50 protein-coding genes (1 of these 50 cut by a window edge) are annotated in these 56221 nt (G+C 72.0%); 24 read left to right on the top strand and 26 right to left on the bottom strand.

The window, feature by feature from the left end; genetic code table 11:
- Positions 1 to 595 carry the final stretch of a hypothetical protein gene (locus ACWEVS_RS32750; protein ID WP_452554523.1) on the top strand. It extends 1217 nt beyond the left edge of the window, so the window shows 595 of its 1812 coding nt (coding positions 1218–1812); its start codon lies beyond the left edge, outside the window; it ends in the stop codon at positions 593 to 595.
- 194 nt (positions 596 to 789) lie between these two features.
- Here ACWEVS_RS32750 and ACWEVS_RS32745 read toward each other — a convergent pair whose 3' ends face one another.
- Genes ACWEVS_RS32745 through ACWEVS_RS32735 form a run of 3 tightly spaced genes read right to left on the bottom strand, consistent with a single transcriptional unit; the run spans position 790 to position 3545 of the window.
- The gene (locus tag ACWEVS_RS32745; protein WP_452554521.1) at positions 790 to 1572 is read right to left on the bottom strand and encodes an alpha/beta fold hydrolase; all 783 of its coding nucleotides are present in this window, start codon (positions 1570 to 1572) and stop codon (positions 790 to 792) included.
- Positions 1573 to 1575: 3 nt separating this feature from the next.
- The gene (locus tag ACWEVS_RS32740) at positions 1576 to 2847 is read right to left on the bottom strand and encodes a cytochrome P450 (RefSeq protein ID WP_354915547.1); all 1272 of its coding nucleotides are present in this window, start codon (positions 2845 to 2847) and stop codon (positions 1576 to 1578) included.
- A gap of 14 nt (positions 2848 to 2861) precedes the next feature.
- The gene (locus ACWEVS_RS32735) at positions 2862 to 3545 is read right to left on the bottom strand and encodes a class I SAM-dependent methyltransferase (protein WP_452554519.1); all 684 of its coding nucleotides are present in this window, start codon (positions 3543 to 3545) and stop codon (positions 2862 to 2864) included.
- Positions 3546 to 3683: 138 nt separating this feature from the next.
- Between ACWEVS_RS32735 and ACWEVS_RS32730 the strand changes: the two genes are divergently transcribed.
- From ACWEVS_RS32730 to ACWEVS_RS32690, 9 genes are all read left to right on the top strand, one after another.
- Positions 3684 to 4214, top strand: coding sequence for a class I SAM-dependent methyltransferase (locus ACWEVS_RS32730; RefSeq protein ID WP_449928631.1), 531 nt, complete (start codon positions 3684 to 3686; stop codon positions 4212 to 4214).
- 139 nt (positions 4215 to 4353) lie between these two features.
- Positions 4354 to 5076, top strand: a complete 723-nt coding sequence (locus ACWEVS_RS32725) for a helix-turn-helix transcriptional regulator (RefSeq protein ID WP_452554517.1) — start codon at positions 4354 to 4356, stop codon at positions 5074 to 5076.
- Between the two features lie 310 nt (positions 5077 to 5386).
- Positions 5387 to 6337 carry a DUF1702 family protein gene (locus ACWEVS_RS32720; RefSeq protein WP_354915537.1) on the top strand — a complete coding sequence of 317 codons (951 nt, stop codon included), beginning with the start codon at positions 5387 to 5389 and terminating at the stop codon, positions 6335 to 6337.
- A complete protein-coding gene (locus tag ACWEVS_RS32715) occupies positions 6334 to 8199 on the top strand; it encodes an FG-GAP repeat domain-containing protein (RefSeq protein ID WP_452418250.1) in 1866 nt (621 codons plus the stop codon). Before ACWEVS_RS32720 ends, ACWEVS_RS32715 begins: the two co-directional genes overlap by 4 nt.
- Before the next feature lie 2 nt (positions 8200 to 8201).
- Positions 8202 to 9128, top strand: coding sequence for an enediyne biosynthesis protein UnbU (locus tag ACWEVS_RS32710; RefSeq protein ID WP_449928637.1), 927 nt, complete (start codon positions 8202 to 8204; stop codon positions 9126 to 9128).
- A gap of 10 nt (positions 9129 to 9138) precedes the next feature.
- Complete coding sequence (locus ACWEVS_RS32705; RefSeq protein ID WP_452554515.1) at positions 9139 to 14667, top strand: type I polyketide synthase; 5529 nt, start codon at positions 9139 to 9141, stop codon at positions 14665 to 14667.
- Positions 14634 to 15083 (top strand): acyl-CoA thioesterase, encoded by a 450-nt coding sequence (locus ACWEVS_RS32700; RefSeq protein WP_452554513.1) that lies wholly within the window; start codon positions 14634 to 14636, stop codon positions 15081 to 15083. The genes ACWEVS_RS32705 and ACWEVS_RS32700 overlap by 34 nt, the downstream gene beginning before the upstream one ends.
- Positions 15080 to 15814, top strand: a complete 735-nt coding sequence (locus ACWEVS_RS32695; RefSeq protein ID WP_452554511.1) for an NADPH-dependent F420 reductase — start codon at positions 15080 to 15082, stop codon at positions 15812 to 15814. The genes ACWEVS_RS32700 and ACWEVS_RS32695 overlap by 4 nt, the downstream gene beginning before the upstream one ends.
- Positions 15811 to 16740, top strand: a complete 930-nt coding sequence (locus tag ACWEVS_RS32690) for a hypothetical protein (RefSeq protein WP_354915521.1) — start codon at positions 15811 to 15813, stop codon at positions 16738 to 16740. Before ACWEVS_RS32695 ends, ACWEVS_RS32690 begins: the two co-directional genes overlap by 4 nt.
- Here the strand turns inward: ACWEVS_RS32690 and ACWEVS_RS32685 are convergent.
- The gene (locus ACWEVS_RS32685) at positions 16737 to 17471 is read right to left on the bottom strand and encodes an AfsR/SARP family transcriptional regulator (RefSeq protein ID WP_452554509.1); all 735 of its coding nucleotides are present in this window, start codon (positions 17469 to 17471) and stop codon (positions 16737 to 16739) included. The two genes, ACWEVS_RS32690 and ACWEVS_RS32685, sit on opposite strands and share 4 nt — an antisense overlap.
- 169 nt (positions 17472 to 17640) lie before the next feature.
- Between ACWEVS_RS32685 and ACWEVS_RS32680 the strand changes: the two genes are divergently transcribed.
- Positions 17641 to 18954, top strand: a complete 1314-nt coding sequence (locus tag ACWEVS_RS32680; RefSeq protein WP_449928649.1) for an MFS transporter — start codon at positions 17641 to 17643, stop codon at positions 18952 to 18954.
- On the opposite strand, the gene ACWEVS_RS32675 is transcribed toward ACWEVS_RS32680, so the two are convergent.
- Positions 18903 to 19931, bottom strand: coding sequence for a sensor histidine kinase (locus ACWEVS_RS32675; RefSeq protein ID WP_449928651.1), 1029 nt, complete (start codon positions 19929 to 19931; stop codon positions 18903 to 18905). The genes ACWEVS_RS32680 and ACWEVS_RS32675 overlap by 52 nt on opposite strands.
- A gap of 129 nt (positions 19932 to 20060) precedes the next feature.
- Entirely contained in the window at positions 20061 to 21077 is a 1017-nt protein-coding gene (locus tag ACWEVS_RS32670; protein WP_452554506.1) for a UbiA family prenyltransferase, read from the bottom strand.
- A 204-nt stretch (positions 21078 to 21281) separates the two neighbouring features.
- Here ACWEVS_RS32670 and ACWEVS_RS32665 point away from each other — a divergent pair, with 204 nt between their 5' ends.
- A complete protein-coding gene (locus tag ACWEVS_RS32665) occupies positions 21282 to 22523 on the top strand; it encodes a LeuA family protein (protein WP_449928655.1) in 1242 nt (413 codons plus the stop codon).
- A 101-nt stretch (positions 22524 to 22624) separates the two neighbouring features.
- Positions 22625 to 23290, top strand: coding sequence for a response regulator transcription factor (locus tag ACWEVS_RS32660; protein ID WP_354915503.1), 666 nt, complete (start codon positions 22625 to 22627; stop codon positions 23288 to 23290).
- A 20-nt stretch (positions 23291 to 23310) separates the two neighbouring features.
- On the opposite strand, the gene ACWEVS_RS32655 is transcribed toward ACWEVS_RS32660, so the two are convergent.
- Positions 23311 to 24204, bottom strand: a complete 894-nt coding sequence (locus ACWEVS_RS32655) for an aldo/keto reductase (RefSeq protein ID WP_449928657.1) — start codon at positions 24202 to 24204, stop codon at positions 23311 to 23313.
- 475 nt (positions 24205 to 24679) lie between these two features.
- On the opposite strand from ACWEVS_RS32655, the gene ACWEVS_RS32650 reads away from it, so the two are divergent.
- A complete protein-coding gene (locus tag ACWEVS_RS32650) occupies positions 24680 to 25375 on the top strand; it encodes a winged helix-turn-helix transcriptional regulator (protein WP_354915497.1) in 696 nt (231 codons plus the stop codon).
- 11 nt (positions 25376 to 25386) lie between these two features.
- Here the strand turns inward: ACWEVS_RS32650 and ACWEVS_RS32645 are convergent, their stop codons facing one another.
- The 3 genes from ACWEVS_RS32645 to ACWEVS_RS32635 are packed head-to-tail and all read right to left on the bottom strand — an operon-like array spanning position 25387 to position 29274.
- A complete protein-coding gene (locus ACWEVS_RS32645; RefSeq protein ID WP_449928661.1) occupies positions 25387 to 27672 on the bottom strand; it encodes an ATP-dependent Clp protease ATP-binding subunit in 2286 nt (761 codons plus the stop codon).
- 52 nt (positions 27673 to 27724) lie between these two features.
- Positions 27725 to 28417 carry a 4'-phosphopantetheinyl transferase family protein gene (locus tag ACWEVS_RS32640; RefSeq protein WP_354915491.1) on the bottom strand — a complete coding sequence of 231 codons (693 nt, stop codon included), beginning with the start codon at positions 28415 to 28417 and terminating at the stop codon, positions 27725 to 27727.
- Positions 28414 to 29274 (bottom strand): metallophosphoesterase family protein, encoded by an 861-nt coding sequence (locus ACWEVS_RS32635; protein ID WP_449928664.1) that lies wholly within the window; start codon positions 29272 to 29274, stop codon positions 28414 to 28416. The genes ACWEVS_RS32640 and ACWEVS_RS32635 overlap by 4 nt, the downstream gene beginning before the upstream one ends.
- Positions 29275 to 29469: 195 nt before the next feature.
- On the opposite strand from ACWEVS_RS32635, the gene ACWEVS_RS32630 reads away from it, so the two are divergent.
- Genes ACWEVS_RS32630 through ACWEVS_RS32620 form a run of 3 tightly spaced genes read left to right on the top strand, consistent with a single transcriptional unit; the run spans position 29470 to position 32260 of the window.
- The gene (locus ACWEVS_RS32630) at positions 29470 to 29946 is read left to right on the top strand and encodes a DoxX family protein (protein ID WP_449928666.1); all 477 of its coding nucleotides are present in this window, start codon (positions 29470 to 29472) and stop codon (positions 29944 to 29946) included.
- A gap of 37 nt (positions 29947 to 29983) precedes the next feature.
- Complete coding sequence (locus ACWEVS_RS32625; RefSeq protein WP_449928668.1) at positions 29984 to 31561, top strand: alpha/beta hydrolase; 1578 nt, start codon at positions 29984 to 29986, stop codon at positions 31559 to 31561.
- A 12-nt stretch (positions 31562 to 31573) separates the two neighbouring features.
- A complete protein-coding gene (locus ACWEVS_RS32620; protein ID WP_452418243.1) occupies positions 31574 to 32260 on the top strand; it encodes a DUF899 family protein in 687 nt (228 codons plus the stop codon).
- Between the two features lie 4 nt (positions 32261 to 32264).
- Here ACWEVS_RS32620 and ACWEVS_RS32615 read toward each other — a convergent pair whose 3' ends face one another.
- The 11 genes from ACWEVS_RS32615 to ACWEVS_RS32565 are packed head-to-tail and all read right to left on the bottom strand — an operon-like array spanning position 32265 to position 43938.
- Entirely contained in the window at positions 32265 to 33464 is a 1200-nt protein-coding gene (locus tag ACWEVS_RS32615) for an aminotransferase class V-fold PLP-dependent enzyme (RefSeq protein WP_452554504.1), read from the bottom strand.
- A complete protein-coding gene (locus ACWEVS_RS32610) occupies positions 33418 to 34296 on the bottom strand; it encodes a homocysteine S-methyltransferase family protein (protein WP_452554502.1) in 879 nt (292 codons plus the stop codon). The genes ACWEVS_RS32615 and ACWEVS_RS32610 overlap by 47 nt, the downstream gene beginning before the upstream one ends.
- Positions 34293 to 35420: a trans-sulfuration enzyme family protein gene (locus ACWEVS_RS32605; protein ID WP_354915471.1), complete on the bottom strand. Its 1128-nt coding sequence runs from the start codon at positions 35418 to 35420 to the stop codon at positions 34293 to 34295. The genes ACWEVS_RS32610 and ACWEVS_RS32605 overlap by 4 nt, the downstream gene beginning before the upstream one ends.
- Positions 35417 to 36244, bottom strand: a complete 828-nt coding sequence (locus ACWEVS_RS32600; RefSeq protein ID WP_452554500.1) for a class I SAM-dependent methyltransferase — start codon at positions 36242 to 36244, stop codon at positions 35417 to 35419. Before ACWEVS_RS32600 ends, ACWEVS_RS32605 begins: the two co-directional genes overlap by 4 nt.
- 8 nt (positions 36245 to 36252) lie before the next feature.
- Entirely contained in the window at positions 36253 to 37518 is a 1266-nt protein-coding gene (locus ACWEVS_RS32595) for an aminotransferase class V-fold PLP-dependent enzyme (RefSeq protein ID WP_452554499.1), read from the bottom strand.
- Complete coding sequence (locus ACWEVS_RS32590) at positions 37515 to 38306, bottom strand: hypothetical protein (RefSeq protein WP_452418237.1); 792 nt, start codon at positions 38304 to 38306, stop codon at positions 37515 to 37517. The genes ACWEVS_RS32595 and ACWEVS_RS32590 overlap by 4 nt, the downstream gene beginning before the upstream one ends.
- A gap of 17 nt (positions 38307 to 38323) precedes the next feature.
- Positions 38324 to 39841, bottom strand: coding sequence for a 4-hydroxyphenylacetate 3-hydroxylase N-terminal domain-containing protein (locus tag ACWEVS_RS32585; protein ID WP_452418235.1), 1518 nt, complete (start codon positions 39839 to 39841; stop codon positions 38324 to 38326).
- A gap of 5 nt (positions 39842 to 39846) precedes the next feature.
- Entirely contained in the window at positions 39847 to 41160 is a 1314-nt protein-coding gene (locus ACWEVS_RS32580; protein ID WP_449928686.1) for an aminotransferase-like domain-containing protein, read from the bottom strand.
- A complete protein-coding gene (locus tag ACWEVS_RS32575; RefSeq protein WP_452554498.1) occupies positions 41157 to 42269 on the bottom strand; it encodes an alpha-hydroxy acid oxidase in 1113 nt (370 codons plus the stop codon). The genes ACWEVS_RS32580 and ACWEVS_RS32575 overlap by 4 nt, the downstream gene beginning before the upstream one ends.
- Positions 42269 to 43282: a 4-hydroxyphenylpyruvate dioxygenase gene (gene hppD / locus ACWEVS_RS32570; protein ID WP_449928690.1), complete on the bottom strand. Its 1014-nt coding sequence runs from the start codon at positions 43280 to 43282 to the stop codon at positions 42269 to 42271. Before hppD ends, ACWEVS_RS32575 begins: the two co-directional genes overlap by 1 nt.
- Positions 43279 to 43938: an O-methyltransferase gene (locus tag ACWEVS_RS32565; protein WP_452554572.1), complete on the bottom strand. Its 660-nt coding sequence runs from the start codon at positions 43936 to 43938 to the stop codon at positions 43279 to 43281. The genes hppD and ACWEVS_RS32565 overlap by 4 nt, the downstream gene beginning before the upstream one ends.
- Before the next feature lie 122 nt (positions 43939 to 44060).
- Between ACWEVS_RS32565 and ACWEVS_RS32560 the strand changes: the two genes are divergently transcribed.
- Complete coding sequence (locus tag ACWEVS_RS32560; protein WP_449928694.1) at positions 44061 to 45338, top strand: ABC1 kinase family protein; 1278 nt, start codon at positions 44061 to 44063, stop codon at positions 45336 to 45338.
- A gap of 144 nt (positions 45339 to 45482) precedes the next feature.
- Here ACWEVS_RS32560 and ACWEVS_RS32555 read toward each other — a convergent pair whose 3' ends face one another.
- The 5 genes from ACWEVS_RS32555 to ACWEVS_RS32535 all read right to left on the bottom strand — a co-directional run bounded on the left by ACWEVS_RS32555 (position 45483) and on the right by ACWEVS_RS32535 (position 49901).
- On the bottom strand, positions 45483 to 46082 hold the full coding sequence (locus ACWEVS_RS32555; RefSeq protein ID WP_449928696.1) for a class I SAM-dependent methyltransferase: 600 nt from the start codon (positions 46080 to 46082) through the stop codon (positions 45483 to 45485).
- On the bottom strand, positions 46075 to 47358 hold the full coding sequence (locus tag ACWEVS_RS32550; protein WP_449928698.1) for an MFS transporter: 1284 nt from the start codon (positions 47356 to 47358) through the stop codon (positions 46075 to 46077). The genes ACWEVS_RS32555 and ACWEVS_RS32550 overlap by 8 nt, the downstream gene beginning before the upstream one ends.
- Before the next feature lie 66 nt (positions 47359 to 47424).
- Positions 47425 to 48045 (bottom strand): DUF6073 family protein, encoded by a 621-nt coding sequence (locus ACWEVS_RS32545; RefSeq protein ID WP_354915439.1) that lies wholly within the window; start codon positions 48043 to 48045, stop codon positions 47425 to 47427.
- 123 nt (positions 48046 to 48168) lie between these two features.
- A complete protein-coding gene (locus tag ACWEVS_RS32540) occupies positions 48169 to 48936 on the bottom strand; it encodes an ABC transporter permease (RefSeq protein ID WP_354915436.1) in 768 nt (255 codons plus the stop codon).
- Positions 48933 to 49901 (bottom strand): ATP-binding cassette domain-containing protein, encoded by a 969-nt coding sequence (locus ACWEVS_RS32535; protein WP_452418226.1) that lies wholly within the window; start codon positions 49899 to 49901, stop codon positions 48933 to 48935. The genes ACWEVS_RS32540 and ACWEVS_RS32535 overlap by 4 nt, the downstream gene beginning before the upstream one ends.
- A 212-nt stretch (positions 49902 to 50113) precedes the next feature.
- Here ACWEVS_RS32535 and ACWEVS_RS32530 point away from each other — a divergent pair, with 212 nt between their 5' ends.
- The 6 genes from ACWEVS_RS32530 to ACWEVS_RS32505 are packed head-to-tail and all read left to right on the top strand — an operon-like array spanning position 50114 to position 56025.
- On the top strand, positions 50114 to 50623 hold the full coding sequence (locus tag ACWEVS_RS32530) for a winged helix-turn-helix domain-containing protein (RefSeq protein WP_354915431.1): 510 nt from the start codon (positions 50114 to 50116) through the stop codon (positions 50621 to 50623).
- Between the two features lie 19 nt (positions 50624 to 50642).
- Positions 50643 to 51869, top strand: coding sequence for a nitric oxide synthase oxygenase (locus ACWEVS_RS32525; protein WP_452554497.1), 1227 nt, complete (start codon positions 50643 to 50645; stop codon positions 51867 to 51869).
- 1 nt (position 51870) lies between these two features.
- Entirely contained in the window at positions 51871 to 53334 is a 1464-nt protein-coding gene (locus ACWEVS_RS32520; protein ID WP_452554496.1) for an NAD(P)/FAD-dependent oxidoreductase, read from the top strand.
- Positions 53331 to 53690, top strand: coding sequence for a VOC family protein (locus ACWEVS_RS32515; protein WP_449928706.1), 360 nt, complete (start codon positions 53331 to 53333; stop codon positions 53688 to 53690). Before ACWEVS_RS32520 ends, ACWEVS_RS32515 begins: the two co-directional genes overlap by 4 nt.
- A complete protein-coding gene (locus ACWEVS_RS32510) occupies positions 53687 to 54589 on the top strand; it encodes an SDR family oxidoreductase (RefSeq protein WP_452554495.1) in 903 nt (300 codons plus the stop codon). The genes ACWEVS_RS32515 and ACWEVS_RS32510 overlap by 4 nt, the downstream gene beginning before the upstream one ends.
- On the top strand, positions 54586 to 56025 hold the full coding sequence (locus ACWEVS_RS32505; RefSeq protein ID WP_452554494.1) for an MFS transporter: 1440 nt from the start codon (positions 54586 to 54588) through the stop codon (positions 56023 to 56025). Before ACWEVS_RS32510 ends, ACWEVS_RS32505 begins: the two co-directional genes overlap by 4 nt.
- Positions 56026 to 56221 lie beyond the last annotated feature (196 nt).

The raw sequence follows: 56221 nt of genomic DNA, 5'->3' as shown, positions 1-56221 counted from the left end.
GGTGCGGTCCGGCGACACCCTGGACGTCGAGATCCCGCTGTTCACCGACCAGAACCCGATCAGAGAGACGCGCTCCACGGTCGACCGGGCCGCCACCGTCCTGTACCGGGACGGCAGGGTGGTCGGGCACACCGCGCTCCCCGGCAAGGGCTCCTTCACCTTGCCCCCGGGCGACGGCTCCTACCGCCTGACGGCCACGGCCCGCCGCAGCGGCGTCTCGGGCCTGTCGGCCGAGGTCCGCGCGTCATGGACGTTCAGGTCCGGCACGGGCGAGCAGCGGCTGCCCCTGGCCGTGGTCCGGTTCGCGCCCGGCCTGGACGAGTACAACCGGGCGGCGTCAGGGCCCTTCTCCTTCCCGGTCTACGTGCAGCGACAGGACGGCTCCACGCCCAGCGCCGTGCGGCGGCTGAACGTCGAGATCTCCTACGACGACGGCCGGTCGTGGCGGTCGGTGCGCCTGGAGGGCACGGGCGACCAGTGGAAGGCGACGGTCTGGCACCCCAGGTCGGGGCACGTCTCGCTACGCGCCGCCCTTGTCGACGCTTCCGGCAACCGCGCCGAGCTCACGATCCTGCGGGCCTACCGGATCCGCTGAGCCGTAACAGCCGAGGACCCCGCCATGGAGATGGCGGGGTCCTCCGCGTGATGCGCCTCCTCGTCGAGACCGTGCCCCCTTCCGCGTCCGCAGCGGCGGCGGGGGCGAGGGCGAAGGGGGGCGGGGGCGAGGGCGAGGGCCGGCATCCACGGCGTGAGGGGAGGACGAGGCGACCTCGTCCTCCCCTCGACGGTTCAGCCGGTCAGCAGGAAGGAGCGGATCAGGCCGACCATCTCGGCCGTCTTCTCGAAGATCGCGAAGTGGCCGCTGTCGACCTCGGCGTAGGCGCTGCCGGGAATGGCGGCCCGCAGCTCCCGCGAGCGTTCCACCGGGACGATCTCGTCCCGGGTCAGCCCGATCACCAGCGTGCGAGCGGAGATCTTGGGCAGCAGGTCCCGGATGTCGGCCTGGAGATCCAGCTCGATCTGGCGGGCCAGGCCGGGAGCGGGCTGGTTGGCGGCCAGCACGGCGTTCAGCCCCTCGTCGCTGAGCGCGCTGAGGTAGCCGGGGGTGAAGCCCTGCAGCATGCCGAACCTGCTGAACAGGTCGAAGTCGGTCCGGGCCAGATCGCGCCAGAGCCCGAAGTTCAGCCGGTGCCGTACGTCGTCCCCGTGCGCCCAGCCGGCGATGAGCACGAGGCTCCTGACCAGGTCGGGGTGGTGCGCGGCGGTGGCGGCGGCCACCACCGCGCCCAGCGAGGCGCCGACCAGATCCACCGGACCCGGCGCGGCCGTCCGGGCGACCGCCACGACCTGGTCGGCCAGGCTCTCGACGGTCAGCGGCGCGCCGCCGTCCGTGGTCCTGCCGCTGCCGCTCAGGTCGGGCGTGACGACGGTACGGCGGTCGGCGAAGCCGCCGACCACGTGGCCCCAGCTGGCCTCGGCGCCCGCCTGCGTGCCGTGCAGCATGATCAGGCCAGGGCCGGAGCCGGTGAGCGCGTAGTGCACGTCGGCGTCGGCCACAGTGACCGTGGGCATGGGCTACTTCCTCCTGGGCGGGTAGTCGGTGACGGGGGTGAAGGCGACGGGCAGGCTGGCCAGGCCGCGGAACATCGAGCTGCGCTGGTAGACGAACTGCTCCTCGGGGATCGTCACGCGCAGGTCGTCCAGCCAGATGAGGCGCTCCAGGGCGGCGGCGATCTCCAGCCGGCCCAGGATGGCGCCCAGGCAGTAGCGCATGCCCGCACCGAAAGACATCGGCTGCACGCCGGTGCGGGTGATGTCGAAGCGGTCGGGGTCGGGGAACTCCGCGGGGTCGCGGTTGGCCGCGCCCATGAGGGCCACGACGAAGTCGCCGGCGGGCAGCGTGACGCCGCCGAGCTCGACGTCCTCGGTGAGCCTGCGGCTGTTGGACTGCACGGCCGAGTCGTAGCGCAGGCACTCGCTGACCGCGTCGGCCATGCGGTCCGGGTCCTGCCTGAGCAGCCGGATCTGCTCGGGATGGTGGATGAAGGCCAGGATGCTGTTGGAGATCTGGTTGGTGACCGTGTCGTGCCCGGCGAAGACCACCGAGATGATCGTGCTGATGATGGCGCTCAGCGTGAGCGGCCGGTCGCCGCCGCCCCTGCCCTCCTCCAGGGCCTCCAGCATGACGCCGATGAGGTCCTCGCCGGCCCGGTCGGGCCGTTCGGCGATCAGCTGGGCCAGGTAGTCGCTGAACTGGCCCATGGCGATGTGGCCGATCCTGATCTCCTCCTCGGTCGGGACGAGATCCAGGGTCGGGGCGATGTCCAGCGACCAGACGCGCACCTTCTCGTGGCCTTCCTCAGGCACGCCGAGCAGCTCACAGATGAAGATCAGCGCGAGCGGCGCGGCGAAGTCCTTCACCAGGTCCATCTCGCCGCGCCGGACCAGCGGCTCGAGCAGCTCGTCGACCACGCGGCGGATCTGCGGCTCCATCGCCCGCATGCGCTTGGGCTTGAAGGCCGGGCTGATGAGGGAGCGCAGGAACCCGTGCTGCGGGTCGTCCTCGAAGAAGATCGTGTCCCGCATGACCTCCTTGAGCGCGCCGGGGCCGACCATCTCCTCCCAGTGGTCGCGGACGTTGGCGCAGGCGAAGCGCTTGTCGCTCATGGCCGTGCGCACGTCCTCGTAGCGGGTGACGTACCAGGTGCCGTCCTTGCCGCGGTGGACCGGGTCGTGGCGGAGCAGCCAGTGGTAGAAGGGATAGGGGTCGCGCTGGTAGGTGGGGTCGAGGCAGTCCAGGCCGGTGGCGGGAACGGGGGAGTCGGTGTCGGTCAGCTGTGTCGTCATCGGTTGTCTCCGGGTCAGCCGCGGACGGCTTCGACGGCCCAGGCGGGCAGCCGCCCCCGTCCGCGATCGTCGGTGTCGAGGTTGAGCCCGGCGGACCGGAAGAATCCGGTGGCCGTCGCGGTGACCAGGAAGGTGTCCACGCGCAGCGCGGTGATGGTCCAGCCCGCGCCGCCCAGGGTGGTGCGGAAGTCCTGCTCGGAGATCGTGAAGACGCCCGGGACCTCGACGGTCACCGCGTCGGAGAAGCAGACGACCAACAGCTTGGCGCCGGGCCTGGCGGCGCGGTGGAGCTCGGCGGCGTAGCGGTCGCGCTGCTCGGCGTCGAGGCAGTCGAAGACGCCGCTGTCGATGATCGTGTCGAAGCGGCAGTCGTAACCGCGCAGGTCGGTGACGTCGGCGACGGCGTACTCCACCTCGGCGCCGCGGTCGCGCGAGCGCTGCCGTGCCCACTCGATCGCGGTGGGCGCGATGTCCACGCCCGTCACCCGGTATCCGCGGGCGGCGAGGAAGATCGCGTTGTCGCCCGCGCCGCATCCGACGTCGAGCACGTCGCCGCTGACCTGCCCCCTGCCCTCGAACTCGATGACCACCGGTTGTGGTTCCCCGATGTCCCACGGGACCGTGTCGAATTCCATCCCCGGCACCGGAGACGCACCCCGGTAGAGGGTTTCGAAATCGGCGGCTACTGTCTCCGACATGACGACTCTCCTCCAGAAATGCCCTTTTTGCTCCTTTCTATAGGAAAGGGAAGGACGTGAGCTGGGGGCGTTTCTTGCTGCTGACAGATTCTTTTCGATCTCCGCCAGATTCCGTATGTGGCGGGATACGTTGTCACCATGGCTGAAAAAGCGGTACCTGAGCGTTTGTCATGGGCGGTGGAGACGCTGGAGCTCGCGCCTTCGGATCGTGTGCTGGAGATCGGATGCGGCCGCGGCGTCGCCGCCGCGCTCGTCCTCGACCGGCTCAAGGAGGGCACCTTCGCCGCCATCGACCGGTCGCGGGTGGCGATCGAGGCGGCCAGGCAGCGCAACGACGTGAGCGTCGCGGCGGGCAGGGCGAGCTTCGAGGTCATGGGACTCGAGGAGGCCGCGTTCGACGACGGCTCCTTCGACAAGATCTTCTCGGTCAACGTCAACCTGTTCTGGACGCGCTCCCCGGCCAGGGAGCTGACCGCGCTGCGCCGCTGGCTGGCTCCCGGCGGCAGCCTGCACCTGTGCTGGGAGCCGCCCGGCGCGGGACGCGCCAGGGAGATCGTCGACAAGGTGGTCCCCGCCGTCGAGGCGCACGGGTTCGCGGCCACCCCCGTGACCGACGTCACCTCCACCTCGGCCGCCCTGGTGTGCATCGTGGCCCGCCCGCGCGACTGAGTGGTCCGAAGGTTGTACGGCGGGCTGCCTCTTTCGGTCCCGCGGTCCGACCTTCGGTCCGGATGCGTTGAAGGAGCCCGTTCGCCGCGTAGCGTCGCGGACATGGCCGATCCCGGTCGAACCTCTGGAGGGGATGGCTGTGAAGGTGAACGGATCCACGAGCGGGCTCCCCGTCCTGGAGCAGGCGAGCTACCACCACTCCCTGCACGGGGAGAGCGCCGGCTTCCTGCGGGTGGCCGTCCATGTCGACAACGACCTGGTCAGGCACGGCCTCAACGTCATGCTCGGCGCGCTCGCCCCGGTACGGCACGTCCGGCTGTGCGCGCTCCGCTCCGAGGTGCTGGAGCTGGCCCGCCAGCGGGCGTTCGACCTGCTCATCCTCGGCCTCGGCGGGCTCAACGGGGCAGAGGTGTGCATGCTGGCCGCCGAGGTGTGCCGGCACGACGTCAAGGTGCTGGTGCTGATCGCCGGGGTGGACGAGGACGGCCTCGACCTGGCCACCGCGGTGCCCTGCAACGGCTTCCTCGTCCAGGACGAGCTGACCGCCCAGGCGTTGGACGCCGCCATCTCCGGCGTGGTGGCCGGCGACGTGCCGATGCCGTCGTTCCTGGCCAACCGGCTGCTGAGCCGGGCCAGGGCGGACTTCCGCCAGTCGCAGTCGCGTATCAACACCCTGACCCCGCGCGAGCGTGAGGTGCTCGACCTGTTGGTCGAGGGGCTCGGCAACAAACAGATCGCGCTGCGCCTGCATATCTCACAGCACGGCGTCAAACGCCTGGTGTCCAATGTTCTGGCGAAACTCAACTGCTCGAACCGGACCCTCGCGGTGGCCATCGCCTTGCGGAGCGCATACGGCGCCTAGTCGAAATTTGTGTTTTTCCATCACGTCCCCGCCTTGATGTGCGGGGGCGTGATTTTCGCTGTTCGGCGGCTTTTGGGCTAGCCGGATGGCTACCCCTAGGGGGGTGCCCATCTAGGTCTTCAGATAAGGCGTCGTCCGTGCTGATATGAGGAAAATGGTGATGATTTATATAGAAAAATGAGAAAGGGGGACAGGCGATGCGCCAAATCAGAGTGAAAAAGCCTAGAAGGGCACCCGTGGCACTCGAAACTCTTGATCTTCGCACTCCTTCCGGCCGGGTCCTGTCCTACTAGATCCAGTGAGGTAGACCATGACCGCGACACTGCTACGTCGCGCGCTCGCCCTCGATCCCGCGCGGCTCACCCTGGCCCGGCTGGGCTTCCCCCAGGCCGCCCCCGGCGTGCGTGACCGGCTCGACGAGGTGGTCCGCAGCTTCGTGCGCGGCTACAACGACGGCCTCACCCAGTCCTCCGGCCCGCTCGACCTGTCCGGCGTCACGCCCGAGTTCCGTGGGTTCGCCTACGAGGGCGCGGCCATGAGCAGGTGCCTGCTCGACGTCCTGAGCCTGTCAGGCGGACGGCGGCTGCGCGACCTGCGCGAGGATCGGGGCGCGGGCTACATCCATCTCATCACCGTCGGCGCGGGATGGGCCTACGCCCGGCTGCGGCTGCCGGTCTGGCGGCTGGCCCGCCCCTGGCATCCCCTGCTGGGCTGGCTGGCCTGGGACGGCTGGGGCTTCCACCAGGCGTTCTTCCGGCCCGAGGCGGTCTTCGGCCGGCAGTGGATCGAGCGCGCGGCCCGCGGCCCGGTCAGAGCGATCAGGGACCAGGGCGTGGGCCGCGCGCTGTGGTTCTACGGAGCCGCCGAGCCCGAGCGCGTCGCGGCGACGATCGAGCGGTTCGCCCCCGAGCGCCGGGGCGATCTGTGGGCCGGGATCGGGCTGGCCGCCACCTACACCGGCGCGCTGGCGGCCGACGGCGTGGACGACCTGGCCGCTCTGGCCGCGAGCCACCGCGCGGACCTCGCCCAGGGCGCCGCCTTCGCGGCCAAGGCGCACCACCTGTCCGGCATCGAGCCCGCAGGCACGGCGATCGCCGTGGAGAGATTGACCGGCGCGGATCTGGCCACCGCGGCTGCGTGGACCGACCGCGCCTTCGAGCAGGTGGTCAGCCTGCCCAGCTCCACCACCGCCTACGAGGCGTGGCGTGCGCGGATCCGCCACGCCTGGGCGGAGGCCCACCAGGCGAAGGAGACGACATGATCGAAAGACTGCGGACGGGTGCGGCCGCCTTCTGCTCGGTGGTGCTGATCACCGGCGGGGTCTTCGCCGCGCAGGCTCCGTCCATCTCCGCCGCGGAGGAGGACCGGCTCGCCGGTCGCTTCGCCTTCCGGCAGACGGCGCTGAACACGACCGACACCCGGCGAACGGTCCGGGCGGTGGCGCCCGCCTACAAGCGGATCAGCCACTGGATCTCCTCCGTCGGCGCCGGTCTGGCCATGGACGACGTGGACGGCAACGGGCGCCCGGACGACGTGTGCCTGGTGGACACCCGGGACGACTCGGTGACGATCCGCCCGGTGCCCGGCACGGGCGACCGCTATCCGGTCGTCACGCTCACGCCCGGCAGCCTGCCGTACACCTCCACGATGGCGCCGACGGGCTGCGTGACCGGCGACTTCGACCAGAACGGCAGCACCGACGCGATGGTCTACTACTGGGGCCGCTCGCCGGTGCTGTTCCTGCGCACCGGGAGCACGTTGGCCTTCACCGCGCAGGAGCTGGTCAAGCCGTACCAGGTGTGGAACAGCAACGCGGCCTCGCTCGCCGACGTCGACGGCGACGGCAGGACCGACATCGTGATCGGCAACTACTTCCCCGACGGCGCGCGGGTGCTCGATCCGGCCGCCCGGCAGGACGAGCTGCACATGCAGACCTCCATGTCGTCCTCGGTCAACGGCGGGGTCAACCGCATCCTGCTGAACGCGGGCAAGCCGGGCGAGGCGCGGTTCTCCGACGTGCCCGGCGTGCTGGACGCGGCCGTGGCCAGGAGCTGGACGCTGGCCATCGGCGCGCAGGACCTGAACGGCGACGGCCTGCCCGAGCTCTACTTCGCCAACGACTTCGGCGCCGACCACCTGCTGCGCAACCTGTCGACGCCGGGCCGGCCCCGCTTCGAGGTCCAGGGCGGCATCAGGCACCTGACGACGCCCAAGTCCAAGGTCCTGGGGCGCGACTCCTTCAAGGGCATGGGCGTCGCCTTCACCCACCTCAACGACGACGGCGCGCCCGACATGGTGGTGAGCAACATCACCGAGGAGTTCGCCCTCCAGGAGAGCAACTTCGCCTGGGTCAGCACCCGGCGCGAGGTGCTGGGCGCGGGCGGCACGGCCCACTACGACGACCTCAGCGAACCGCTCGGGCTGTCGAGGTCGGGCTGGGGCTGGGACATCAAGGCCGGCGACTTCGGCGGGGACGGCGACGTGCAGGTGCTCCAGGCCACCGGGTTCGTCGCCGGTGAGGACAACCGGTGGGCGAACCTGCAGGAGCTGGCGATGGCCAACGACGTTGTGGTGAGCAATCCCACCATCTGGCCACAGGTAATCCCGGGCGATGATATTTCGGGATCTGATCCCAATCCCTTCTTCGCGCGAGACCGGGACGGCCGCTTCCACGACATCGCCGCCCGGCTCGGCGTGGCGGACCCCGGCGTCTCCAGGGGAATCGCCCTGGCCGACGTGGACCACGACGGCAAGCTGGACTTCGCCGTGGCCAACCAGTGGCGCGCCTCCTACGTCTACCGCAACACCAGGCCCACCGACCTGCCGTACCTGGGCCTGACCCTGAAGCGGCCCGCGGGCTGCGGCTCGTCGACCGCCACGACCCCGGCCGTCGGCGCGAGCGTGACGCTGCGCTCGGGCGCGGCGGGCATCTCCGCCGGTCAGCTCTACCCGGCCAACGGCCACGGTGGAGTCTCCGCCGCCGAGCTGCTGTTCGCGCTGGCCGACCCGAAGGCCCCGGTCCCGGTCACCGTGACCTGGCGTGACGGGTGCGGCACCCGCCACACCACCGACGCCACCCTGAAGCCGGGCTGGCACGAACTGGTTCTCCGTCCGGAGGTATGACCATGAAACGCGACCCCAGGACGGCGGCCCTGCGCCGGTTCGCCCTGTCCATCACGGTCTTCAACATCGTCGGCCATCTCCTTCTCGGCTTCGAGCAGGCGTACGTCACCCCGATCGCCACCATCCTGCTGGCCTACGTGCTGGAGCTCGGACTCGAGACGATCGACGCGCGGGCCAGGCGGCGGCCGGCGAAGTACCTGGGCGGCTGGGTCAAGCTCATGGACTTCCTGCTGCCGGCGCACATCAGCGCCCTGGCCTGCGCGATGCTGATGTACGCCAACGAGCGGCTGGAACCGGTGCTGCTCGCGGTGGTGATCGCCATCACCTCCAAGTACCTCTTCCGCGTCATGGTGATCGACCGCACCGGCAGGCGGAGCGTCCGGCACGTGCTCAACCCGTCCAACTTCGGGATCGTCGTTGTGCTGCTGGCCTTCCCCTGGGTCAGCATCGCGCCGCCGTACCACTTCACCGAGTTCGTCTCGGGCCCGGTCGACTGGATCATCCCGCTGGCCATCCTGTCCGCGGGCACCATGCTCAACGCCAAGCTCACCGGGAAGATCCCCCTCATCCTCGGCTGGGTCGGCGGCTTCGCGGCGCAGGCGCTCATCAGGACCGCCGTGGACGGCACCTCGACGTGGAGCGCCCTGCTGGTGATGAGCGGGACGGCGTTCATCCTCTACACCAACTACATGATCACCGACCCGGGGACCACGCCGGTGGCCCGCTGGCGGCAGGTCGCGTTCGGGGCGGGGACGGCCGCGGTCTACGGCCTGCTGGTCTCCTTCCACATCGTGTTCGGCCTGTTCTTCGCGCTGACCATCGTGTGCGCCATCCGGGGCGTCGCGCTCGCGCTCGTCTCGATCTCGCGGCGCAGGAGCGCGCCCGCCGGCGAGCCGGTCCTGGTGCCGGAACCCGCCGTCGCCCGCTGAGGAGCTGATCATGAGTTCTGCGATCGCCATCGTGGGGACGGGCTGCCGATACCCTGACGCCCGCGACCCCGGGCAGCTGTGGGAGCTGGTCCTGTCGCGCCGCCGGGCCTTCCGGCCGATCCCCACGGTCCGGCTGGGCTCGGGCTACCGCAGCTCCGATCCCGGCGACCCCGACCGCACCTATGTCGGGTACGCCGCGGTGCTGGAGGGCTGGGAGTTCGACCGGTCCCGCTTCCGCATCCCAGGCCCGGTGTACCGGGCCACGGATCCGGCGCACTGGCTGGCCCTCGAGGTCGCCGCGGACACGCTGGCCGACGCCGGGTACGGCGGGGCCGAAGGGCTGGACCGGCGACGCGTGGGCGTGGTGGTGGGCAACACCATGGCCGGGGAGTTCAGCCGGGCGGCGGCCCTGCGGCTGCGCTGGCCGTACGTGGAAGGCGTGATGCGCGAGGTGCTCGCGGCCGAGGACCCCGCGCGCCTGCGTGGCCTGCTGGCGCGGGCCGAGCAGATCTTCAAGGCGCCCTTCGCCGAGCCGTCCGACGAGACCCTCGCGGGCGGGCTGGCCAACACCATCGCCGGCCGCATCTGCAACTACTTCGACCTGGGCGGCGGCGGCTACACGGTGGACGGGGCCTGCTCGTCGTCGCTGCTGGCGGTCATCACGGCCTGTACGGCGCTGCGCGAAGGGGAGGTCGACTTCGCCCTGGCGGGCGGTGTCGACCTCAGCCTCGACCCCTTCGAGCTGGTCGGGTTCGCCAGGACCGGCGCGCTGGCGAACGGAGCCATGCGCGTCTACGACGCCCGGCCCACGGGGTTCTGGCCCGGCGAGGGCTGCGGGATGGTCGCGCTGATGCGGTTGGACGACGCCCTGGCCGCGGGCCGCGCCCCGGTCGCGGTCATCAGCGGCTGGGGCGTCTCATCGGACGGTCAGGGCGGCATCACCCGGCCCGAACGGGGCGGGCAGTTGCTGGCGATTGAGCGGGCCTACCGGCGCGCCGGGTGGGGGCCCGAGACCGTCTCACTGTTCGAGGGACACGGAACCGGCACCGCTGTCGGCGACAGCGTGGAGCTGGCCGCCCTCATGGAAGCCCAGCGCGGCGGCCGCGAGCTACCGCCCGCCGCGTTGGGCTCCATCAAGGCCAACATCGGCCACACCAAGGCGGCCGCCGGGGTGGCGGGGCTGTTGAAGGCGGCCACCGCGCTGCAGCGCCAGGTCATCCCCCCGACCACCGGCTGCGAGGAGCCGCACGAGCTGCTGCGTGCGGCCGACGCCCCGCTCCGCGTCGTCGCGGGGGCGGAGCCCTGGCCCGACGCGCCTCTGCGGGCGGCGGTGAGCGCCATGGGGTTCGGCGGCATCAACGCCCACGTGGTGCTCGAAGCCGCCATGCGGCCGGTGGGTCGTCCCCTTACCGCGCCCGAGCGCAGCACGGCCGGGCGTCCGCGCGGCCACGAGGCGTTCGTCTTCGCCGCCGACACCGTCGAGGAGCTGGCGGCGACGCTGGCGAGGACCGCCGAGGTGGCCGCCGCGATGTCCTTCGCCGACCACGTCGACCTCGCGGCGAGCCTGGCGGTCTCGACGGGCCAGCGCCGGTACCGGGCCGGCATCGTGGCGCGGGATCCGGCACAGCTGGGCAGGCGCGCGGGGCAGGCGGCCGCGATGCTGGCCGGGGCAGGCGAGGCCAGGTTGCTCACCGCTCCGGGGATCTTCGTCTCCGGCATCGCCGAGGGCCGGGTGGGCCTGCTGTTCACGGGACAGGGCGCGCCGGTGCCCACCGGTCCCGGCGCTCTTTCCTCCGTGCTGCCCGAGGTCCGCTTCGGCACCGGGGAACGCGGCGACGGGCCCGTGGACACCTCGGTCGCCCAGCCCCAGATCTTCTCGGCGTCCATGGCCGGCCTGCGCTGGCTGGACCGCCTGGGGGTGACCGCCGTCGCCGCGGCCGGGCACAGCCTCGGCGAGATCACCGCCCTGTGTTGGGCCGGCGCCTTCTCCGAGCCGGACGCCCTGGACCTGGTCACCTTCCGCGGCCGGGTGATGAGCGAGGAGGGCGAGGCGGGGACGGGCATGGCCGCCGTCCACGCCCCGGCCGAGACCGTGGCCCGCCTGATCGACGACACCGAGCTGGTGATCTCGGCGGACAACGGCGCCTCCCAGGTCGTCGGCGGCCCGGTCGGCGAGCTCGAACGGGTGCTGGCGAGGGCGCGCGAGGCCGGCCTGCAGTGCACCAGGCTCCAGGTGAGCCACGCCTTCCACACCAGGGCCATGCTCGCGGCGGAGTGGCCCCTGTCCAGCCACCTGGCCGAGATGGAGATGGCGCCCATCTCCCGGCCCGTCTACTCCACGATCCTGGGCGCCAAGGCGACGCCCGCGACGGACCTGCGACGGGCGCTGGCGGCGCAGGTCACCGGTCCGGTGCTGTTCCGCCAGGCCGTCGAGCTGCTCTCGCGCGACTGCGACCTGCTCGTGGAGGTGGGGCCGGGCAGGGGGCTGGCGACCCTGGCCGCAGGCATCACCGACGTGCCCGCCGTCTCCCTGGACGTGGGAGCGGCCTCGGCCGAGGGACTGTGCCAGGTGGCCGCCGCGCTGCATGCCGTCGGCGCCGTGGACGATCTGCGCGCCATGTTCGCCGCGGGCTTCCACCGGCCCTTCGACCTGTGGCGGGACCCGTCCTTCCTGGTCAACCCGTGCGAGCGGACGACAGGGGAGCTCCCGGTCCCCGCCGAGCCCGGCGGGGACGCCGCGGCCGGCGACGTCGACGCGCTGGTGCGCGATCTGGTCGCCGCGGCGCTCGAGCTGCCGAGCGAGGCGATCAGCGAGAGCGACCTGCTGATCGGCGACCTCCACCTCAACTCGCTGCGCGTGGCCCAGCTCGTGGTGGACGCGGCCAACGCCTGCGACCGGGCGGTGCCCGAGCTGCCGCCGTCTCTGGCCGACGCCACGGTGGCCGACCTGATGGCCACCGTGCGGGAGCTGCCCTCCGGGGCCAGGGAGGCCGAGCCTGCGGTGCCGCGCGGCCTGTCGCCCTGGCATCGCCTCTTCGTGCCCGAGGCGCATCCCGTGGAGCCGCCCGACGCGCCCGCCGAGCCCCATGCCTGGCAGGTGCACGGTCTCGCGCCGCTGCGTGACGCGGTCGAGCCACGCCTGGTCACGGCGCCGCACGGGCCTCCCGCGGTGCTGGTCTTCCTGCCCGCCGACCCCGGCGATCAGGACATCGCCGTCCTGGTCGACGCCTCCCGTCAGGCCGTGGCCGCCGGAACGCCGCTGGTCGTCATCGACCAGGGCGACACCGCCTCCGGCTTCGCGGGAACGCTCCGCCAGGAGCACCCCGGCCAGATCGTCCGCCTGGTGCGCGCCGACTGCCCCGGACGCTGCCCGGTGGCCGCCGAGGCGCTGGCCAAGGCGATCGCCGCTCCCGCCGACATGGCCGACGACCTGCTCGTCGACGACGACGCGCGGATCTTCGCCGTCACCCACCGGCCGCTGGAGCCCGCCACCGGCGCGCACATCGGGCTCGGCCCCGACGACGTGGCACTCGTCACCGGTGGCGGCCGGGGCATCGGCCTGGAGACCGCTCTCGCGCTGGCCTCACGAGGGGTACGGCTGGCGCTGCTCGGCCGCGGCGACCCCGACCACGACGAGGAGCTGCGCGCCAACCTCGAAAGGCTGCGGGAGGCCGGGGCGGCCTTCCACTACATCGCGGCCGACGTCTGCGACGCCGCCGCCGTCCGCCGCGGGGTCGCGCAGGCCACGCGGGCCCTGGGCACCATCACGGCTCTCGTGCACAGCAGCGGCGTCAACCGCCCGGCCAGGTTCACCGACCTGAGCGCCGCCGACTTCGCCGAGCACGCCGCGCCCAAGGTGGGCGGGCTGCGCACGGTCCTGGACGCGCTGGACACCGACCGGTTACGCGTCGTGATCACCTACGGATCGGTGATCGGCAGGTACGGCCTGCACGGCGAGGCCCACTACGCGCTGGCCAACGGCCGCATGCGCGAACTGGTGCGCACCCTGCGGTCCCGCCTGCCCGCCGCCTACGTGTGCAACCTCGACTGGACGGCCTGGTCGGGCGCGGGCATGGGGGAGCGGCTGCACGTCCTGCACGACCTCGAACGGGCCGGTGTCACGCCGCTACCCGCCGCCCGCGGCGTGCAGTTCCTGCTCCAGGTGCTGGCGACGCGCCCGGAGCCGGCCTCGATCGTGATCTCCGGCAGGCATCCCGCGCTGGACCGCGCCGCGGACACCGCACCGGGAACGGCCCGCTACCTGGAGCACGTGCGGCTGCACGTGCCCGGTGTCGAGCTGGTGGCCGAAGCCGTCCTCACCGCGGAGCGGGACGCGTTCCTGGCCGACCACCGGATCGATGGGCTGCGCGTGCTGCCCGCGGTCTGCGCCATGGAGGCCATGGCGCAGGCGGCGCGGCTGCTGACCGGGCAGGCCGCGACCTGCCTGGAGTTCGGGCGCTTCACCCGCCCGATCGTGGTCCCCGAGGAGGGTGGCCGCACCATCCGCATCTGCGCCCAGGTGCGCGAGGACAAGGGGGTCGACGTCGCGATCCTCAGCGACGAGACCGGCTTCGCCGTCGATCACTTCAGCTGCCGGGTCGCGGGCCCCGCGCAGGAGGCGGCGATCCCCGAGGTCCTGGAGGTACCGGCGCGCCGGTCGCCGGTGCCGCCGCACGAAGCCGCCCGGCTGTACGGCCCGCTGTTCTTCCATGGGCCCGCCTTCCAACTGCTGCGAGGCTACGAGCATCTGGAGGCCACCGCGTGCACCGCGGTGCTCGCGCCCGGTGGTGCGGCAGGCGACACCGAGCTGGGGGACCACGCGCGCAACGACGCCACCATCCATGTCCTGCAGGCGTGCGTTCCGCACCGCCGGCTGCTGCCGGTCGGCTGCGACCGCCTGACGGTCCACCGGCGGGCGGCCGCGGGCGACCACCTGGTGCTCGCGGCGGCCGAGCGGTCCAGGCAGGGCGCCGACTACACCTACGACGTGGTGGTCTCCCAGGCCACGGGAGAGCCGGTCGTCACCTGGGAGGGGCTGCGGCTGCGGGACGTCGGGCCGCTGCCGGCCTTTACCCGCTGGCCGCGGCTGCTCCTGAGGCCCTACCTGACCCGCGCACTCGCCTCCCACCTGCCCGGTGCGGACGTCGAGCTGGACCTCGGCGAGGACCTCACACTCGAGGTCCTGCCGCCGGACTCCGCGATGCTGGCGGGCGCCGAGCTCGCGCGAGCCGTACCGGACGGCGCGGACCCCTGGCCCGGCCTGACCCGCGAGCTGGTACGGCTGGCCGCCGAGCCGGTAGGCCACGTGCTGGCCCGCACGCGCGGCCTCCGGGACTGCCTTGCCAGGGCCGGACGCGACGACGAGGCGCCGCCGGAGATCCAGGGCGTCTACGACCAGGGCTGGGCGGTCCTGCGGGCGGGCGACGACCTGCTGGTCTCCGCCCTGGTGCAGGTCGAGGGGGAGGACGACCCGGTCGCCATCACCGCATTCATGGAAGGAGAGCAGTGCGCCCTTACTACGCCTATGAGCACCTCGTGACCTTCGCGGACACGAACCTGGTCGGCAACGTCTACTTCGCCCGGCACCTGGCCTGGCAGGGGGAGTGCAGGGAACGCTTCCTGGCCGAGCACGCTCCGGAGATCCTGGCTCAGCTGGGCGACGACCTCGCGCTGGTCACGCTGGCGTGCTCGTGCGACTACTTCGGCGAGCTGTACGCCTTCGACCGGGTCTCCATCCGCATGACCCTCAGCGGCATGGAGCAGAACCGCGTCACCATGGGCTTCGCCTACTACCGGGTCAACATCGACCCCGCGCAGCTGGTGGCGCGGGGATCCCAGACGATCGCCTGCATGCTTCGCACGGAGCGGGGGCTGACGCCGGTGGCCGTTCCGGACCGGCTGCGGCGGGCTCTCGAGCGCTATTCGGATCAGCTGGTAGGTGGAGGAGTGCAGTGAACACACAGATCCTGCGATGGCGCGAGGGCACGGCACGGCGCCGGGTCGCGGCCATGCCGTCAGGTACCAAGACCGCGATCAGCATCGTCGGCTGCGGCCAGATGGGCTCGGCGCTGGCGCGGGCGCTGTCCGGCAAGGGCACCCGGCTGTTCGTGACCAGCCGGGTGCGCCGGTCGGCCGCCCAGCTGGCGCGGCAGGTCCAGGGCGCCGTCGCCGGTCCGCTGGAATGGGCGGTGGCCAACGGCGACGTGGTGATCCTGGCCACGCCGGTCGACGCCACGTGCGAGGAGATCGCTCCGCGCATCCAGGGCCTGGTGAACGACAAGGTGCTCATCGACGTGTCCAATCCCGGCCTGGTGGACAACCGGGGCCGGCCCGACATCTCCGCCGCCGAGCGCATCGCGCAGGCCATGCCCGGCGGGTACGTGGTGAAGGCGCTGAACTGCGTGGCCGCCAAGCGGCTCGGCGAGCTGAGCTCCGGCCACGAGCGGCTGACCATTCCCGTGGCGGGTGACGACATGTGGGCCAAGGCCTGCGTGGCCGACCTGGTCCACCGCATCGGCTTCGACACGGCCGACGCCGGAGCGCTGTCGAGCAGCCGCTGGATCGAGGGGCTCAGCTGGCTGCTGTTGCAGATCGAGAACTCGGCCGACGCGGACGAGACCGTGCGGCTGCCCTTGCTGCGGGTCGCGGCCGCCGAGGCGGGCGCCGCTCAGGGAGGAATGTCATGACCGTCACCCAGCAGCCCGTGCGGCCGGCCGCGGTACCCACCCGGCGCGCCCTGGTCGTCGTCCTGAGCGTCGTGGGCGGCGCCGTGCTGAGCATGATCTGGTCGGCGACGTTCGTCGACAAGGTCATCGGCGGCACCGTCGCCACCACCCTCCTGGGAGGCGACCCTCAGGACTTCGCCTTCACCGGCACCGCGGCGGGGATGATCTTCGCCTTCGTCACCGGCGTGGCGGGCACCTTCACCGCGTGCAACGTGGCCGTCTTCGGTGCCCTCGCGCCGATGTTCGGCGAAGGGGAGGGGGTGCGCGGCCGGATGGTCAGCGCGCTGCGCCCGCTCGGCTGGCTCGTCGTGGGCATGGTGGTGGTCTCCGCCACCTACGGCGTGATCGCCGCCCTGGTGGGCGACGGCATGCCGCAGGCCTCGACCGCGCCCTCCGGCCCCGGGCTCTCCCCGCGCTCCGTCCAGTCCATGGTGGCCTTCGGCCTGATCGGGCTGGTGATGATCTATCTCGGGCTGGCCGCGCTGAACGTGGTCCGCGACCCGCTGCGGCGGATCTCGGCGCGCTTCCCGCACGCCCGTGTCCTGCTCATGGGCGCGCTCATCGGCGGGTTCCTCGTCGGCCGCCCGTACGGGCTGTTCCGGCAGCTCTTCCGGGACACCGCCGCCAGCCACGACCCCTTCTACGGCGCGCTGGCCTTCGTCCTGCAGTCAGCCGGCAACATCCTCCTGGTCGCGGTGCTCTTCCTGGCCCTGGCCGGGTTCGCGGGTGGCCGGCTGCACCGGTGGTTCACCGCCAAGCCGGGCCGGGCGGCCGTGGTCGCCGGGTCGGCGCTCCTCGTGGTCGGCGTGTTCACCCTGCTGTACTGGGACGTCAGGCTGCTGGCCCGCCGCGAGCTCATCTGGTATCCGATGGCGCCCTGGTCCTAGCCGATCGACAGCACCTCGCGCTGGACCCGTTCCACTTCGGGGGACGGGTCCACGCCCAGTTCGCTGTCGAGCACGGCACGCAGGTGCTCGTAGGCCAGCAGCGCCTCGCTGCGCCGTCCGGACCGGTGGAGAGCCGTGATGAGCTGCGCGTGGAACCACTCGTTCAGCGGGTGGGTCGTCACCAGCCCGCGCAACTCGCCCACGAGCTGGCGGTGCAGCCCCAGGTCCAGCTCGGTCTGGATGACCAGCTCGTACGCGTGCAGCCGCTTCTCCTCCAGGAAGACCGCGTGGGCCTGCAGCGCCCGCCCCTGGGCCACGGTGGCCAGGGCGGCGCCGGTCCACAGGTCCAGCGCCTGCCGGAACGTGCGGGCGGCGGCTTCCCTGTCGCCCTCCTCGAGCAGCCGGTGACCTTCGTCGAGACGCCGGTGGAACAGCGTGGCGTCCACGGTGTCCTCCTCGGCGCGCAGCAGGTAGCCGTGCGGCGTGGTGACCAGGCGGGCCCGGCCCAGCAGCGTGCGCAGGCGGTAGACGTAGGTCTGGGCGGTCGTCACGGCGGTCTTGGGAGTGCGCTCCCCCCAGAGCTCGTCCACCAGCGCGTCCAGCGGCACGGCCTGGTTGTTCCCCTGGAGGAGCAGCAGGGAGAGCACCTGGCGCAGGCGCGCCGCCCTGGGCGTGATGTCGAGGCGGTCGCGGCACACCGCGACCGGGCCCAGCACGCGGAACTCGATCATCTGAGCACCGTCCTTCCGCCCCGTGAACGGATCGACGGTACGGCCGGCCCCCGCCGTGGACAAGACCGCTCACCGAAGGTTCGCTTCGCGGTCCGAAGGATACAAGGGCTCGCGGACTCGCCATAAGGTGAGGGGGTTTGGGGGTTTCATGGCAACCGATGGTGACCGTGTGAACACCGGGCCCCGGGTCGTGACCGCGACCGTCGTGGGCACCGTCATCGAGTCCTACGACCTGGCGCTGTTCGGGCTGGGCGCGGCACTGGTCTTCGGCGAACAGTTCTTCCCCGAGGCCCGGCCGGGCACGGCGATGCTCGCCTCGCTGGCCACCTTCGCCGTCGGCCTGCTGGCCAGGCCGATCGGCGGCATCGTGATGAGCCATCTGGGTGACCGCCTGGGCCGGGTCCCCGTCCTGGTGCTCACCTTGGTGCTGATGGGCACGGCCACGGTCGGCATCGGCGTGCTGCCCGGCTACGAGACCATCGGGGTGGCCGCCCCCGTCCTGCTCGTCCTGCTCCGCCTGGCGCAGGGATTCGGCGCCGGAGCCGAGTTCGTCGGCGCGATCCTCGTCGCGGCCGAGTCGGGCCCGCCGGAGCGCAGGGGCATGCGGGCCGCGCTGCCGAGCATCGGCTACTTCGCCGGCATCGTGCTGGCCACGGTGGCGTTCGCCGGCTTCGCCACCCTGCCGCCCGACCAGTTCGCCGCCTGGGGCTGGCGTGTTCCGTTCCTGCTGAGCGCCCTCACCCTGGCGGTGGGCCTCTACACGCGGCTGCGGATCTCCGAGACGGAGGCGTTCCAGGCCTCCTCCGGGCGGCGGGAGCGGCTGCCGCTGTGGAGCCTGGTCCGTCACCAGCCCCGCCGCCTGCTGGTGGCGTTCGCGGCCAACGGGCCCTTCGTCGCGGTCTACTACCTGGTGTCGGTGTTCCTGCTCCACTACGTCAGCCGGACACTGGGCCTGCCGCCGGCCGTCGGGCTGACGGCCAACGTGGTGGCGGGCACCGCCGCGGTGCTGGCCGTACCGGTCTTCGGCCGGCTGGCCGACCTGGTCGGTCGGCGCCCCGTCTGGTTCTTCGGCTGCCTGTTCCTGATCGCCTTCGCCGGTCCGATGATCGTCCTGCTGGACACCGGACGGCCCCTGCTCGTCGTGCTCGCGGTCACGATGGCCACGGCCGGCGGCCTGGTCGCCATGGGCGTGGCGCAGGCCTCGCTGTTCATCGAGATGTTCGAGACGCGGTATCGCTTCAGCGGCGTCGTGGTGGCGCGGGAGACCAGTGCCGCCCTGTTCGGCGGACCCATGCCGCTCGTCGCCGCCGCCCTCGTCCAGGCGGCCGGCGGCGCGTCGTGGCCGCTCGCCGTCCTGATCGTGGTGCTGGCGGCGGCCTCGCTGGTGGCGGTCCTGTTCGCGCCCGAGACCCGCGCGGCCGACCTGGTCGGTCAGACGGTGGCCTCCCGCCGTCCGGGCAGCGGGACCAGAAGCTCGACGTGAGAGCCGCGGCCCGGCCAGGAGGAGACGGTCAGCGTGCCGCCCATCAGCTCGGCCCGCTCCCGCATCGACGACAGCCCGACGCTGCGCGACCTGCCCGCCCGGCCGGTGTCGAACCCGACGCCGTCGTCCTCGACGGAGGCCCGCAGGTCGTGGGGTGAGATGTCGATCCTGGCCAGCACCACGGCGGGGGCGCCGTGGGCGACGGCGTTGCGGATGGCCTCCCTGATGACGAGGAAGGACTCGTCGCGCACGGCTGGTGGCGCCCACGTCTCGTCGCCGTTGACGCTCACCCTGATGGTCACCTCGTCGGTGCGCAACGTCTCGGTGAAGGTGAGCAGCGCCTTCTCCATGCTGGTCACGGTGTCCTCGAAACGCAGCTCCGAGGTGACGGCGCGCAGGTTCTGCATCGCCTCGCCGACGGCCTGCTTGGCCTTGCCCGCCCGCGAAGCGGCCCGTGACGGCCCGCTCGTGGCGAACATCTCGAAGAGCTCCAGCTGGCGGTGGGCGACGCTGAGCCCCGGCCCCACCCGGTCGTGCAGCTCCCGGGCGATACGGCGACGCTCGTTGAGATGCGCCCGGTGGATGATGTTGAGCAGGTAGCCGGTGTACGCGCTGGCCGCCTCCCTGATCCTGGTGTTGATGCTCTCGTTCACCGCCAGGGCGGTCAGCGTCAGCAGCTCCAGCGGGGCCTGCTCGGTGGAGACGTGGCGCTCCACCTCGCCGAGGATGAGCTCGAAGAGGGTGCCCGCCGCCCGCAGCGAGTCACGCGGGTCGAGCCGGCTCGCGGCCCTGCTCTCGCCGATGTCCCTGGTGAGCAGCCACCGCTCGCTGTCCATGGTGACCTTCCGGTCCCGCAGGCTGCGGATCAGGTCGGTCAGGGTGGCGTTCGCCTGAGCCATCGCCTGGGCCCTCGACTCGCGCTCGCGGACGATCGGATTGCCCGCTTCATGAAGTTCCCTCTCGTAGGCGAGCAGCATCGCGGCTCGCTCCTTCTCAAGGGAGCGCGCTAAGTCGTCCCACGGCGACCCATGGGGCTTGGCGTCTGCGGCCACGGGCCCTCCACTCGCGGCAACCAACCGAAGCCCGCCAGGTTGGGAGCAACGGTGTCAACTGGACACCACTGAGGGTACGCCGACTGACACGAGTTGACACAGGTGCGTCACGTACTGCGTGGCCATGAAGCCTCGGTAGAGGCGGCGTTTCCTGCAGCGCCCGCCCCGCGACGCGTGGGTCAGGGCCAGGACGGCGACCACGCCCGCTCCCAGCGTCAGCGCGCAGGCCGGCAGGCCCAGTCCCGGCGCGACGGTCGCCACGGCCAGCCAGAGGCACCCGGCCAGGGCGGCGGCCGCGACCGCCAGGAGGCGGCGCAGGAGCGGCTCGCCGTACAGCACCGCGACCGTGCGCCGTCCCGCCGCGGCGTCGCCCGGCGCGTCCGGGAGGTCCTTGGCCATCGTGCCCACGAGGCCGACCCACAGCGACATCACCACCGCGAACAGGAGTGTCCCCGCGTCCGGCGTCGTGCCGTGGGCGACGCTGGCGTATCCGGCCAGGTAGCTGAGGAGCGCGGCGGCCACCCCGATGCCGGGCGCGCCCAGCGTGTGGCGCTTGAGGCTGAGCGGGGGCATCGAGTACGCGTGGCCGAGCACCAGCACGGCGGCCACCGCCGGGGCGAGCGTGGGGACGAGCAGGACGGCGCCCACCATGGACAGCGCCGCGGCCGCCTTCGCGACCGCCGCGGCCGACTCCGGCCTCAGCTCGCCTGCCGCGATGGGGCGGCGGGAGTCGTTGGCCCGGTCCTCGTGGACGTCGGTCACCCCGTTGAGCAGGTAGGCCGACAGGATCGCCAGGACCCATACCGCCGCCCCGCCCAGCACCCCTGGCGCCGACGACCCCAGCCACGCGGCGGCTCCCGCGCCCCCCTGTATGGCCGGCGAGCCGAGCCACTCGGGCGCGGCGCCCGCCACCTCCGGCACCGATCCCCCGATCATGGAGGACACCCCGAGCGCCGCGCCGGTGACGAACCTGAGCAGATACATCGCCAGGACCGACGGGCGCGCCTCGACGAGGCACTTCAGGAGCGTGCGAGCGGGGACGCGGCGCGGAACGGCCTCCTGGGTCACCATGGCGTGATTATGAGCCCGCTCGCGGACTTCCGTTAATGCGGATCTCGAAGGGGGTAGCGGATCCTACATCTTTCGATACCGGTGATTGTCCGGCCTCCGCGGCACCCGCTCTTTCGGGTCCGGACTTGTTGGAGTCGCGTTCCGTTGTTAACGTCGGCCTACCGTCTCGACCATCTCATTATAGGAGAGGACGGCACCCCGGAAATGAGCAGCGGAACAGGCGAGGTAATTTTCGACTGGAACCGGTCACGGCTCCGCCCACCCGAGCCGGAGCCGACCGGGCAGGTGGAGCTGAACGACGAGTCGCTCCGTGACGGGCTGCAGAGCCCCTCCGTCCGCCAGCCCACCCTCGAGGAACGGGCCGCGCTCCTCCGGCTGATGGCCAGGCTGGGGATCGACGCCGCCAGCATCGGCATGCCGGCCACCGGGTCCGAGGCCGCGTTCTTCGCCGCCCGGCTCGCCCGGCACGCCGAGGACCTGCGGTTGCCGCTGGAGCTCCATTGCGCCGCCCGGACCGTTCCGGAAGACATCATTCCCATCGCGCAAATCAGCCAGGACACGGGTCGCGTCATCGGCGTAATGGCGTTTATCGGAACGAGTCCCATAAGGATATATACAGAAGGTTGGACGGAAAACCATCTGGTTAATTCGGTCACCGCGGCCATGCAATTCGGGCGGCGGGAGAATCTGCCGGTGTGCATCGTGGTGGAGGACGCCACGCGAACCTGCCCCGACATGCTCCGGCTCATCGCGCACGTGGCCCTGTACGAGGGCGCCGAGCGGATCTGCCTCTGCGACACGGTCGGCCACGCCACGCCGCGAGGCACCCGGGCGATCGTCGGCTACGTGGCCGAGGAGATCCTCGCCGCCCACGGCTTCGGGTCCGTGCCCATCGAATGGCACGGGCACAACGACCGGGGGCTGGGCCTGGCCAACGCGCTGGCCGCGATCGAGGCGGGCGTCGACAGGGTGCACGGCACCGCGCTCGGCATGGGGGAGCGCTGCGGCAACACCGCCATGGACCAGCTGCTGGTGAACCTGCACCTGTCCGGCGACACGCGTGAGCTGCGCGCGCTGCCCGACTACTGCGCGCTCGCGGCCGCCGCCTGCGAGCGGCCCATCCCCGTCGACTATCCGGTGGTCGGGGCCGACGCCTTCCGCACCGCGACCGGTGTGCACGCCGCCGCCGTGGCCAAGGCCGAGTTCGCGGGGAACCTCCCGCTCGCCGACCGCGTCTACTCCGCCGTCCCCGCCTCCGCGGTGGGCCGGTCGCAGCAGATCGACATCGGGCCCGCCAGCGGCCGGTGGAACGTGGTGCACTGGATGCGCCGGCGCGGCCTTCCCGCTGATGGCGAGGTGGTCGACGACATCCTTCGCCTGGCGCGTCGGTCCCACCGGGTGCTGACCGACTCCGAACTCCTGATGATGGCGGGCGCGAGAAGCTGACGCGATGCATCGCGCTGACCGTCGACCTGGGTTACTCTGAGTCCGGCTTGTCAGCTGGCGCCGGATACATCCCAGAGGGGCTATCACGTGGATGGACCGCGATGACACGCGAGGCCCAGGAACCCATCAGGGTCTTGCTCGTCGATGACCATGTCCTGGTGAGGGAGGGGCTGCGCGAACTCCTGGAGGCGCAGGCCGGGATGGTCGTGGTCGGGGAGGCCGGCGACAGCGAGTCGGCGGTCGCCCTCGTGGCCAGGGAACGGCCGCACGTCGTGCTGCTCGACGTCGAGATCCCCGGCGACGACGCTCCGACGACCGTGGCCCGCATCCATCGGCACTCGCCCGAGACGCAGGTGCTGATCCTGAGCATGTACGACGGGCCGGAACTGCTCCGCAGCCTGCTCGCCGCGGGGATCAGGGGCTACCTGCTGAAGAGCGCCAGCATCCAGGAGGTCGTGTCGGCCATCCACAGCGCCCGCTGCGGCGACGGGCGGGTGCTGCTCGCCGTCTCCCGCGAGAGCCTGGCCCAGGTCGACGGGCAGTCCTCTGACCTGCTGTCCGACCGGGAACGTGAGGTGCTCACCCTGGCCGCCCAGGCGCTCACCAACACCCAGATCGGCTCCCGGCTCGGCCTGACGGAGGCCACCGTCAAGCGGCACCTGCGCAACATCTTCATCAAGCTGGGCGCCGTGTCCAGGATCGACGCGGTCAACAAGGCCGTCAGCGCGTCCCTGATCAAGGTCGACAAGGTCCACAACGGGCGGTGACCGGGCCGCCTCGCGGGTCCTCAGCGAGTGAAGACCCGCTCGAGCCCGGCACGCTGCTCGGGCGCCAGCCGGACGTGCTTGGCGGCGAGGTTCATCTCCAGGTGCAACGGGTTGCGCGTGCTCGGGACGACCACGACGTCCTCCCCCTGGGCCAGCAGCCAGGCCAGCGCCAGGCGGGACAGGCTGACGTTGAGCTCGGCGGCCATCTCCTCGGCGAGCGGCAGCAGCCGTACGCTCTGCCGCAGCCGCTCGCCACGGAAGCGGGGGTCGAGCCGGCGAGGATCGCCGGAGCGCAGGTGTTCGGGAGCGCGGATCCTGCCGGTGAGGAGTCCCCGCCCGAGGGGGCAGCCGGCGATCACCCCGATGCCGAGCGAGCGCGCGACGGGCAGCAGTTCGGCCTCGATGTCGCGGTGCACGAGTGAGTACTCCCTCACCAGCGCGGTCACGGGATGGATCCGGTGCGCCCGCCGGAGCTGGTCGGCGGAGACACCGGACAGCCCGATGTGGCGGACCTTCCCGGCGGTGACCAGGGCGCCGAGCCTGCCGACCGTCTCCTCCAGCCCCGCCGGGCAACGGCTGACGTAGAACAGGTCGAGGTGGCCGGTGCCCAGCTCGCGCAGCCACGCGTCGCAGGCCCGCTCCACGTCCCCCGTCGCGTCCCCCGCCACCACGACGGCGCGCTCGCGGCGTCCGGCGAGAGCTCGCCGGACGACACCGGTGGCCCGGTCCGGGCTGACGCCGGTCTCCAGGAGGGCCGGGCCGGCTCCGAGCGCCTGCCGGAGGACGCGCACGCCGTCGGCGCCCTTCACCGCGCCGTAGAAGCCACTGAGAGCCGCGCAGCCGAGGCCGACCGGTGGTAGCGCCAGCTCGCCGATCCTCCTCAGACGCGCGGTGGCCGGTGTGCTCTCAGGCATCAGTCCAGAGCAGCGCACGCCGTCCGATGTCCGTGGTGCGCGGCGCGGGCGCGCGCGACCAGTCGTACTCGATCCCCGCGAGCGGTCGCGGCGCGCTCTTCCGGGGCTTTCCGGCCGGGACCTGGTCCGCACCGTCCACCCGGGCGCGGATCGCGCCGGGCCGCCATCGAGTCATCATGGTGCACCTCTGGGTCTTCCGCCGGGGCGGGCGGACCCTCCCCGCATGGATGCCTCCAGTGTGTTCCTCCGGGTTCGCGGCGGCCAAGCACGCGCCTAGCCCGGAGGCCGCCGTTGGTGCCTGCCCGCCGGGGCAGACCCTGCCTGGTCATCCGGGCCTGGTCATCCGGGCCTGGTCATTCGGGCCTGGTCATCCGGGTACGCCAACCGGCTATGGACTCCGTGGTTCTCCTCGCCACTTCAATAAAATAGAGTGGTTAGGGGAAGGCGGTCACCGTCGGCGCGTTGGAGGCGGCACATGGTCCATGCCAGGCGTAACTACGGCCAGTACTGCGGGCTCGCCGCCGCCCTCGACGTCATCGGTGAGCGGTGGACACTGCTCATCATCAGGGAGCTGCTGCTGGGGCCGCGCCGCTACAGCGACCTCATCGCCGCGCTGCCGGGCGTCGGCACCAACCTGCTGGCCGAGCGGCTGAAGTTCCTCACCGCCGAGGGCGTGCTCCGCAAGGTGGCCGACGACCAGGGCAAGGACCGGGGCTACGAGCTGACCGAGGTCGGCCGGCAGCTGCGCGAGCCGGTGCTCAGCCTGGCCCGGTGGGGGCTGCCGTTCCTGGACGCGCCGACGCCCGAGGAGATCGTCCGGCCGTACTGGGGGTTCCTGGCGGTGCAGGCCATGATCGACGACTCGCGGGTGCCCGACCTGGACGAGGTGTACGAGTTCCAGGTCGACGACGTGCTCTTCCACGTCGTCGTCAAGGACGGCGGCGCCGTCGCGGTCGAGGGCGGCTATCCCGGCTCGCCCACGGTGACCGCCGTCACCGATGCCCGCACGTTCATGGAGATCGGTTCCAAGCGGCTCTCGCCCTTCGGCGCCGTGGTGTCGGGGCGGCTGACGTTGCAGGGCCCGCCGGAGGCGATCCTGCGGGTGAGCGCCCTCCTCGGGCTGGTGCCCGAGGGGACGCCCGACCAGGCGCGCGGTGCCGCGAGCCGCTGAGCGGGGCGCCGCTACGGCGCGGGCCGCTCCACGCCGGTCACGTGCAGGGCTCCCTCCCTCACGCTGACGAGCACGTGCTGGCCGGAGCGCAGCTCGCCGTAGAGGATCTTCTCCGACAGCACGTCCTCCAGCTCGCGCTGGATGGTACGGCGCAGCGGCCGGGCGCCCATGACCGGGTCGTAGCCCCGGTCGGCCAGCAACCGCTTGGCCTCCCCGGACACCTCCAGCTCCATTCCGCGCTCCGCCATCCGCTCGGCCACCCGCGCCAGCATCAGGTCGAGGACGAGGATGATCTCCTGCGAGGCGAGCTGGTGGAAGACGACGATGTCGTCGACCCGGTTGAGGAACTCGGGCCGGAAGTGCTGCTTGAGCTCCTCCTGCACCTTGCCCTTCATCCGGTCGTAGGTGGACCCGCCCACGTCGGAGGCGGCGAACCCGATCCCGATGCCCTTGGAGATGTCGCGGGTGCCGAGGTTGGTGGTCATGATGATGACCGTGTTCTTGAAGTCGACCACCCGGCCCTGGGCGTCGGTCAGCCGGCCGTCCTCCAGGATCTGCAGCAGCGTGTTGAAGATGTCCGGGTGGGCCTTCTCGATCTCGTCGAACAGCACGACCGAGAATGGCTTGCGCCGTACCTTCTCGGTCAGCTGGCCGCCCTCCTCGTATCCGACGTAGCCGGGCGGGGAGCCGAACAGCCGCGACACGGTGTGCTTCTCCATGAACTCCGACATGTCCAGCATGATCAGGGCGTCTTCGTCGCCGAAGAGGAACTCGGCCAGCGTCTTGGACAGCTCGGTCTTGCCGACGCCCGAGGGGCCGGCGAAGATGAACGACCCGCCGGGACGGCGCGGGTCCTTCAACCCGGCGCGGGTGCGCCGGATCGACCGGGACAGGCCCTTGATGGCGTCGTCCTGGCCGATGATCCGCCTGTGCAGCTCGTCCTCCATGCGCAGCAGCCGCTGCGACTCCTCCTCGGTCAGCTTGACGGCCGGGATGCCGGTCGCCCTGGCCAGCACCTCGGCGATGAGCTCCTCGGTCACCTCGCGTGGCACCGCATGGGCGGCGCCCCGGCGGATGCGGATGCGTGAGCCGGCCTCGTCGATGAGGTCGATCGCCTTATCGGGCAGGAAACGGTCGCTGATGTAGCGGTCGGCCAGCTGCGCGGCGGCCACCAGCGCGCCGTCGGTGATCGAGACCCGGTGGTGGGCCTCGTAGCGGTCACGCAGCCCCCTGAGGATCTCGATCGTGTGCGAGAGGGACGGCTCGGGCACCTGGATCGGCTGGAAACGCCGCTCCAGCGCGGCGTCCTTCTCCAGGTACTTGCGGTACTCGTCGAGGGTGGTCGCCCCGATGGTCTGCAGCTCGCCACGAGCCAGCATGGGCTTGAGGATGTTGGCCGCGTCGATCGCGCCCTCGGCCGCCCCCGCCCCCACCAGGGTGTGCAGCTCGTCGATGAACAGGATGACGTCGCCGCGGGCGCGGATCTCCTTGAGCACCTTCTTCAGCCGCTCCTCGAAGTCGCCCCGGTAGCGGGAGCCGGCGACCAGCGCTCCGAGGTCCAGCGTGTAGAGCTGCTTGTCCTTGAGCGTCTCGGGCACGTCCCCGTCGACGATCATCTGGGACAGCCCCTCGACGACGGCGGTCTTGCCGACGCCGGGCTCGCCGATCAGCACCGGGTTGTTCTTGGTCCGCCGGGAGAGCACCTCCATGACCCGCTCGATCTCCTCCTCGCGGCCGATCACCGGGTCCAGCCTGCCTTCGCGGGCCGCCTCGGTGATGTTCATGCCGAACTGGTCGAGGATGGAGGACTTGGGCTTGGGCGGCGCGACCGGGGGACGCTGGTCGTCCTCGTCCCCGATCTCGTCCCCCTGGAGGATCCTGGTGACCTCGTTGCGGATGCCGGTGGGCTCGGCGCCCTGCGAGGCCAGCACCTGCGCTGCCACCCCTTCGCCCTCCCTGATCAGCCCCAGCAGCAGGTGCTCGGTGCCGATGTGGTCGTGGCCGAAGAAGAGCGCCTCGCGCAGCGCCAGCTCGAGCACGCGCTTGGCGCGGGGGGTGAAGGGGATGTGCCCGTCATGCGGCCGCTCGCCGGGCAGGCTGATCGAGACGACCCCCGTCTGGACCGCGTCCAGCCCGATGCCGAGCTTGGTCAGGGCGAGCGCCGCCACCCCCTGCCCCTCCAGGAGCAGGCCGAGCAGCAGGTGCTCGGTGCCGAGATAGTCGTGGTTGAGTTTCCTGGCCTCCTCCTGAGCCAGGACGAGAACCCGCCGCGCGCGGTCGGTGAACCTCTCGAACATTCCTCGCTCCCGGAAGGCCGACGACTACTATTACTTTCTAAAGTTCGCTCGTTCACAGCTTCATGGCAAGAGGTTCGCCCACAGGTGATGCGGCTCGATCCGCGGGGTGAGCTATCGCGGTGAGGACGAACCCGTCGGTCACGCGCCACCTTCCCGCGAACTCCGTCAGCAGCTCACCCCCGTGAACGGTGGCGATCTTCGACAGGTGGGCGTGGAACGTCCCCGCCGACGGATCGATCGTGACGGTGGCCTCGGAGAAGTCCAGCCAGCGCCGGGCAAGGGGGAACCAGGCCTTGTAGACCGACTCCTTGGCGCTGAACAGCACCCGGTCCCAGTGCACGCCGGAGGGCAGCCCGGCCAGCGCCCAGCGCTCGGTCCGCAGCGAGATCATGTCGAAGACCCCGTCAGGCAGCGGCTCGTGCGGCTCGGCGTCGATCCCGATGGTCAGGACCTGCGTGTCCATCGCGACGGCGCACGCGCGGTAACCCGCGCAGTGCGTGATGCTGCCGACCACGCCGTCGGGCCAGGCGGGCGCGCCGCGCTCGCCCCGGGGCACGGGGACGGGAGGCAGCCCGAGCCGGGCCAGGGCGCGCCGCGCGCAGGCGCGGCCAGTGGTGAACTCGCGGCGCCTGGAGTCGACGGCCCGCTGCACCGCGACGGCCTCCTCCTCGAACAGCGTGGCGCCGGGCCGGTCGGCGAACAACTCGGCCACGGCGACGCCCTTGGGCAGGATGTCCTCGATCACACCGGCTCCAGTACGGGAAGGACCTGGCGGAAGATGTCGTGCGGCAGTCCACGCCGCTCCCACTCGCGCGGGTAGCCGACGGAGACCTCCTCGAAGCGCACGCCGTCATGCCAGGTGACCCGGGGGATGTGCAGATGGCCGTAGATCACCGCGGCCGTGCGGAACCTGCGGTGCCAGTCGGCCGTCAGCTCGGTGCCGCACCACAGGGCGAACTCCGGATGGCGCAGGATCGCCGTCGGCTCGCGGACCAGCGGGAAGTGGTTGACCATGACGATCGGCACGTCCGGGTCGCAGGCCGCCAGCCTGCGCTCGCTCTCGGCCACGCGCGCCCGGCACCAGTCCTCCCTGGTCGGGTAGGGGTCGGGGTGGAGCAGGAACTCGTCGGTGCACACCACGCCGGCCTCGTGGGCCAGTGCCAGCGCCTCCTGCTTGGTGGCGCAGCCGGCCGTACGGAAGCTGTAGTCGTACAGGACGAACAGGGGCGCGATCGTGACCGGCCCGCCCTCCCCTGTCCAGACCGGGAAGGGATCCTCCGGGGTCAGCACACCCAGGCTGCGGCACAGCTGGACCAGAGCGCGGTACTTGCCGTCACCCTGCAACTGGAGGCGATCGCCCGGTACCGTCCACAGCTCGTGGTTGCCGGGGGCCCACACCACCTTGGCGAAGCGGGCGCGCAACGTGGCCAGCGCCCAGGCGATGTCCTCCCAGCGCTCGGCCACGTCCCCGGCGATCAGCAGCCAGTCGTCCGTCGGTTCGCGCGGCAGATCCTCCAGCAGTTCCCGGTTCCTCGCGTACCCGACGTGCAGGTCGCTCACCGCGACCAGTCTTCCCGCCACCACACCTCCCAGATCGCCCATACTCCGATGATCGCGTGCCGGCGCCCGATTGCCCAGTGAGCTGTCGCTCGCCCGACAGATGCCGAGCGGGCCGGTCGGTGCCTGCCTACCTTGCCGAGTATGGCTACCGAAGCAGCCCGTCCACGGCACTGGGACGGGGGAGTGAACGGTGACAGTGCCAGCTCTTGGTCGGCGGCGACGGTCCGGGACACCTGGGTGAGTGCCGGGCTGCTCGTCCTCCGTGTGGCGCTCGGCGCCACCTTCCTCCTGCACGGCGTGCAGAACCTGTTCGGCGCGTGGACCGGATGGGACACCGCCAAGATGGCCGGCTACCTCGGCTCCAAGGGAGTCGGGGCGTCCCAGGCCTTCTCGTGGATCACCGCGGTCTCCGAGGTGATCGCCGGCGTCCTGCTCCTGGCAGGGCTGCTCACCTCGGTGGGCGCGGCGATCGTGGTGGTCACGATGGCCGCCTCCAGCTACATCAAGCTCTCCGCGGGCGGCGGCTTCTTCATGCCGACGGGCTTCGAGTGGGAGCTGGCCGTGCTCGCGGGCGGGCTGGGCCTCCTGCTGGCCGGAGCGGGCAGGTTCGCCCTGGACAGCAAGCTGTCCGGCCGGGCCCTCGGCCGCGTCAGGGCGATCGCGGCCGTGCTCACGGTGCTCGCGTTCGTGGCCATCGTCCCGTTCATCAAGTGATCGTCGGCCGGCGGGCCGCCGTACCCGAGGAGACCCGGTGAACAGAGCTCTCGTCGCTCTGGTGACGTTCGTGTCCGTGGCGGTCGGCGGCTGGCTGGCCCTCGCGCTGGGCGGGGAGGAACGCGGCGGCGTGCCGCACCGCCCGGTGCTCGTCGACGGCCGGGTGCCGGCCACGCTGTACGTGCCGGGCACGGTCACGGCTCCGGGCGTCCTGGGCATGCCTGACCCGCCTCCGCAGGGGAGCAGGCCGCCCGTGGTCGTGATCGCACACGGCCACTCCGCCGACCAGGCCACCATGAGCGTGCTCGCGCGGCGCGTGGCCGCCGCGGGCTACGCGGTGGTCACCTTCGACTTCCGCGGCCACGGCCTGAGCACCGAACGGCACCAGTCGGCCGGGTTCGAGGGCATGCGCTCCGATCTGGACGCCGTCCTCACCTGGCTGGGCACGGTCCCCTACGTGGACCCGGCCAAGGTCGTCGTCGTCGGCCACTCGATGGGCGCCGCCGGCGTGCTCGGCTTCGCGGTGCGCGATCGGCGGCCCGTCGCGACCGTCGCCATGGGCGGCGCCATGGGCGGCGTCGAACCCGGCACCAGAGCCAGGAACGTCCTGTTCGTGGTGGCGGAGGGCGACGCGGGCGTCGTGCGGGAGGGCGCCGAGCGCACGGCCCGCCTGTGGTCGGGCACCCCGCTCGCCTACGGCCAGGTCAACGGCGACCACGCTCAGGGCACGGCCGTGGCCCTGCGGGAGGTGGCCGGGACCAACCACCTGACCATGCTCTTCTCGGACCTGACGGCCGGTTACGTGGTGGACTGGGTGGCCAAGGTGACCGGCCGTCCGGCCACGCCGTCCGGCGCCGCGGATCGGCGGCCGCTGCTGACGGTGCTCTACCTGCCCTGCGCCGCCGTACTCCTCACGCTCGTGGGCTTCGCCGGCGGCGCGCTGGCCCGCAGCGGCGAGCCGACCGCCGAGGCGGGGCGTCCCGTGCTCGGCCTTCTGCTGGTGGGCGGCGCGCTGCTGCTGCCGCTGCCGTGGCTGGCCTGGGGTGACGCGGGCCACCTGCTCGGGATGGAGGCGGGCGGCGCGCTGGCGGTGCTGCTGGGCGTCGCGGGAACGATCCTCCTGGCCGTGGGCCGGCTCACTCCGGCACGGCAGTGGCTCCCGGCTGCGCAGGCGTGGTCCGCACGACACACGCTCGCGCCCGCCGCGCTGGTCCTCGTGGGCGTGATCGTCGTGCTGACCCCGCTCGGGGCGATGGTGCACGGACTGGTGCCCACCCCGAAGCGCGTGCTGCTCTGGGCGCTCGCGACCGCGCTGATCCTGCCCTTCTTCCTGGCCGCCGACCGGTTGCTGCGCCGCGGCCGCCCGCCGGCCGCCGCGGCCAAGTCGCTCGCGGCTCGCCTGCTGATGCTGGCCGTTGTCATGATTGGCGTCATCACCCAGGTGCTGCCTGGCATGCTGGGGTTGTACGTCATGGTGCTGGCGCCCATCCTGCTCCTGCTCGAACTGGCCGCCTACGGCCTGTACGCGCTGGGCCGCGACCACAGGGTCACCGCGTTCGTGCAGGCGGGGGCGGTGGCGTGGGTGCTGAGCCAGTTGTCGCCGATCATGTGGTGAGGTGGAGCCGAGGTGTCACGTCCCGCTCTGTTCGAGTCGGCCACGCCCGAGTACGTCAAGGCGCGGGCCGAACTGCTGAGCGCCGAACGCCGGTTGCGCGAGCTGGGCGAGCAGGTGGCCGCGCGGCGGCGGGCCCTGCCCCCGGGGCCCGAGCTGGACGATGACCCGCCGCTCGCCGCGCTCGACGGCTCGCCGGCGCGCCTGAGCGGGCTGTTCGGCGACCATCACACGCTGCTCGTCTACAACATGATGTTCGACGAGGACTGGCCGGAGCCGTGCCCCCTGTGCTCCATGTGGGTCGACGGCATCGACGCCGTCACCCCGCACCTGCTCGAGCGCACCGCGGTGGCCGTCATGGCGCCCGCCGGACCCGCGCGCCTGGCCGAGGTGGCGCGGCGCCGGCAGTGGCGGTGGGTGCCCCTCTACTCCACGCGTCCCGGCGACCTCACCGACCGGCTCGGGCTGCGCGCCCATCCCGGTGACCTCGAACCCGTGGTGACCGTCTACGACAGGTCCGACGGGCGCGTCAGGATCTCCTGGCAGGGCTCGGCCATGCTGAGCGACCCCGGCGACGAGCCGTACCAGCCGGGTGACGGCGGCGACGCCCGCGGCCTCGACCTGCTCTGCGCGACCTGGTCGCTGCTCGACCTGCTGCCGCAGGGCCGGGGCGACTGGTATCCCAGCCGCCCGGCCCGCTGACCTTTCAGCGGCAGAGTTTGATCATCGTGTCGATCGCCCGGTCGATCTGCTCCACGTCGTTGTACAGGTGCGGGGAGACCCGGACCGCGGGCAGCTCGTCCCGCACGCCGGGGCGGGCGAAGCGGGTGATCTCGACGGTGATCCCGTGCTCATCGGCCAGCTGCCGCTTGAGCTGGACGAACTCGCCGATGTCCGCGCTCCCCCCGAAGGGGTCGAAGGCCACCAGGCCCGAGTGCAGCCGCGGGTCGTCCAGGGGGCTGAGGAGCGCGGCCCGGCCCCAGTGGTGGACGACGCGCTCCTTGAGGTGGGCGCTCAGCTCCAGGACGTGGCGCCGGATGCGGTCGCGGCCGATGCGGTCCCACAGCTCGCAGGCGATGCGCAGGCCCTGCGCCCGCGACAGGTCGGCCGAGTCGCTCTGCTGGAGCAGCCGCCCGAGGTCGTGGGGCCGGGCGGGCAGGCCGTCCCGCAGCGGGTAGAGCAGGGAGACGATCGGCCAGAAGACCGGCAGGGGCAGGGGCCGGTTGCGCGCGTAGATCAGGCCGGTGCCCATGGGGCCGCACTGGTAGCGCGATCCCGACGCGCTGAGGAAGTCGACCCCCAGCTCCCGGAGCCGCAGGGGGACGTGGCCGAGCACCTGGCTGCCGTCGAGCACCGTGATCAGGTCGTGCCGCCGCGCCAGCTCGACCAGCTCGGCCGTGGGGAAGGCGGCTCCGGTGGTCAGCGTGATCCCGGCCCACTGGAGCACCCTGGTGCGCGGCGTGATCGCCGACCGTACCAGCTCGACGATCTCCTCGGCCCGCTGCCCCGCCCCGACCGGCGGGGTGAGCTCCCTGAGGACGACGCCCCGACGGTCGCGCAGCTGGCACAGCGGCGCGCGCACGGTGTAGCACTCGTGGTCGGTGGTGATGATCTCGTCGCCTTCGCGCAGGTCGAGCCCGGCCAGGATCCGGGCGTTGGCGTCGGTGGCGCTCGGCACGACGGCCAGCTCGTCGGCCTCGCATCCCAGCCCGCCCGCCAGGGACTCCCGCACGTCGGTGAGCGCGGTGTCGGCGAACGGGTCGCGCGGCGACCTCGCGTACACCCGGTCTGCGCCGCCGATGACGTCCAGCACGGGGCGCGGCGCCGAGCCGAGGCCGGCGGTGTTGAGATGGATGAGGTCAGGGTCGATCGTGAACAGCTCGCGGACCTGCGGCCAGTCCATCATGCGCGTCTTCCCATCCGTTCAGGGCCGTGATGTGGGCAGGGGTCGTGCCGCAACAGCCGCCGAGCAGGGTCAGGCCGTACCGCCGCCGCCAGCCCGACATCAGCGCGGCGAAGCGTTCGGGTGGCACCGGAGGGCCGTTGCGGGGTTCGAGGTTGGGCATGACGCCGATGTCGCCCGCGCCGAGGCCGGCCAGTTCGGCGACGCAGCCGCGCGCCACGTCCAGCGACGTGCAGTTGACGAGCACGGCCGCGGCCCCCGCGCGGTAGACGGCGGCGGCGGCACGCGCGACCGGCTCACCCGACAGCAGGGTGGCGGAGGGGCCGCAGACGAAGCTGACCCAGGCGGTCAGTCCCGCCTCCCGCGCCTCCTCCACCGCGATCCGCGCCTCGCGGACGGTGTTGACCGTCTCGATCAGGGCGAGGTCGACTCCGGCCGCCGCCAGCTGCCCGGCCATCCACCGGTGCTCGGCACGGAGCTCGGCGTCGGCGGGGACGAGGTCGGGCCGGTAGCAGTCCTCGACCGGGGCCATCGAACCGGCCACCACCACGTCGTCGTGACCGTCCCGCGCCGACCGCGCCAGGTCCACGGCGAGCCGCACCATGCGGCCCGCCTGCCGCTCGTCCAGCTCGGCCCGCCGCAACGCCCGCAGGTTGCAGCGGAAGGTGTTGGCGGTCAGCACCCTGGCCCCCGCCTCCAGGTAGCGCCGGTGCACGGCACGCAGCAGCTCCCGGCCGTGCTCGGTGAGCAGGGCCCGGGTGGTCCACCAGGGGGCGGCCATGGGCAGCCCGCACCGCTCCAGCTCCGTGGCCACCGCCCCGTCCAGGAGGATCACGGCGCTCCTCGCATGGCCTCCTGCAGGTCCTCCATGAGGTCGCGCCGGTCCTCCAGGCCGACCGACAGCCGGATGAGGCGATCGGACAGCCCCATGCGAAGCCGTACCTCACGGGGGACGGGACGCTGGGTCATCATGGCGGGACACTCGATCAGGGAGTGCACCCCGCCCAGGCTCACCGCGCAGCCGAAGAAGCGCAGCCGCGCCATCAGCGCGGCGGGGTCGCCGGCGTACTCGAAGCTCAGCACCGAACCGGGGCCGGACATCTGACGCTTGGCGACGTCGTACTGGGGGTGGTCGGGCAGGCCCGGGTAGCGGACCAGGGAGACCGACGGGTGACCGGCGAGCATCGCGGCGATCGCCTCGGCGGTGCGCACCTGGCGCTCGACCCGGACCGACAGGGTCCTCAGCCCTCGGTGGATCAGGAAGCAGTCCAGCGCCCCCGGGACGCCGCCGGTGGCGGTGCGGTGGGCGAGCAGCTGGTCGTGCAGCTCGGGACGGTTGTAGACGAGCGCGCCGCCGATCACGTCGAGATGGCCCGAGATCGACTTGGTGGTGCTGTAGAGCGTGATGTCCGCGCCCCAGCTCAGCGGCTGCTGGAGCAGCGGACCGGCGAGCGTGTTGTCCACGACGACGGTGGCTCCCGTGGCGCGGGCCGCGCGGCAGACGAGGTCGAGGTCGGCGATCTTCATCAGCGGGTTGGTGGGGCTCTCCACCCACACCAGGTCGGCGCCCTGGACCGCGCGTTCGACCAGGGACGGCTCCGCCAGATCGGCGTACTCGACGGTGATGCCGTACTTGCCGGTCCACTCCAGCAGGGCGCGGGTGCCGCTGTAGACGTTGTCGGAGCAGACCAGCCGGTCGCCGGGAGACAGCAGGCCCACCACCGCGGCCGCGGCGGCCTGCCCGGAGGCGTAGGCGGTGGCGAACGCGGCGTTCTCGAGCGCCGCCAGGCACAGCTCGAGATCCTCGCGGGTGGGGTTCTCGCCGCGGCCGTAGAAGTACCGCGGCGGGTCCTGCGGTCGCCGGTCGTAGGTGGCCGACAGGTGCACGGGCGGGATCACGTCTCCGGTGCCGGATTCCCTGGGCCGCCCGGCGTGGATCAGCTTGGTGTCGGGCCTCACCGGACACCCCGCACGCACAGGCAGGTGGAGGTGAGGTCGAGCGACCCGTCCGGCCTGGCGTGGACCGCGGCGGCCTCGGCGACCGCCTCCCAGATCAGCGGGTCGGCCGCCTCCCGTACGAGCGAGCGCATCCTGGGCGGGAGCACGTCCCTGGAGAAGGCCACGAAGTGCGACACCGAGTCCATGACGAACGGCACCTTCCGCTCGGTGACGGTGACCTCGGTGAAGCCCGCCTCGGCGAGCTCGGCGGCCACCGCCTTCGGGTCGGCCATGGAGAAGGGGCCGGGCAGGCCCGGAGGCGGCGGGGCCAGCGCGAGCCGCTCGGCGATGACCCGGAAGGCGAGGCTGATCATGGGTACGGCAGGCGGCGGCGCCCACGTCGCCGCGGCCAGCACGCCTCCGGGCCTGAGCAGCCCGGCCAGCGCGCGCAGCGTGGCGGCACGGTCGGCGGCGAACATCAGCCCCCAGCGGCTGAGCACCGCGTCGAAGGCGCCCGGCGCCAGCGCCGCCGTCGTCACCTCGCCCACCACGAACTCCGCGAAGGGCAGGTGCGCAGCCCGCGCGCGAGCGGCGCTGATCATGGCGGGGGACACGTCGATCCCGAGCACCCTGCCCCGCGGCCCGACCACTCCGGCGGCGGTGAGTGCCGGCTCGCCCAGCCCCGTCCCGACGTCGAGCACCGACTGCCCGGGGCGCAGGCCGCCCAGGCGCACGAGCGCCGTGCTCACGGAGGCCGCGCCCCGCTCGAAGACGTTCTGCCAGCGCCGCCAGCCCTCGCTGACCGCGTCCCAGATCTCGCGCTGCTCGTTCACGACCGACGTCATGGCGCACCTCAGAGGAATCGGGTGGTCGGCTGCTCGAGGGTCCAGAAGCCCGGCTCGACGGTCGCCAGGACGTCGCGGAGCCGTTCGATCTCCGCCGGCGTGTTGTACACGCCGAACGAGATGCGAACGGTGCCGACCAGCCCGAGGTCGTCGAGGAAGGTGCTGGCGCAGTGCACCCCGCAGCGCACGGCGATGCCGTGCCGGTCGAGGTGGCCGCCCACGTCGTAGGGGTGCAGGCCCTCGAAGGACAGGGAGACGATCCCGCAGGGGTCGCTGCCCGGATCGCCGACGACGCGCACGCCGTCCAGGCCGGCCACGGCGTCGAGCGTCGCGCGCACCAGCGTGTCGTCGTGCCGCCGCACGGCGTCCCAGCCCAGGTGCTCCAGGTACTCGAAGGCGGCCGCGAGCGCGACCGCCCCCGCGACGTGCGGGGTGCCGGCCTCCAGCCGGTTGGGCACGGGCACGTACTCGACCGGCTCGGCGAAGGTCACCCCCTTCACCGTGCCGCCGCCCACCTGGTACGGCGGCAGCTCGGAGAGCAGCTCGCGCCTGCCGTACAGCACGCCGATGCCCATGGGCCCGTAGACCTTGTGCCCGGAGAAGCAGTAGAAGTCGGCTCCCAGCTCGGCGACGTCCACCGGCCGGTGGGGCACCGCCTGGGCGCCGTCGACCATCACGATGACGCCGTGCCGGTGCGCCTCGGCGACCAGCTCCTGGACCGGGTTGACCGTGCCGAGCACGTTGGAGACGTGCGCGACGGCCGCGAGCCTGGTGCGCGGCCCCAGCGCGGCGGCGAAGGCGGCGGTGTCCACGCGGCCCTGGGCGTTGACGGGCACGACGACGAGCTTGGCGCCCGTCTCCTCGCACAGCCGCCGCCAGGGCAGCAGGTTGGAGTTGTGCTCCATGCCGGTGACCACGACCTGGTCGCCCGCCCGCACCAGCTGCCTGCCGAGGGTGTCGACCACGAGGTTGGTGGCGTCGGTCGTGCTCCTGGTGAAGATCACCTCTTCGGTGTGCCGGGCCCCGAGAGCGCGCTGGACGACCGCTCTGGCCTGCTCGTAGCGTTCGGTCGACTCCATGCTCAGCCGGTAGTAGCCGCGCCCGACGTTGCTGTTGCTGCGGGTGTAGTAGTCGATCAGCGCGTCGAGGACGGCCTGCGGCTTCTGCGTGGTCGCCGCGTTGTCAAGGTAGACGAGCGGCTCGCCCTGCCGCAGGAAGGGGAAGTCCTCCCTGACCGTCTCGGACAGGACGAAGTGCTCCAGGCTGTGTGTCATCCCAACTCCCGTGTGGAGAACATGCTGTGAAACCGGTCGATGTACTTCCGCTCGAAGGGGAAGACCTTCTGCGCGGCGTACGGCCGGTCCGGAGGCGGGACGTAGCCGGGCTCGCCCGGCCTGGGCAGGAGTCCCGCCGGGTCACGCAGGTGCGGCCCGTAGAAGAACCAGCAGATCTGGCCGACGTGCTCGATGAAGATGACCGGGTGCACGTCGTCGGAGTACATGTGCATGTGGCAGTAGGCCGCCAGGAGCTCGCCCCGCGGTCCGAAGCTGTTGCCCGGCATGACGTGGCCGAAGACGTCGTGCACGACGCGGAAGATGTCGTTGTGGGTGAACTCGATGCCGCGGATCACGATCCCGGAGCCCTCCCTGAGCGGGTGGTAGCCGTGGATCCCGCCGGGACCGTGCCCGTCGCGGGTCAGGAAGACGTGGATCGTGCCCGTCCTGAACACCCCGGCCCGCAGGTCGCGCGAGCCGCGGTACGGCTGGCCGGGGCCGAGCCAGGGCTCGACCTCGATCCCGGCCGCGGTGATCGCGTGGAACTGCTCGGCGTTCTCCTCCTTCATGCGGTCGTAACTGCGCCTGACCGCGGGGGAGTAGGCCATGCGGGGGGAGCGGTCGTAGTAGTCGGCGACCGCCCTGCAGTAGTCGAGGTCCAGGTCGAGGGTGACGGAGGCGAGCCTGGACAGCGGCTGACGCCCTGACGCGAACACCGAGGCACCGTCGACGTACTTCTGTGCCACGGCCACCAGGTCGGCGCCGTCGATCAGCGGCTGGTCGCTCACCTTTCCCCCCAGGATGTTCAGGGGCCGGCCAGGCGGGGGGTGATCCAGCCTGTGAGGTCGTATTCGGACAGGCACACGTCGACGAGGTCGAGCATGTCTCCCGCCACCCCCGCGGCCTTGCCCTTGCGCAGCACCTGCACCCGGTTCTCCTCGGCGTTGCCGGCGTAGCTGCGCTCGTACAGTTCCTGCCGCCCGGCGAACTCGCTGCCGACCGCGTCCCAGAGCAGCTTCATGACCTTGACCCGGTTCTCCGCGGTGTGCCCGTGCGAGCCGCGCAGGTACTGGTCCAGGTACGGCCGGACCTCCTCGTTGTGGAAGTCGGCCACGCCGGAGTTGAGGTAGATCAGCCCGCTGCCCGCGGTGTGCAGGACCAGCTCCCTGACCTTGCCGTAGGCGATGGGGGCCAGCACCCGGTAGGCCAGCGCGTACTCCTCGCTGGGCTGCACGTAACCCTCGTTCCACGGGCGGCAGCCCTGGATCATCGCGTCCGACAGCGCCCACATCAGGTGCCGCCACACCATGGCCTCGCCGATGTTGGCCTGGACGCCCCTGAAGTCGTCGGTGCCGTTGATCTCCACCGCCCTGATCAGCAGCCCGCAGATGAAGTCGAGCTTGACTGCCAGCCGGGTGACACCGTGGAGGGCGAACCTGGGCAGGAAGCCGGAGTTGTGGAAGAAGGTGTTGGCCTTCTCCACGTCGCCGTAGACGAGCACGTTCTCCCAGGGGATCAGCGCCCGGTCGAAGACGATCACCGTGTCGTTCTCGTCCATGCGGCTGGCCAGCGGGTAGTCGAACGGGCTGCCCAGGGTGGCCGCGGCCAGCTCGTAGGAGGGGCGGCACAGCAGCTTGACGCCGGGGGTGTCCATGGCGGCGATGAACACCACGCCGAACCGCTTCTCCTTCACCGGCAGTCCGTGGTGGGCGATGAAGTTGTAGTGCGTCAGGGCCGAGCCGGTGGCCACCACCTTCGCGCCGCTCACCACGATGCCCTCGTCGGTCTCTCGCTCGACGTGCACGTACACGTCGGCCACCTCGTCCGGGGGCCGGTGCCGGTCCACCGGCGGATGCACCAGGGCGTGGTTGAGGTGCAGCACCCGCTCCTGGGCGAGGCGGTACCAGTGGCGGGCGTTGCCCGCGTACTCGCCGTAGAAGTCCGCGTTGGCGCCGAGGGTGGCCAGGAAGGAGGCCTTGTAGTCGGGGGAACGGCCCAGCCAGCCGTACACCCGCCGCTGCCAGGCCGCGATCGCGTCGCGGCTGCGCCGCAGCTCGACGGCGTCGGCGGGGGAGCGGAAGAAGCGGTGGGTGAAGCCGCCGTTGCCGGTGTCGGTCTCCGTCGTCAGCACGTCCCTGTCGGGGGAGTCCCACAGCGCGTCGTAGAGACCGGCGATGGTTCTGGCGTTGTTGCGGAAGGCGGGATGTTCCGTGACGTCCTTGACGCGCTCGCCGTGGATCCAGATCTCCCGTCCGTCGCGGAGACTTTCCAGATACTCGTCGCCGGTGAACGGCCGCCGGACCGCCGTTCCATCAGCAGCCATGGCAATCATCTCCTCATCTGGGCTGTGTCGCGCACCAGCAGGGCGAGCCGGCGCGCGCCCTCCTCGAGGTCGGCGGCGCTCACCGAGCTGCACGACAGCCGTATCGCGCGGGATCCGCCGCCGTCGGCGAAGAAGTAGCTCATGGGCGTCCACACCACGCCGTAGTCGCGCGCGGAGACGGTGAGCAGGTTCTCGTCCGCCGGGAAGGGCACCCTGACCACCACGAAGAAGCCGGCGCCCGGCGCGTTCCACGACACTCCGAGCCGGTTCCTGACGTCATCGGGCAGCCAGTGGTCCAGGGCGCGCAGCAGGGCGGCCAGGTTCTCGCGATAGAAGCGGATCCGCTCGGCGTTGTGCTCGCGCAGCCGGCATCGCGAACGCACGAGGATGCCGCCGATCACGGCCTGGGCCACCGACGAGGTGTTGACCGTGATCATGCTGCGGATCAGGGCGAGCTGGTCCGCCAGCGTCGAGCGCGAGCCGTCGGCGTGCCGTACCACCTGGTCGGCGACGACGTAGCCGACCCTGGCCCCGGGGAAGCACGTCTTGGCGAAGGAACCGATGTGGATCACCCGGCCGGAGGTGTCCAGCGACTTCAGGCTGGGCAGCGGCGGGTCGGCGAGAAAGCCGTAGGGGCTGTCCTCCAGGATCAGCAACCCCTCGTCCTCGGCCACGCGCAGCAGGGCGCCGCGACGCTCCGCGCTGAGCGTGTGGCCGCTGGGGTTGGAGAAGTCCGGCACCAGATACAGGGCACGGGGGCGCCGGCCGCTGGCGCGCAGGCGGCGCGCGACGGCCGCGACGGCCGCGGGATCCACGCCGTCCTCGTCCTCGGCCACCGCGGCGCAGCTGATGCCGAGCAGCCTGGCCGCACCGAGAATGCCGATGTAGGCGGGAGAGGTGGTGAGCAGCACGTCGCCGGGCGCGTTGCAGAGCGCCCTGAGCGTGATCAGCATGCCTTCCTGCGCCCCGTTGACCACGACGATCGACTCGGCCGGCACGTGGATGCCCTCGTCGTTGGCGATCAGCTCGGCGATCAGGCCGTGGATGTGCCCGGCGGTCCTGCCGTACTGGAAGAGGCGGCGGGTGACCTCGCCGGGGGACAGTCCCTCGCGCCCGATCAGGTGCTCCTGGTAGGCCAGCAGGTTGTCGCCGAGCTCGGCGGGGTCGAAGAAGCCGTCGTACGGCCGGCCCGCGGCCAGGGAGACGGCCCGCGGGTAGCGGCCGGCGACCTCGTTGAGGAAGGCGGCCGAGCTCAGCACGGGATGCCCCAGCGCGGGACACAGGTCCTCGGCCGGGATCTCGTTGAGCAGCGCGGTCATGGCGCGCTCCACGACAGCAGGCCGGGCCCGAGATCGGCCGTGGTCGCGGCACCGCACAGGAGCATGGCCTCCTCCAGCTCCTCGAGGATCAGCGCGAGCACCTCCCGCACGCCCCGCTCGCCCGCCGCGGCGAGGCCCCACATGGGCGCGCGGCCGAGCAGCACCGCGTCGGCGCCGGCGGCCAGCGCGACCAGCACGTCGACGCCCCTGCGCACGCCGCCGTCCACGAGCACCGGCACCCGGCCGCCGAGCGCGTCCGCCACCTCGCGCAGGGCGGTGAGCGAGGACTGCGCCCCGTCCAGCTGCCGCCCGCCGTGGTTGGAGACCACGACGCCCTGGGCGCCGTGCCGTACGGCCAGCGCCGCGTCGCGGTCGGTGAGCACGCCCTTGACGATCACGGGCAGCCTGGTGGTGGAGCGCAGCCACTCCAGGTCGTGCCAGGTGGCGGTGGGGTCGAAGGTCCTGGCCGCGTGCGCCCTCACCCCCGACTCGCCTTCGCCGCCGCGCACCTGCACCCCGGCGGAGCCGAGGTTGACCGGGCCGAGCTCCGGCTCGATCACGAAGCGGTTGCGCAGGTCGCGCAGCCGCCTGGCCATCACGGGCATGTCCGAGGTGATGACCAGGGCGCCGTATCCGGCGCTCTCGGCCCGCCGGACGAGCTCGGTCATGAGGCCGCGGTCCCTGGTCCAGAAGAGCTGCAGCCACAGCGGGGCCCCGGCCGCCGCCCTGCTGATGTCCTCCAGCGTCCGGCTGGCCAGCATGGGCACGATCGTGACGGCGCCCAGCGCTCCCGCTCCCCTGACGGTGGCGACCTCTCCCTCCGGGTGCAGCAGCCGGTGGCAGGCGACGGGGGCGATCGCGAAGGGCACCGGCCACCGGTGCCCGCACACGTCGACGTGGGTGTCCGGTTCGGCCGTGCCGGTCAGGATCCGCGGGCGCAGCCGTACCGCGTCGAAGGCCCGCAGGTTGCCGGCGAGGGTGCGCTCCGCGCCGCTTCCGCCGGACAGGAAGTCCCAGACGGCGGGATCGAGCCGGGCCTGTGCCAGGACGGCGAAGTCCTCCGTCCGCAGGGCGACGGACGGCTCCTGGCCGAGCGCGGAGGTCGTCATCACGGTCTCGCCGCGAGGGAGGCCCGGCGCTCCTGCTCCACGGCCTCGTACAGCGCGCGGACGTTGCCGCTGCCGAACGTCCTGGCCTCTCGCCGCTCGATGAGCTCGAAGAAGAAGGCGCCGGAGGGATGGACGGGCTTGGTGAAGATCTGCAGCAGCACACCCCAGTGGTCCCGGTCGACCAGCACGTTCCGCTCGCGCAGGACCTGGATGCGGTCGGTCATGGTGGTCACGCGCTCGGCGAGGGTGTCGTAGTAGCGCAGCGGGGCGGTGAGGAACTCCACGTCGCGGGCCTCGAGCTCGGCCACGGAGCTCACGATGTCGTCGGTCATGAGCGCCACGTGCTGCACTCCCGCGCCGCCGTGCCGGTCCAGGAACGCGTCGATCTGCCCGGGGGCGCGGGCGATGTCCGGCTCGATCAGCGTGAACGTGATGCCGCCCGACGGGCTCTGCACCACTTTGGAGTCCATGCCCTGGTCACCGATCTCGATCTTCTCCTCGAAGATCGTCTCGAAGCCGAAGACGTCGCGGTAGAACCTGATGGAGGGGGCGAGCATCCCGGCGGGCAGGCACATGGCGACGTGGTCGACCAGGAGCAGCGGGCCGGCGCCTGAGGGCTCGCGTCCGGGTCTTTCGACGAGCGAGTGCACGACGTCTCCCGGCCCGCCGACGACCCCGATGACCGTCTGCCCGAACGTGGTGGGCTCCCGCACGGGCCTGGCCCCGCGCGCGACGGCCGCGTCGAAGGCGGCCTCCGCGTCGGCGACGCGGAGGGCGATGTCGGCGACCCCCTCGCCGTGCCTGGCGACGAAGGCGGCGGCCCTGCCCTGCTGCCGCGGCGCGCTCACGACGAGCTCGATGTGTCCCTGGGTCAGCAGCACCGACGTGCGGTCCTCGACGGGGAAGGGCACGTCGGCGTGCTCGGTGAAGCCGAGGCCGTCCCGCAGGTAGGCGGTCAGCCGGGCGGGCTCGCCGGTGAACAGTTCGAGGTGGTCGATGCCGTGCGGGGTCACGTCTGCGTTCCTCCCGGGGCACGGCGGATGAGGGTCAGCCCGTCCCGCACGCTGAGGAGCACCGAGACCAGGTCCGTACGCGCGGCCACCAGGTCGTTGAAACGGCGGATGCCCTCGGTGCTGTCCAGCGTGTCGGACGGGTCGAGGACGGCCCCGCTCCACAGGGTGTTGTCGACGGCGAGCACGCCCCTGTCGGCGAGCTTGGGCACCAGCTCGTCCAGGTACTCGGGGAAGTGGGCCTGGTCGGCGTCGAGCAGGATGAGGTCGAAGGGGCCGGGCAGCGTGCGGATCGTCTCCATGGCCGGCCCGACGACGACCGTGATGCGGTCGTCGTGGCCCGCCGTCGCGATGTGCTTGCGCGCTATGTCGGCGTGCTCCTGGCTGAGTTCGCACGTGACAATGTGTCCGTCGGGCGGCAACTCGCCGGCCATGGACAACGCGGAATAGCCGGTGAATGTACCGATTTCCAGGACGGCCCTGGGACGCAACGTCCACACCAGGAATTGCAGGAAACGCGCTTCCACCGGTCCCACCATCATGTGCGGCCGCTCACACCTTGCCTGGGTCTCCGCCGCGAGCGCCAGCAGGCTCGGGGGGTCCGGAGTGGTGTGCGCAAGGGCGTATTCCTCGATGCCGGGCAAAGTGATTGGTTGCATATCAGTAGATATAGGGTGCGCTTCTCTGAAATAGGTGGAATCTTTCGGGATCCAGCAATCGATCGCCATTGCCTTTTCGTATATGCGGCACGCTGAGGACATCACCGACCGAGGGGCCCGCAATGGCATTTCGAACCTGGAGCCGTGCCCTCGCCATCGCCGCAGTCACCGTGCGCCGGAGCTGCGCCGCCCTGCCGGCGATCGCCCTGAGCGGCAGGGGAAGCCGTCGCGCGGTGCTCAGGAAGCAGCTGCGCACGCTGGTGACCGAGCTGGGGCCCAGCTTCGTCAAGGGCGCCCAGCTGCTCAGCACCCGGCAGGATCTGCTGCCGCGGGAGATCTGCGAGGCGCTCGGCCGGCTCCACGACCAGGTGGCCCCGATGAGCGAGCAGGATGCCCGCGAGGCGGTGCGGTCGGCCTACGCGGGCCGCCCGTGGCCCTTCGCCGACTTCGACTGGGAGCCGATCGCCAGCGGCAGCATCGCGTGCGTCTATCGGGCCGTGCTGACCGACGGGCGGCAGGTGGCCGTCAAGGTGCGCCGCGTGGGGATCGCTCCGCGCATGCGCGCCGACTTCGCCCTGGCCGAATCGGGCGCCCGTCTCATGCAGCGCCTGCCCGGCATGCGGGGGCTGCCCGCCGGCGAGATCGTCGGGCAGTGCCGCGACGCCGTGCTGGCCCAGCTCGACTTCGCGGCCGAGGCCGACGCGCTCGACGCGCTGCGCCGCAACCTCGGGGACCTGGCCTACCTGCGCGTCCCCGAACCCGTGCGCGAAGCGGGGGCCGAGGGGGTGCTGGTCATGGAGTACCTGCCCGGCCTGCGGCGGATCGAGCCGGCCGAACTGCCGGCCGAGGTGGCCGAGCTGGTGGTCAGGCGGGTGCTCCGGTGCGCGTACCGCATGCTCTTCATCAACGGCCTGGTCCACTGCGACCTGCATCCGGGCAACCTGTACATCGCGCCGGACGGCGGCATCGTCATCCTCGACGCGGGCTTCGTGGTCCGGCTGGAGCCGAAGGTGCGCCGCCTGTTCGCCGAGTTCTTCCTCAACATGGCGCGCGGCAACGGCCCCTACTGCGCCGGCATCGTCATCCGCAGCGCCAGGAGCATCGGCGAGCACGCCGATCTGGACGCCTTCCGCGAAGGCATCGGGGCGCTGGTCGCCGGGGCGGCCAGCCGTCCGGCGCGCGACTTCCGCCTGGCGCCCTTCGCCGCCAAGCTCTTCGACCTGCAGCGGCGCAGCGGCCTGTACGCCGCCCCCGAGTTCGTCTTCCCGCTGCTGTCGTTGCTGGTGCTGGAAGGGATGATCAACGACTTCCACGCGGACGTGGACTTCCAGAACGAGGCCAAGCCGGTGCTGTTCAAGGCGCTGCTGACCGGCGTGCCGATCGAGCGCAAGGTGAGCTGACCGGCGTGCGGGTCCGCGGGCCGTGCTGACCGGCGTGCGGGTCCGAAGGCCGTGCTGACCGGAGTGCGGGTCCGCGGGCCGTGCTGACCGGCGTGCCCGTCCAGGAACGTGCTGACCGGCTCCCGCGGCGAGGGCGGGAGCCGGTCAGCTCGCCGGCTCGGCGACCGCCAGCACCAGCCCGCCCCGCACCCGCCCGATGCTCCGCACCTGGAAACCCGCCTGCGTCAGCAGGTGCCGCGTCTCCTCCGGAGTGCGGTGCGCCGGCAGCTCGCCGCCGACCAGGCGCAGGAGCGGTCGGGCCCAGCGCGGCGGCGGCCGGTGCTCGGCCAGCACGAGCCGGCCGGGACGGCGCAGCACACGGGCGATCTCCCGCAACCCGGCGGGCTGGTCCTGCCAGTGGCCGAACGCCGTGGTGCTGAGCACCAGGTCGAAGCTCCGGTCCGGAAACGGCAGCCGCTCGGCGCCGCACACGTGGAGGCGGGCCCGCGGCAGCTTCTCGCCCGCCACGCGAACCATCTCACCGGCCGGGTCCACGCCGTACAGGCGGGCCCGCGGCCACCGGCCGGCGGCCAGGCTCAGCAACCGCCCGGTGCCGCAGCCCACGTCCAGCACCGTGTCAGGGGACAGGTCGGCCGCCGCCGCGAGCACGTCGGGGTCGGCGCGGCGGCAGCCGTACTGGCCGGGGCTGCTGTCGTAGCGGCGGGCCATGCGGTTGAACTGGTCCACTGAGCCGGTGTCACGCATCGGGCGCTCCGACGGGCTGGGGCCTGCGGAGCAGGCGCGACAGGAGGGAGGGCAGGCAGGCCAGCAGCGCCACGCCCATCATGGCGAAGGCGGAGATGAGGATGGTGGGCTGCGGCCCGAGCCGCTGCACCATGGCGCCGCCGAGGGCCGAGCCGATCGGCTCGGCCACCAGGATCATGCTCGACCAGGCGGTTCCCGCGGCCACCATCGCGGCGGCGGGAATGGACTGCTGGAGCAGGGTGGTCGACAGGGCGGGGTAGGGCGCGAAGACGAAGCCGCTGATGGCGAAGCCGATGAGGGCGGGCAGGAACATGGCCGTCAGCCCGAGCGGCAGCACCGCGGCGCCGCAGCCGAAGGCGATGGCGATGGTGGCCGGCCAGAGCGGGATCCTGCGCAGGGCGCCGCCCAGGATCGCCCCCGCGAGGCCGCCCACGCCGTACAGCGTCCAGAACAGCCCGAGCGTGCTCGCTGAGCCGCCCAGGATGTCGGCCACGTAGACAGGCAGGGCGACGTCGACGGGGGTGGCGATGACGGCCACCACGAAGGTCATCACGATCAGCGTGGCCACCCGCACGTTGCCGAACAGGGCGCGCAGCCCGGGGAGCATGCTGCCCAGCCCCTCGGCCTCCTCCGCCGGGGGCCGGCCGAGGCGCGGGAAGCCCACGAGCGAGACGGCCAGCACCAGGAAGCACAGCCCGTTGGTGGCCAGCACCGCGTCGGGGCCGATCGCCGTGGCCAGCAGGCCGGCGACGGCCGGGCCCAGGATCAGGCTGAGCTGGCCGCCGGAGTACAGCAGGGAGTTGGCCGCGCGCCGGTCCTCCTCCTCGTCCACGAGCTCGGCCACGACCGCGGTCCTGGCCCCCATGCCCCAGGTGTGGAAGAGGGAGGAGAGCGCGAGGATGCCGATGTAGCCGAAGGCCGACAGGGCGTCGAACCGGTGCAGCACCATGACCGACGACAGCAGGGCGGCACGCAGCAGCGCGTCGGTGATCAGCAGCGTGCGGCTGTCGAGGCGGGCGCACCACCGGCCGAGCAGGAGCCCGGACAGCGCTCCCGGCAACACGTAGGCGGCCAGGGCCAGCCCGACGACCTGGCCGCGCTGATCGGCGGGCGCCAGTTCGAGCGCCAGCCAGGTCAGGGCCACCCCGCCCATGCCGTCGCCGAATCTGGAGATCAGCAGGCCCGGCAGCAGCCGCATGAACCGGCGGTTGCGCAGGACCGGGCGGTAGCCGGGCGGGACGAGCCTCCAGCGGCGGTCTGTCGTACCGGTGTTCACACATTCTCCTCGCGCACGCTTTGAGGCGGGGCCGCTACGCGCCCCCGCCTCGAATCGGGTCGGACCTCACACCTCGGCGATGGAGCCGAGCCTGCCGGTCCGGGCGAACTCGGCGGCCTGCTCCTTGACCGCCAGGAAGTCCTCCTTGCGGGCGGCGTAGTCGCCGGTGACGTACTGGCCGACGATCTTCCTGGTGGCCAGCATGTACATCACGGGCTCGGAGTCGGGGTTGTCCTTGTCGTACATGCCGACGCGGTCGCCGGGGGCCATCTCACCGATGGCGCCGATCGGGGGCAGGGCGCCGAAGACGCCCTCGATCACCACGGGCTCCTTGTTGATCAGCGTCTTGCCCTGGTCCAGCAGCTCGAGCTGGAAGTAGACGTTGAAGTAGCCCTTGAACCGGCTGTCGAACTTGTTGACCGCGAAGGTGGTCTCCTCGCCCATGGTGGGGATCTGCGGGTTGAGGCTGAAGACGAAGTTGCCGAGGTGCTCGCTGCGGCCGGGCAGGTACATCTGGATGATCTGCGTGACGATCGCGTTCGGGTTCTGTCGCTCGGGGTTGCTGCGGGTCACGCAGAACCAGCCGTCAGCCTCGATGGTCTCCTCGCCGCCGGCCAGCTCGATGACGGCGTCGGTCCAGAGCCGGAGGTAGTCGGTGCCGGCGGGGGGGAAGTAGTTCACGGTCATGCTCTGCTCCTGTGGTTGGCCGTGCTGCTTTCGCTTTAGATTTATCTAGCGAGCGAGAGGTGTCAAGAGGCAGCATTCCCTGGCATTCGCCACATCTATGTACTTATTTCGCTATATAAAAAGTTATCTACCAATGCGACGCTGATAGAGCGCGGCCGTCACCGGCGCGAGGACCGCGACGATCGCGAGCGACCACGCCACCGCCGCCCACAGGTCGCCCCCCACCGGCCGGTCCAGCAGCAGCGCACGGGTCGCGTCGATGGCCGCGGTGACGGGCTGGTGGTCGGCGAAGGCACGCAGGGGCCCTGGCAGGGTCTCGATGGGCACGAAGGCACTGCTCAGCATCGTCAGAGGGAACAGCAGGCCCAGCCCGATGGTCTCGGTGGCCTCCACGCTCCTCAGGATCAGGGCGAGCGTCAGCGTCACCCAGGCCATGGCCACGCCGTACAACCACAGCAGGATCAGCGCGAGCAGCGCCTGCGACGGGCTCGCGGCGGGCCGGAAGCCCACCGCCACCCCCACCAGGGCCATCACCAGCACCACGACCGAGCTCCGGAGCAGCCCGGCCAGCGCGTGCGAGGCCACCACCGACACCCTGGAGATCGGCAGCGACCGGAACCTGTCCATCAGCCCCAGCCGCAGGTCCTGGGCCAGGCCCGCGCCGATGGTGATCGAGCCCAGCGTGACGGTCTGCACCAGGATGCCCGGCACCATGAAGTCGGGATAGGCCAGGTCCGTGCTGAGGCCGACGGCGCCGCCGAAGACGTAACGGAACAGCAGCACCAGCACCACGGGCTCGACGATCGAGAACACCAGCAGCTCGGGACGCCGCCGCAGGTGGATGAGGTTGCGGCGGACCAGCGAGGTCACCTCGACCGCGACCGCGGTCACCGCCGGTGCCCGTTCGCCGCGGGCTCGGCGCCGGTGAAGGCGAAGAACACGTCGTCGAGGGTGAGCCTGCGCAGCCGTACGTCCGTCACGTCCACTCCCGCCTCGTCCAGCCCGCGCACCGCCCGGGACAGCACGCCCGGCCGGTCGTCGGTGAGCACGCTCACGGTCAGCGCCGCCGCGTCCACCTCGGGACGGCCGCCGAGCAGCGTCTCGAGCTCGGCCGCCGCCAGCGGGAGGGCGGCCGGATGGGCCAGGGTGACCTCGATGCGCTCACCGCCGATCCTCGCCTTCAGCTCGTCCGGCGTGCCCTCGGCGACCGCGCGGCCCTGGTCCACCACGTAGATGCGGTCCGCGAGCTGGTCGCCTTCCTCCAGGTACTGCGTGGTCAGCAGGATCGTGGAACCCGCCCGCGCTCGCGCGCGGATCAGCTCCCACAGCGTCCTGCGGCTGCGCGGATCCAGCCCCGTCGTCGGCTCGTCGACGAAGAGCACGGGCGGGGCCGCGACCAGCGCGGCCGCCAGATCCACCCGCCGGCGCAGGCCGCCGGAGTAGGTCCGCACCGGCCGCTCGGCGACCGGTCCGAGATCGAAGGCCTCGACGAGCTCGGCGACCCTGCTGCGCGCGAGGCGGCGGGCCAGCCCGTTCAGCCGGGCGAACAGCCAGAGGTTCTCCATCGCGGTGAGGTGCTCGTCGACCGCGGCGTCCTGGCCGGTCAGGCCGATCAGCGTGCGGACCCGGCCGGCGGCCTGGACCACGTCGTGGCCGCACACCATCGCTGTGCCGCCGTCCGGCCTGGTCAAGGTCGACAGGACGCGGATCACGGTGGTCTTGCCGGCGCCGTTGGGGCCCATCAGGCAGACCACCGTCCCGCGGGCCGCGTGCATGGTCAGTCCCCGCAGCGCGGCGGTGCGCCCGTAGGACTTGACGAGGCCCTCGACCGCTATCGCGGAGGCTTCCGGTCGCATGCTCCGGATTAAAACCCTTATCGGCTATTCCGGTAAAGAATCTGTTAGCGGATGAAAGGTTCGCCTCGCGCCGCTCGGCCTTCCATCATCTCCGCCCTCAGGTGTACGGCTGGGCATACCCATTCGGGTAGGTTCAAGAATATGTAGTGCCTTTGTTAGAGTCCGAGTTGCCGATGGGTACGCAGAAACCGACCGACAAAGGGTGGGATCACATGCGGTCCACGCACAAGGACATCGACGTCGTACTTGTTCGGTGGCCCGCCGAGGAGAGTCGCCGCGAGTACTTCCGAGCCCTGGGTGTGCCGCGGCTGCTGATCGTCGAAGGCGGCTCCAAACCGCCGTTCTGCGGTGACGTCAAGGAGGACTGGGTCCGTCCGCCGATCAGCCGCGACGATCTCGAGGCGCGGGTCGCCACCCTGCGCGCCCGCGTACGGGTCGACCGGGTGCCGGAGATCGACCCCATCGGGGTGATCAGATACGCCTCCCGGTCCGCGGCGATCTCCCCGACGGAGGCCGATCTCCTCCAGTGCCTGGTCAACTGCTTCGGGGACGTGGTGCGCCGCGAAGAACTCGAGCAGTGCCTGCCTGAGCGCTCGGGCAGGTCCCTGCGCAACGCGCTCGACCTGCACATCATGCGGATCCGCCGGCGCATCCAGCCGCTCGGCCTGGTGATCCGCACCGTCTGGGGCCTGGGCTACCAGCTTGAGCTCCACGAAGTCTGACCGGAGGGCCGAGGTGACCGTGAGCGGGAAGAGCGCCGCGCCTGCGCCGCGCACGGCGACGCTGTGGCCCGTCAGGGAGCGGCGCGACCTCGCCGTCCGGCGCCTGCTGGCCGAGGCGGAGCACTTCGTCAGCCTCTACCATCACGAGCAGCTGGGCGGCCACGGCCTGACCAGGCGGCTGGCGCAGGTGCGCGCGCAGATCGAGGACTCCGGCACCTACTGGCACACCCAGGCCGAGCTCACCTTCGGCGCCCGGGTGGCCTGGCGCAACTCCGCGCGGTGCATAGGGCGGCTCTACTGGCGCAGTCTCAAGGTGCTCGACCGGCGCCTGGTCGGCGACGCCGAAGGAGTCGCGGCCGGATGCCTGGAACACCTGCACGCCGCGAGCAACGGCGGCCGGATCCGCCCGGTCATCACGGTGTTCGCCCCCGACCAGCCCGGCCGTCCAGGACCTCGCATCCGCAACGACCAGCTCATCAGGTACGCCGGATACCGCACGCCCACGGGGGTCGTCGGCGACCCGCGCAACGTCGGGCTGACCGCGGCCGCGGCGTCGCTGGGCTGGCAGCCGCCCGAACCGCGGGGCCGCTTCGACCTGCTGCCCCTGATCGTGCACGCCTCCGGCCGCGACCCGCTCCTGGTGCAGCTGCCGTCCGAGGCCGTGCTCGAGGTGCCCATCGCGCATCCCGACGAGCCCGCCTTCGCCGGCCTGGGCCTGCGCTGGCACGCCGTACCCGCGATCAGCAACATGGTGCTGCGCGTCGGCGGGGTCGACTACCCCGCCGCCCCGTTCAACGGCTGGTACATGGGCACCGAGATCGGCGCGCGCAACCTCGCCGACCGCGACAGGTACGACGTGCTGCCCGCCGTGGCCGCGATCTTCGGCCTGGACACCTCGGCCGAGCACCACCTGTGGCGAGACCGCGCGCTCGTCGAGGTCAACCGCGCGGTGCTGCACTCCTTCCACCAGGCGGGGGTGACCATCACCGACCACCACACCGAATCCGAGCGCTTCATCAACCACCTGAACCGAGAGGAGCGGGCCGGCCGCAGGTGCCCGGCGGACTGGAGCTGGATCGTCCCGCCGATGTCGGGCTCGCAGACCCCGGTGTTCCACCGCTACTACGACACCAGCCACCTGCTGCCGAACTTCCTCCCCTCGGAGATCCGCACCGGCGCCGGCCACGTGGTCTCCGACGGATCGGCCCTGGTCTTCTCACCATCCTTCGACCCTTGGGAGCCATGAGATGAGCGCACGAAAAGCCGACGTCATCGTCGTCGGCAACGGTGTGATCGGCATGTCCATCGCCTACGAACTGGCCAGGCGAGCCCCCGGCACCAGCGTCCTGGTGGTCGGCCCGGCGCAGCGGGCGGGCGCCGCGTCCGTCGCCGCGGGCGCCATGCTCAACTGCTTCGGCGAGGTGACCAAGTACACCCTGCTCTCGCCCGCCGGGCAGGCCAAGTTCCAGCTCTGCAAGGACGCCCTGGACGCCTGGCCCGACTGGCGGGCCGGGCTGGCGGAGGCGTCGGGGAACGGCGGTCTCGGCGACGGCGCGCCCACCGGCACCACGGTGCTGCTGAACGCGAAGTCCGGGCACCTCGACGACGAGAACTTCGCCGCCCTGCTGAGCGCCGCGGCCAAGTTCGACGAGCCGCACGAGGAGATCGACCCCCAGGACGTGGTGGGTCTGCAGCCCGTGGCGGAGGCCAGGCCGCTGCGTGCCGTCCACCTGCCCAGGGAGGGCGCCATCGACGCCCGCGAGGTGCTCCCCGCGCTCGAGCGGGCGCTGTCGGAGCTGCGCGTCGGCACGATCGACGACCAGGTCGCCGGGGTCGAGACGAGCGGTGGCCGGGTCAGCGGGGTCAGGCTGGCCGGCGGCGAGGTGCTGGCCTGCGACAGTGTCGTGCTGGCCGCGGGCGCCTTCAGCCGCGCCCTCCTCGACGTGCTGCCGCCCGGCAGCGTGCCGCCCGTGCTGTGCGGCAAGGGCATCGCCGTCGAGACGGTACGGCAGGCGCACCCCGGCTTCCAGCACGTGGTCCGCACACCCAACCGGTCGGGCTCCTGCGGCCTGCACCTGGTCCCGCAGGGCGACGGCGTGGAGTACATCGGCGCCACCAACCTGGTCTACAGCGCGCCCGCCTACGTCCAGGACGTCGGCATGAGCGAGTTCCTCGTCCAGGTCGCCCGCGAGCAGCTGGACCAGCGGCTGTTCTTCTCCGACGTGCGCCGCTGGCTGGTCGGCAACCGGCCGGTGGCGGTCGACGGCTACCCCCTGATCGGCCGGACCTCCGTGGCGGGGCTGACGGTGGTCGCGGGCACCTACCGGGACGGCTTCCACTGCTCTCCCGAGATCGCCCGGCTCGTGGTCGACGACCTGCTGGGCGGCGTGAGCCTGGCCGAGGCGCTGCCGCACTTCACGCCCGAGCGGCGGCCGATCGAGTCGTTGACCGTCGACGAGGCGGTGAAGGAGTTCGCCTTCCACGGCGTGTCGGCGGCCATCGAGGCGGGGCTGCGGCTGCCGTCCCACACCGACACCTCCCTGTTCGAAGGCCACTACCAGGCGGCGGCCCGGAGCTTCTACGACAGCCTGGAGCACCCGATCGGCCTGGCGCCGGAGATCATCCTGGCGATCATGAGCGACCCAGACGCCAAGAGCCTGGTCACCGACTACCTGGCCGCCTCCTACCGGCACTACGGAGGCGTGTCGTGATCCCTGGACGCGTCGACTGGTTCGAGCTGCGCACCCCCGACCTCGAAGCGGCCACCGCCTTCTTCGGCGCGCTGCTCGGCTGGAACTTCAAACCGTTCGAGCCGTTCGGCGTGACGGTGTGGAACGGCGCCGACGAGATCGGCATGATCACCGCGACGGACTCGGCGCCCGGCGGCCCGCCCGGCACCCTCGTCTACGCCTTCGTGGAGGACCTGCGGGCCTCCGTCGAGCTGGCCATCCGGCTCGGCGCGCGGGTGGACGTCCCGCCCACCTTCGTCGACGCGGAGTCGGGCGCCTTCGCCTGCCTCACCGCGCCCACCGGGACGGCCTTCGGGCTGTGGGCGGGGGCGCTGTGACGCACGCGGACCTCGTCGCCGTCGTCGCCGGCGCCACCCGAGGGGCCGGCCGCGGCATCGCGGTCAGCCTCGGCGCGCTGGGCGCCACCGTGTACGCGGCGGGCCGGTCCACGCGCGACCGGCCCTCCGCCATGAAACGGCCCGAGACCATCGAGGAGACCGCCGAACTCGTCGAGAAGGCCGGCGGGCGCGGCATCCCCGTGCGCTGCGACTTCACCGAGCCCGCCGAGGTCGACGCGCTGCGCGAGCGGCTGGAGTCGGAGGTGGCGGGCAGGCTCGACGTCCTGGTCAACGACGTGTGGGGCGGCGACCCACTCGTGGAGTGGGGCAAGCCCTTCTGGGAGCACGACCTGGCCAACGCCCTGACCGCCTGGCGCAACGGCATCCAGAGTCACCTGGTCTCCCTGCACCGCCTGGTTCCGCTGATGGTACGGCGGGGCCGCGGGCTCGTGGTGGAGATCACCGATGGCGACGGCGACGACTACTACGGCTCCCTCTTCTACGACGTTGTCAAGGCCGGCGTACGGCGGCTGGGCCGCGTGCTCGGCGAGGATCTCGGCAAGCACGGCCTGACCGCCGTCGCGCTCACCCCCGGCTTCCTCCGCTCGGAGGCGATGCTGGAGGGCTTCGGCGTCACCGAGGAGAACTGGCGCGACGCCGTCGCCAAGGACCGCCACTTCGCGCTGGCCGAGTCGCCGCACTACGTGGGCAGGGCGGTGGCCGCCCTCGCCGCGGACCCGGACGTGGCCAGGTGGAACGGCCGCGTGCTGTCGTCATGGCAGCTGGCCGGCGAGTACGGCTTCACCGACCTCGACGGTTCCCGGCCCGACTGGGGCCGCTACCGCACGGTCGCGTTCGGGCCAACGCAAGGACAGACCAATCCGGAGGACTACAGATGACCTCAGAGCAATCGACGAGCCGCGGTCCGGGCATCCTGCTCGCGGTGCTGTGCCTGGCACAGTTCATGCTGATTCTCGACGTGGCCGTGGTGGCCGTGGCACTGCCCACGATCCAGCCCGACCTCGGGATCAGCCCGGCCGACATCCAGTGGGTCGGGACCGCCTACGCGCTGGCGTTCGGCGGCTTCCTGGTCACGACGGGCCGGATGGCCGACCTGTTCGGCGCCCGCAGGCTGATGGTGATCGGCCTGGTCGTCTTCGCGGTCGCCTCCCTGGGCTGCGGGCTGGCCGAGACCGGCTGGATGCTGTTCGCCTCACGCGGCCTGCAGGGCCTGGGTGCCGCCCTCGTCTCGCCCGCCGCGCTCTCGATCGTCACCACCAGCTTCGGCGAAGGCGAGGGCCGGGCCAAGGCCATGGGCGTCTGGGGAGCCGTCTCGGCCGGCGGCGCGGTGGCGGGCCAGCTGCTCGGCGGCGTGCTGATCGGCCTGGCCGGCTGGGAGTGGATCTTCTTCGTCAACGTCCCGATCGCCGCCCTGGTCCTGCTGGCGGTCCTGCTCGGCGTCTCCGCCACTCCCGGCCGGGCCGCGGGGCGGACCGACGTCGTCGGCGCCGCGCTGCTCACCGGCGCCTTCGTGCTCCTGGTCACCGGCGCCTCCCAGGCCGCCGAGCAGGGGCTCTCGGCCCAGGTGGCGCTGCTCGGCCTGGCCGCGGTGGTGCTGCTCGGGGCGTTCTGGTTGACCGAACGGCGAGTCCAGGACCCGATCGTCCCCCTGGGGCTCTTCCGCAACCGGCACGTCACCCTCGGCAACGTGATCTGTTTCGCCTCGTCGGCCACCGTCATGGCCACCGTCTTCCTGGCCGCGATGGTGATGCAGCAGGTGCTCGGCGCGAGCGCGCTGCAGGCGGGGCTCAGCTTCGCCCCGGTGTCGGCCGTCATCACCGTCGTGGCGCTCAAGTCGGGGGCGGCCGTCGGGCGTTTCGGCGTCCGGAACGTGCTGCTGGCCTCCGCGCTCCTGATCGCCGCGGGCTCGCTGCTGCTGGCCACCGTCCCGGCCGAGGGGAGCTTCCTGCTGCACGTCGTGCCCGGACTGCTCGTCTCCGGCATCGGCGGCGGGCTGGGCTTCGCCCCCGGCATGTTCGTGGCCACCACCGGCGTCGCCGACCACCAGCAGGGGCTCGCCTCCGGCCTGCTCTCGACCTCCCAGCAGCTGGGCGGCGTGTTCGGGCTGGCCGCGCTCAACCTCGTCGCCGTCCAGGCCGCCTCCGCCGCGGCCGGGTCAGCCGACGCCGCGGTGGCCGGATACCGGGCCGGCTTCCTGGCCGCGCTGGTGTTCCCCGCCGTCGTCGCGGTCTGCTCGCTCGCGCTGCCCCGCCAGCAGGCCCCCGCAGCGATGGCGGCCGGCGACTCCCCGGCCGCGCCTGACCCGGTCGGCTGACCCGGTCGGCTGACCCCGGTCGGTTGACCCCGGTTGGCCGACGCCGGTCGGCCGATCCAGCTGGCCGATCCGATTGGCCGACGCCGGTTGGCTGACCCCGTCGCCTGACGCCTCCCGCGTCGGCTGGTAGCAGCGACGCCCGGCCTGGGCCACCGCCCGGCCGGGCGTCGCGGTGTCCGGGGGCGGTCCCCCGGAC

The sequence above is a fragment of the Nonomuraea sp. NPDC003754 genome, assembly GCF_053605785.1.
This window is presented reverse-complemented; position numbering and strand designations above follow the sequence as displayed.

Excerpts from the sequence above, each read along its gene's own strand:
- ACWEVS_RS32745 (WP_452554521.1), bottom strand. The coding sequence starts at position 1,572 with ATGCCCACGGTCACTGTGGCCGACGCCGACGTGCACTACGCGCTCACC.
- ACWEVS_RS32740 (WP_354915547.1), bottom strand. The coding sequence starts at position 2,847 with ATGACGACACAGCTGACCGACACCGACTCCCCCGTTCCCGCCACCGGC.
- ACWEVS_RS32735 (WP_452554519.1), bottom strand. The coding sequence starts at position 3,545 with ATGTCGGAGACAGTAGCCGCCGATTTCGAAACCCTCTACCGGGGTGCG.
- ACWEVS_RS32730 (WP_449928631.1), top strand. The coding sequence starts at position 3,684 with ATGGCTGAAAAAGCGGTACCTGAGCGTTTGTCATGGGCGGTGGAGACG.
- ACWEVS_RS32720 (WP_354915537.1), top strand. The coding sequence starts at position 5,387 with ATGACCGCGACACTGCTACGTCGCGCGCTCGCCCTCGATCCCGCGCGG.
- ACWEVS_RS32715 (WP_452418250.1), top strand. The coding sequence starts at position 6,334 with ATGATCGAAAGACTGCGGACGGGTGCGGCCGCCTTCTGCTCGGTGGTG.
- ACWEVS_RS32710 (WP_449928637.1), top strand. The coding sequence starts at position 8,202 with ATGAAACGCGACCCCAGGACGGCGGCCCTGCGCCGGTTCGCCCTGTCC.
- ACWEVS_RS32705 (WP_452554515.1), top strand. The coding sequence starts at position 9,139 with ATGAGTTCTGCGATCGCCATCGTGGGGACGGGCTGCCGATACCCTGAC.
- ACWEVS_RS32690 (WP_354915521.1), top strand. The coding sequence starts at position 15,811 with ATGACCGTCACCCAGCAGCCCGTGCGGCCGGCCGCGGTACCCACCCGG.
- ACWEVS_RS32685 (WP_452554509.1), bottom strand. The coding sequence starts at position 17,471 with ATGATCGAGTTCCGCGTGCTGGGCCCGGTCGCGGTGTGCCGCGACCGC.
- ACWEVS_RS32675 (WP_449928651.1), bottom strand. The coding sequence starts at position 19,931 with ATGCTGCTCGCCTACGAGAGGGAACTTCATGAAGCGGGCAATCCGATC.
- ACWEVS_RS32670 (WP_452554506.1), bottom strand. The coding sequence starts at position 21,077 with ATGGTGACCCAGGAGGCCGTTCCGCGCCGCGTCCCCGCTCGCACGCTC.
- ACWEVS_RS32665 (WP_449928655.1), top strand. The coding sequence starts at position 21,282 with ATGAGCAGCGGAACAGGCGAGGTAATTTTCGACTGGAACCGGTCACGG.
- ACWEVS_RS32660 (WP_354915503.1), top strand. The coding sequence starts at position 22,625 with ATGACACGCGAGGCCCAGGAACCCATCAGGGTCTTGCTCGTCGATGAC.
- ACWEVS_RS32655 (WP_449928657.1), bottom strand. The coding sequence starts at position 24,204 with ATGCCTGAGAGCACACCGGCCACCGCGCGTCTGAGGAGGATCGGCGAG.
- ACWEVS_RS32650 (WP_354915497.1), top strand. The coding sequence starts at position 24,680 with ATGGTCCATGCCAGGCGTAACTACGGCCAGTACTGCGGGCTCGCCGCC.
- ACWEVS_RS32645 (WP_449928661.1), bottom strand. The coding sequence starts at position 27,672 with ATGTTCGAGAGGTTCACCGACCGCGCGCGGCGGGTTCTCGTCCTGGCT.
- ACWEVS_RS32635 (WP_449928664.1), bottom strand. The coding sequence starts at position 29,274 with ATGGGCGATCTGGGAGGTGTGGTGGCGGGAAGACTGGTCGCGGTGAGC.
- ACWEVS_RS32615 (WP_452554504.1), bottom strand. The coding sequence starts at position 33,464 with ATGATGGACTGGCCGCAGGTCCGCGAGCTGTTCACGATCGACCCTGAC.
- ACWEVS_RS32600 (WP_452554500.1), bottom strand. The coding sequence starts at position 36,244 with ATGACGTCGGTCGTGAACGAGCAGCGCGAGATCTGGGACGCGGTCAGC.
- ACWEVS_RS32595 (WP_452554499.1), bottom strand. The coding sequence starts at position 37,518 with ATGACACACAGCCTGGAGCACTTCGTCCTGTCCGAGACGGTCAGGGAG.
- ACWEVS_RS32585 (WP_452418235.1), bottom strand. The coding sequence starts at position 39,841 with ATGGCTGCTGATGGAACGGCGGTCCGGCGGCCGTTCACCGGCGACGAG.
- ACWEVS_RS32580 (WP_449928686.1), bottom strand. The coding sequence starts at position 41,160 with ATGACCGCGCTGCTCAACGAGATCCCGGCCGAGGACCTGTGTCCCGCG.
- ACWEVS_RS32575 (WP_452554498.1), bottom strand. The coding sequence starts at position 42,269 with ATGACGACCTCCGCGCTCGGCCAGGAGCCGTCCGTCGCCCTGCGGACG.
- ACWEVS_RS32565 (WP_452554572.1), bottom strand. The coding sequence starts at position 43,938 with ATGCAACCAATCACTTTGCCCGGCATCGAGGAATACGCCCTTGCGCAC.
- ACWEVS_RS32560 (WP_449928694.1), top strand. The coding sequence starts at position 44,061 with ATGGCATTTCGAACCTGGAGCCGTGCCCTCGCCATCGCCGCAGTCACC.
- ACWEVS_RS32555 (WP_449928696.1), bottom strand. The coding sequence starts at position 46,082 with ATGCGTGACACCGGCTCAGTGGACCAGTTCAACCGCATGGCCCGCCGC.
- ACWEVS_RS32545 (WP_354915439.1), bottom strand. The coding sequence starts at position 48,045 with ATGACCGTGAACTACTTCCCCCCCGCCGGCACCGACTACCTCCGGCTC.
- ACWEVS_RS32535 (WP_452418226.1), bottom strand. The coding sequence starts at position 49,901 with ATGCGACCGGAAGCCTCCGCGATAGCGGTCGAGGGCCTCGTCAAGTCC.
- ACWEVS_RS32530 (WP_354915431.1), top strand. The coding sequence starts at position 50,114 with ATGCGGTCCACGCACAAGGACATCGACGTCGTACTTGTTCGGTGGCCC.
- ACWEVS_RS32520 (WP_452554496.1), top strand. The coding sequence starts at position 51,871 with ATGAGCGCACGAAAAGCCGACGTCATCGTCGTCGGCAACGGTGTGATC.
- ACWEVS_RS32505 (WP_452554494.1), top strand. The coding sequence starts at position 54,586 with ATGACCTCAGAGCAATCGACGAGCCGCGGTCCGGGCATCCTGCTCGCG.